The sequence below is a fragment of the Streptomyces sp. SPB162 genome (assembly GCF_029504575.1).
Lineage (GTDB): Bacteria > Actinomycetota > Actinomycetes > Streptomycetales > Streptomycetaceae > Actinacidiphila.
Map to the genome: position 1 here is coordinate 1292294 of NZ_JAQFII010000001.1, position 56660 is coordinate 1348953.

General features: G+C 72.8%; 51 protein-coding genes, 1 pseudogene and 1 riboswitch (1 of these 53 cut by a window edge). Of the genes and pseudogenes, 27 read left to right on the plus strand and 25 right to left on the minus strand.

Annotated elements, in window-relative coordinates:
• Positions 1-136: 136 nt before the first annotated feature.
• Positions 137-1993: an ABC transporter ATP-binding protein gene (locus tag M2266_RS05990; RefSeq protein WP_277437196.1), complete on the plus strand. Its 1857-nt coding sequence runs from the start codon at positions 137-139 to the stop codon at positions 1991-1993.
• A complete protein-coding gene (locus M2266_RS05995; protein WP_277437197.1) occupies positions 1990-3771 on the plus strand; it encodes an ABC transporter ATP-binding protein in 1782 nt (593 codons plus the stop codon). Before M2266_RS05990 ends, M2266_RS05995 begins: the two co-directional genes overlap by 4 nt.
• A 77-nt stretch (positions 3772-3848) precedes the next feature.
• Here the strand turns inward: M2266_RS05995 and M2266_RS06000 are convergent, their stop codons facing one another.
• Positions 3849-4643 carry a metal-dependent hydrolase gene (locus M2266_RS06000; RefSeq protein WP_277437198.1) on the minus strand — a complete coding sequence of 265 codons (795 nt, stop codon included), beginning with the start codon at positions 4641-4643 and terminating at the stop codon, positions 3849-3851.
• Positions 4644-4776: 133 nt separating this feature from the next.
• Between M2266_RS06000 and M2266_RS06005 the strand changes: the two genes are divergently transcribed.
• Together M2266_RS06005 and tesB are read left to right on the plus strand one after the other, a co-directional pair.
• Complete coding sequence (locus tag M2266_RS06005; RefSeq protein ID WP_277437199.1) at positions 4777-7290, plus strand: DEAD/DEAH box helicase; 2514 nt, start codon at positions 4777-4779, stop codon at positions 7288-7290.
• Between the two features lie 25 nt (positions 7291-7315).
• On the plus strand, positions 7316-8182 hold the full coding sequence (gene tesB, locus M2266_RS06010; protein ID WP_277437200.1) for an acyl-CoA thioesterase II: 867 nt from the start codon (positions 7316-7318) through the stop codon (positions 8180-8182).
• Here the strand turns inward: tesB and M2266_RS06015 are convergent.
• The 7 genes from M2266_RS06015 to M2266_RS06045 all read right to left on the minus strand — a co-directional run bounded on the left by M2266_RS06015 (position 8069) and on the right by M2266_RS06045 (position 14893).
• Positions 8069-9301 (minus strand): DUF6397 family protein, encoded by a 1233-nt coding sequence (locus tag M2266_RS06015; protein ID WP_277437201.1) that lies wholly within the window; start codon positions 9299-9301, stop codon positions 8069-8071. The genes tesB and M2266_RS06015 overlap by 114 nt on opposite strands.
• A gap of 100 nt (positions 9302-9401) precedes the next feature.
• Positions 9402-9806 carry a roadblock/LC7 domain-containing protein gene (locus M2266_RS06020; RefSeq protein WP_277437202.1) on the minus strand — a complete coding sequence of 135 codons (405 nt, stop codon included), beginning with the start codon at positions 9804-9806 and terminating at the stop codon, positions 9402-9404.
• A 171-nt stretch (positions 9807-9977) separates the two neighbouring features.
• Positions 9978-10586 carry an ATP/GTP-binding protein gene (locus M2266_RS06025; protein ID WP_277437203.1) on the minus strand — a complete coding sequence of 203 codons (609 nt, stop codon included), beginning with the start codon at positions 10584-10586 and terminating at the stop codon, positions 9978-9980.
• Positions 10567-10950, minus strand: a complete 384-nt coding sequence (locus M2266_RS06030) for a DUF742 domain-containing protein (RefSeq protein WP_277437204.1) — start codon at positions 10948-10950, stop codon at positions 10567-10569. The genes M2266_RS06025 and M2266_RS06030 overlap by 20 nt, the downstream gene beginning before the upstream one ends.
• 6 nt (positions 10951-10956) lie before the next feature.
• Positions 10957-11376, minus strand: a complete 420-nt coding sequence (locus tag M2266_RS06035) for a roadblock/LC7 domain-containing protein (RefSeq protein WP_277437205.1) — start codon at positions 11374-11376, stop codon at positions 10957-10959.
• Positions 11373-13901: a nitrate- and nitrite sensing domain-containing protein gene (locus M2266_RS06040; protein ID WP_346780872.1), complete on the minus strand. Its 2529-nt coding sequence runs from the start codon at positions 13899-13901 to the stop codon at positions 11373-11375. Before M2266_RS06040 ends, M2266_RS06035 begins: the two co-directional genes overlap by 4 nt.
• Positions 13902-14122: 221 nt before the next feature.
• Positions 14123-14893, minus strand: a complete 771-nt coding sequence (locus M2266_RS06045; RefSeq protein ID WP_277437206.1) for an MHYT domain-containing protein — start codon at positions 14891-14893, stop codon at positions 14123-14125.
• A 164-nt stretch (positions 14894-15057) separates the two neighbouring features.
• Between M2266_RS06045 and M2266_RS06050 the strand changes: the two genes are divergently transcribed.
• Positions 15058-15660 carry a class I SAM-dependent methyltransferase gene (locus M2266_RS06050; protein WP_277437207.1) on the plus strand — a complete coding sequence of 201 codons (603 nt, stop codon included), beginning with the start codon at positions 15058-15060 and terminating at the stop codon, positions 15658-15660.
• Positions 15661-15671: 11 nt separating this feature from the next.
• Here the strand turns inward: M2266_RS06050 and M2266_RS06055 are convergent, their stop codons facing one another.
• Entirely contained in the window at positions 15672-15947 is a 276-nt protein-coding gene (locus M2266_RS06055; protein ID WP_277437208.1) for a hypothetical protein, read from the minus strand.
• An 83-nt stretch (positions 15948-16030) separates the two neighbouring features.
• Positions 16031-16402: a deoxyxylulose-5-phosphate synthase gene (locus M2266_RS06060; RefSeq protein WP_277437209.1), complete on the minus strand. Its 372-nt coding sequence runs from the start codon at positions 16400-16402 to the stop codon at positions 16031-16033.
• A gap of 125 nt (positions 16403-16527) precedes the next feature.
• Here M2266_RS06060 and M2266_RS06065 point away from each other — a divergent pair, with 125 nt between their 5' ends.
• Positions 16528-17436 carry a hypothetical protein gene (locus M2266_RS06065; RefSeq protein WP_277437210.1) on the plus strand — a complete coding sequence of 303 codons (909 nt, stop codon included), beginning with the start codon at positions 16528-16530 and terminating at the stop codon, positions 17434-17436.
• Between the two features lie 62 nt (positions 17437-17498).
• Here M2266_RS06065 and M2266_RS06070 read toward each other — a convergent pair whose 3' ends face one another.
• The gene (locus M2266_RS06070) at positions 17499-18881 is read right to left on the minus strand and encodes an FAD-dependent oxidoreductase (protein ID WP_277437211.1); all 1383 of its coding nucleotides are present in this window, start codon (positions 18879-18881) and stop codon (positions 17499-17501) included.
• Between the two features lie 149 nt (positions 18882-19030).
• Between M2266_RS06070 and M2266_RS06075 the strand changes: the two genes are divergently transcribed.
• Positions 19031-20311: a DUF4032 domain-containing protein gene (locus tag M2266_RS06075; RefSeq protein ID WP_277437212.1), complete on the plus strand. Its 1281-nt coding sequence runs from the start codon at positions 19031-19033 to the stop codon at positions 20309-20311.
• Positions 20312-20314: 3 nt separating this feature from the next.
• On the opposite strand, the gene M2266_RS06080 is transcribed toward M2266_RS06075, so the two are convergent.
• The 5 genes from M2266_RS06080 to M2266_RS06100 all read right to left on the minus strand — a co-directional run bounded on the left by M2266_RS06080 (position 20315) and on the right by M2266_RS06100 (position 25391).
• Positions 20315-20917, minus strand: a complete 603-nt coding sequence (locus tag M2266_RS06080; RefSeq protein ID WP_277437213.1) for an NADAR family protein — start codon at positions 20915-20917, stop codon at positions 20315-20317.
• A gap of 1 nt (position 20918) precedes the next feature.
• Entirely contained in the window at positions 20919-21461 is a 543-nt protein-coding gene (locus M2266_RS06085; RefSeq protein ID WP_277441084.1) for an MOSC domain-containing protein, read from the minus strand.
• A gap of 62 nt (positions 21462-21523) precedes the next feature.
• Positions 21524-21709, minus strand: a complete 186-nt coding sequence (locus tag M2266_RS06090) for a hypothetical protein (protein ID WP_277437214.1) — start codon at positions 21707-21709, stop codon at positions 21524-21526.
• A 149-nt stretch (positions 21710-21858) separates the two neighbouring features.
• Positions 21859-22752 carry an ABC transporter permease gene (locus tag M2266_RS06095; RefSeq protein ID WP_277437215.1) on the minus strand — a complete coding sequence of 298 codons (894 nt, stop codon included), beginning with the start codon at positions 22750-22752 and terminating at the stop codon, positions 21859-21861.
• Positions 22749-25391, minus strand: a complete 2643-nt coding sequence (locus M2266_RS06100) for an alpha/beta fold hydrolase (RefSeq protein ID WP_277437216.1) — start codon at positions 25389-25391, stop codon at positions 22749-22751. Before M2266_RS06100 ends, M2266_RS06095 begins: the two co-directional genes overlap by 4 nt.
• 177 nt (positions 25392-25568) lie before the next feature.
• On the opposite strand from M2266_RS06100, the gene M2266_RS06105 reads away from it, so the two are divergent.
• Positions 25569-26027: a nuclear transport factor 2 family protein gene (locus tag M2266_RS06105; protein ID WP_277437217.1), complete on the plus strand. Its 459-nt coding sequence runs from the start codon at positions 25569-25571 to the stop codon at positions 26025-26027.
• Between the two features lie 99 nt (positions 26028-26126).
• Here M2266_RS06105 and M2266_RS06110 read toward each other — a convergent pair whose 3' ends face one another.
• The gene (locus M2266_RS06110) at positions 26127-26774 is read right to left on the minus strand and encodes an LAETG motif-containing sortase-dependent surface protein (RefSeq protein ID WP_277437218.1); all 648 of its coding nucleotides are present in this window, start codon (positions 26772-26774) and stop codon (positions 26127-26129) included.
• A 178-nt stretch (positions 26775-26952) separates the two neighbouring features.
• Complete coding sequence (locus M2266_RS06115; RefSeq protein ID WP_277437219.1) at positions 26953-28350, minus strand: NADP-dependent succinic semialdehyde dehydrogenase; 1398 nt, start codon at positions 28348-28350, stop codon at positions 26953-26955.
• Positions 28351-28521: 171 nt separating this feature from the next.
• Between M2266_RS06115 and M2266_RS06120 the strand changes: the two genes are divergently transcribed.
• From M2266_RS06120 to M2266_RS06145, 6 genes are all read left to right on the plus strand, one after another.
• Positions 28522-29547 carry an LLM class flavin-dependent oxidoreductase gene (locus M2266_RS06120; protein WP_277437220.1) on the plus strand — a complete coding sequence of 342 codons (1026 nt, stop codon included), beginning with the start codon at positions 28522-28524 and terminating at the stop codon, positions 29545-29547.
• A gap of 9 nt (positions 29548-29556) precedes the next feature.
• Positions 29557-30420, plus strand: a complete 864-nt coding sequence (locus M2266_RS06125) for an MBL fold metallo-hydrolase (RefSeq protein WP_277437221.1) — start codon at positions 29557-29559, stop codon at positions 30418-30420.
• Positions 30421-30543: 123 nt separating this feature from the next.
• Entirely contained in the window at positions 30544-31587 is a 1044-nt protein-coding gene (locus M2266_RS06130; protein WP_277437222.1) for a phosphatidylinositol-specific phospholipase C domain-containing protein, read from the plus strand.
• A gap of 48 nt (positions 31588-31635) precedes the next feature.
• A complete protein-coding gene (locus tag M2266_RS06135; protein ID WP_277437223.1) occupies positions 31636-31839 on the plus strand; it encodes a hypothetical protein in 204 nt (67 codons plus the stop codon).
• Positions 31840-32083: 244 nt separating this feature from the next.
• A complete protein-coding gene (locus M2266_RS06140; RefSeq protein WP_277437224.1) occupies positions 32084-32284 on the plus strand; it encodes a hypothetical protein in 201 nt (66 codons plus the stop codon).
• A 239-nt stretch (positions 32285-32523) separates the two neighbouring features.
• Positions 32524-35403: a discoidin domain-containing protein gene (locus M2266_RS06145; protein ID WP_277437225.1), complete on the plus strand. Its 2880-nt coding sequence runs from the start codon at positions 32524-32526 to the stop codon at positions 35401-35403.
• 69 nt (positions 35404-35472) lie between these two features.
• Here M2266_RS06145 and M2266_RS06150 read toward each other — a convergent pair whose 3' ends face one another.
• The 3 genes from M2266_RS06150 to M2266_RS06160 form a co-directional block, all read right to left on the minus strand.
• Positions 35473-35910, minus strand: a complete 438-nt coding sequence (locus M2266_RS06150) for an ATP-binding protein (protein WP_277437226.1) — start codon at positions 35908-35910, stop codon at positions 35473-35475.
• A 28-nt stretch (positions 35911-35938) separates the two neighbouring features.
• Positions 35939-36304 carry a YkvA family protein gene (locus M2266_RS06155; RefSeq protein WP_277437227.1) on the minus strand — a complete coding sequence of 122 codons (366 nt, stop codon included), beginning with the start codon at positions 36302-36304 and terminating at the stop codon, positions 35939-35941.
• A 107-nt stretch (positions 36305-36411) separates the two neighbouring features.
• A complete protein-coding gene (locus M2266_RS06160) occupies positions 36412-36597 on the minus strand; it encodes a hypothetical protein (protein WP_277437228.1) in 186 nt (61 codons plus the stop codon).
• A 272-nt stretch (positions 36598-36869) separates the two neighbouring features.
• Between M2266_RS06160 and M2266_RS06165 the strand changes: the two genes are divergently transcribed.
• The 8 genes from M2266_RS06165 to M2266_RS06200 all read left to right on the plus strand — a co-directional run bounded on the left by M2266_RS06165 (position 36870) and on the right by M2266_RS06200 (position 46737).
• A complete protein-coding gene (locus M2266_RS06165; RefSeq protein WP_277437229.1) occupies positions 36870-37844 on the plus strand; it encodes a YihY/virulence factor BrkB family protein in 975 nt (324 codons plus the stop codon).
• A 122-nt stretch (positions 37845-37966) separates the two neighbouring features.
• Positions 37967-39175, plus strand: coding sequence for a serine hydrolase (locus M2266_RS06170; protein ID WP_277437230.1), 1209 nt, complete (start codon positions 37967-37969; stop codon positions 39173-39175).
• Positions 39176-39465: 290 nt separating this feature from the next.
• The gene (gene rho, locus M2266_RS06175; RefSeq protein WP_277437231.1) at positions 39466-40611 is read left to right on the plus strand and encodes a transcription termination factor Rho; all 1146 of its coding nucleotides are present in this window, start codon (positions 39466-39468) and stop codon (positions 40609-40611) included.
• A gap of 166 nt (positions 40612-40777) precedes the next feature.
• Entirely contained in the window at positions 40778-42196 is a 1419-nt protein-coding gene (locus M2266_RS06180) for an MFS transporter (RefSeq protein ID WP_277441085.1), read from the plus strand.
• Positions 42193-42807, plus strand: coding sequence for a TetR family transcriptional regulator (locus tag M2266_RS06185; protein ID WP_277437232.1), 615 nt, complete (start codon positions 42193-42195; stop codon positions 42805-42807). Before M2266_RS06180 ends, M2266_RS06185 begins: the two co-directional genes overlap by 4 nt.
• Positions 42808-42823: 16 nt before the next feature.
• Entirely contained in the window at positions 42824-43621 is a 798-nt protein-coding gene (locus M2266_RS06190; RefSeq protein ID WP_277437233.1) for a phytanoyl-CoA dioxygenase family protein, read from the plus strand.
• A gap of 10 nt (positions 43622-43631) precedes the next feature.
• Positions 43632-46352: a helix-turn-helix transcriptional regulator gene (locus M2266_RS06195; protein WP_277437234.1), complete on the plus strand. Its 2721-nt coding sequence runs from the start codon at positions 43632-43634 to the stop codon at positions 46350-46352.
• Between the two features lie 175 nt (positions 46353-46527).
• A complete protein-coding gene (locus M2266_RS06200; protein ID WP_277437235.1) occupies positions 46528-46737 on the plus strand; it encodes a cupin domain-containing protein in 210 nt (69 codons plus the stop codon).
• Positions 46738-46835: 98 nt separating this feature from the next.
• Here M2266_RS06200 and M2266_RS06205 read toward each other — a convergent pair whose 3' ends face one another.
• The 3 genes from M2266_RS06205 to M2266_RS06215 all read right to left on the minus strand — a co-directional run bounded on the left by M2266_RS06205 (position 46836) and on the right by M2266_RS06215 (position 49996).
• A complete protein-coding gene (locus M2266_RS06205) occupies positions 46836-47804 on the minus strand; it encodes a peptidoglycan DD-metalloendopeptidase family protein (protein ID WP_277437236.1) in 969 nt (322 codons plus the stop codon).
• 5 nt (positions 47805-47809) lie between these two features.
• Positions 47810-47989, minus strand: a riboswitch (cyclic di-AMP (ydaO/yuaA leader).
• Between the two features lie 322 nt (positions 47990-48311).
• Entirely contained in the window at positions 48312-49319 is a 1008-nt protein-coding gene (locus tag M2266_RS06210) for a GNAT family N-acetyltransferase (protein ID WP_277437237.1), read from the minus strand.
• Positions 49320-49333: 14 nt separating this feature from the next.
• Positions 49334-49996: a uridine kinase gene (locus tag M2266_RS06215; protein WP_277437238.1), complete on the minus strand. Its 663-nt coding sequence runs from the start codon at positions 49994-49996 to the stop codon at positions 49334-49336.
• A gap of 271 nt (positions 49997-50267) precedes the next feature.
• Between M2266_RS06215 and M2266_RS06220 the strand changes: the two genes are divergently transcribed.
• Positions 50268-50462, plus strand: coding sequence for a hypothetical protein (locus tag M2266_RS06220; protein WP_269271594.1), 195 nt, complete (start codon positions 50268-50270; stop codon positions 50460-50462).
• A gap of 114 nt (positions 50463-50576) precedes the next feature.
• Complete coding sequence (locus tag M2266_RS06225) at positions 50577-52223, plus strand: hypothetical protein (protein ID WP_277437239.1); 1647 nt, start codon at positions 50577-50579, stop codon at positions 52221-52223.
• Positions 52224-52250: 27 nt separating this feature from the next.
• On the opposite strand, the pseudogene M2266_RS06230 reads toward M2266_RS06225, so the two are convergent.
• Positions 52251-53742: pseudogene (locus M2266_RS06230) on the minus strand (PLP-dependent aminotransferase family protein).
• A gap of 96 nt (positions 53743-53838) precedes the next feature.
• On the opposite strand from M2266_RS06230, the gene M2266_RS06235 reads away from it, so the two are divergent.
• The 3 genes in view from M2266_RS06235 to M2266_RS06245 are tightly spaced (each overlapping or abutting the next) and all read left to right on the plus strand, a layout consistent with a single transcriptional unit that may run on beyond the window.
• Positions 53839-54561, plus strand: a complete 723-nt coding sequence (locus M2266_RS06235) for a hypothetical protein (protein WP_277437240.1) — start codon at positions 53839-53841, stop codon at positions 54559-54561.
• A complete protein-coding gene (locus M2266_RS06240) occupies positions 54562-55380 on the plus strand; it encodes a glycerophosphodiester phosphodiesterase (protein WP_277437241.1) in 819 nt (272 codons plus the stop codon).
• Positions 55365-56660, plus strand: the 5' portion of a protein-coding gene (locus tag M2266_RS06245) for an MFS transporter (protein WP_277437242.1). The gene runs 90 nt beyond the window's last position; only the first 1296 of its 1386 coding nucleotides appear in the window; it begins with the start codon at positions 55365-55367; the stop codon falls past the right edge of the window. Before M2266_RS06240 ends, M2266_RS06245 begins: the two co-directional genes overlap by 16 nt.

The following is a 56660-nucleotide window of genomic DNA, read 5'->3' on the forward strand; positions in this document are numbered from 1 at the left end:
CGCGCCGGCCCGCCGACGGCCTGGCTTGATACCGACTTAAATCGGGCACGGCGGCCGTAAATCGGTTGACCTGATACGTGTTGTACCGCGAACCTTGCACGTCTTCTCACCCCTCTCCAGAGCATCTCGGGACGTCATGTCGCTTCGCCAACTCCCCTTCCAGGACCCCGGTGTACCCGACGTCAGATCGGGGTTCCGTTTCCTTCTCTGGCTGGAGAAACGCCAGCTGCGCGGGCAGATCGTCGCCGCCGCGTGGGGCACCTTGCTGATGGCGTCCGTCGCGCTGTTCCCGGCCGCCGTCGGCATGGCCGTGCAGGCGGTCGTCGACCATTCCGGCCGTCGGCTGGCGCTGGCGGGCGGGCTGATGCTGCTGCTCGGCGGTCTCAGCGCGCTCGGCGACACCATGCTGCACCGCACCGCGGTGACCAACTGGATCACCGCCGCCGCCCGCGTCCAGCAGTTGCTGAGTCGCAAGACCGTCGAGCTGGGCTCGGTGCTCACCCGGCAGGTCGCGGCCGGCGAGATCGTCACGGTCGGCGCGGGCGACGTCGAGAAGATCGGCTGGTTCGTCGAGGCGTTCGCCCGCTTCACCTCCGCCTTCCTCGCCACCATCGGCATCGCGGTGGCCCTGGCCTTCTACCAGCCGGAACTCGGCCTCATGGTGGCCGCCGCCATCCCCGTCCTGGCGCTCGCGGTCCTGCCACTGCTGCCGGCGGCGACCAAGCGCGCCGACGTGCAGCGGGAGAAGGCCGGCAAGGCCACGGAACTGGCCTCCGACACCGTCGCGGGTCTTCGGGTGCTGCGCGGCATCGGCGGCGAGGAGCTCTTCCTCGACCGGTACCGCAAGGCCTCGCAGGAGGTCCGTACGGCCGCGGTGCACAGTGCCAGGATGTGGGCGCTGATCAGCGCCCTGCAGGTGGTCCTGCCGGGACTGCTGCTGGTGGGCGTGGCCTGGTACGGGGCCGTCCTCGCGCTGGACGGCCGGATCTCGGTCGGCGAGCTGGTCACCGTGTACGGGACCGTCGCCTTCCTGATGTTCCCACTGCGGCACTTCGAGGAGATCGCGATGGCGTGGTCCTTCTCGCGCCCTTCGGCGAAGCGCGCGGCGCGGGTACTGGCTCTGGTGCGGAGCGCGCAACCGGAGGCGGCTCCCTCGTCCGCTCCGGCCGCCACGCCCGCGGCGGCTCCTGCCGGTGACCTGTACGACCCGGAGACCGGCCTGCTCGCTCCGGCCGGGCTGCTGACGGCGGTCGTGTGCGGGGACCCGGACGCGGCCGGGCGGCTCGCCGACCGGCTCGGCGGGCACAGCCCGGACCGGGTGCCCGGCCAGTCCTCGGTCCTGCTGGGCGGTACGGCTCTCGACGAGCTGCCGCTGCCGGCGGCGCGCGCCGCGGTACTGGTGCAGGACAAGGACCCGGTGCTGCTCTCCGGCACGCTGCGCGAACTGCTCGACGTACCGTCCTCCGGCAACGTTTCCGCCACGGACGCGCTGGCGGCCGCCCAGTGCGCAGACGTACTGCAGGCGCTCGCCCAGGCCTCGGTGGATGACTCCGGTGATCCGATGCGGACCAGGATCACCGAGCGCGGACGCTCCCTGTCGGGCGGCCAGCGCCAGCGGCTGGCCCTGGCCAGGTCCCTGGTCGCGGATCCGGAGGCGCTGGTGCTGGACGAGCCGACGTCGGCCGTCGACTCGCACACCGAGGCCCGGATCGCCCGCGGCCTCAAGGGGATCAGGCCGGACCGCACCACAGTGGTGTTCACCTCCAGCCCGCTGCTGCTGGACCGCTGCGACCTGGTGGTCTTCATCGCCGACGGTTCGGTCGCGGCCACCGGCACCCACCACGAGCTGCTGCGTGCCGACGCGCAGTACCGCGCGGTGGTCACGCGCGAGACCGAGGAACCGGCCGGTGTCACGGCCGGCACCGCTGCCGAAGGCCCGTCCGTGGTCCCCTCCGGGGCCGGGAAGAACACCAGGATCGAGGAATCCGCATGATCGGCGTGAACCCGCCGGAGCACGATCCGGACGCGCCGCAGCAGACGACGACGCTGCCGGTCGGGTCGCCGACCACCGTACGCACCTACGTGACCGAGCTGGCCCGGCGCCACCGCGGCGCCTTCATCCTGCTCGTCACCGTCAACACGGTCGCCGTCGTCGCCTCCATGGTGGGGCCGTACCTGTTGGGACGGCTGGTCGAGGACCTGTCGGCCGGACGCCGGGAGCTGCACCTGGGCCTCACGGTCGGGCTCTTCCTCACCGCGCTCGCCGTGCAGGCCGGATTCGTCCGGCTGGTGCGGCTGCGTGGTGCGATCCTCGGCGAACGGATGCTGGCCGACCTGCGCGAGGACTTCCTCGTCCGGTCCGTCGGGCTGCCGCCCGGCGTGCTGGAGCGGGCCGGCACCGGCGACCTGCTGTCCCGGATCACCACCGACATCGACCGGCTCTCCAACGCCATGCGCGAGGCCGTGCCGCAGCTGGCCATCGCCGTGGTGTGGGCCGCGCTGCTGCTCGGCGCGCTCGCCGTCACGTCTCCCCCGCTGGCGCTGTCCGTGCTGGTCGCGCTGCCGCTGCTGCTGGTCGGCTGCCGCTGGTACTTCAAGCGCGCACCCGCCGGCTACCGCTCCGAGGCCGCCGGCTACGCGGCGGTCGCCGCCTCGCTCGCCGAGTCGGTCGACGCCGGCCGGACCATCGAGGCGCACGGGCTGGGCGCTCGCCGGATCACCGACTCCGACGAGCGGATCAGGACCTGGATCGGCTGGGAGCGCTACACGATGTGGCTGCGCAGCGTGCTCTTCCCGGTGATCAACCTGACGCACACGCTGATCCTGGCGTCGGTGCTGATGATCGGCGGGACCTTCGCGCTGCACGGCTGGGTGTCGGTCGGCGAACTGACCACCGGGGCCCTCTACGCCCAGATGCTCGTCGATCCCGTCAACCTGATCCTGCGCTGGTACGACGAGCTGCAGGTGGCCCAGGTCTCGCTGGCCCGGCTGGTCGGGGTCCGCGAGGTCGAGGAGCAGCAGTCGGACGACCGGATCGTCCCGGACGGCCGCGACATGCACGCGGACGAGGTGCGCTTCGGCTACCGGGCGGGCAGCGACGTGCTGCACGGGGTGTCGCTGCGGCTGCGGCCGGGCACCCGGCTGGCGCTGGTCGGCCCCTCGGGGGCGGGCAAGTCCACCCTCGGGCGGCTGCTCGCCGGGATCTACGCGCCGCGCACCGGTGAGGTGACGCTCGGCGGGGCGGAGCTGGCCCGGATGCCGGCCGAACGGGTCCGGCGGCATGTGGCGCTGGTCAACCAGGAGCACCACGTCTTCGTCGGTTCGCTGCGGGACAACCTGCGGCTGGCCCGGCCCGAAGCCGACGATCCCGAGCTGTGGGACGCGCTGGTCTCGGTGGACGCCGACGGCTGGGCGCGGGCGCTGGACGACGGCTTGGGCACCGAGGTCGGCTCCGGCGGCTTCACCCTCACCCCGGCCCAGGCCCAGCAGGTGGCCTTGGCGCGTCTGGTGCTCGCCGATCCGCACACCCTCGTGCTGGACGAGGCGACCTCGCTGCTCGACCCGCGGGCCGCGCGGCATCTGGAGCGCTCGCTGGCGCGGGTGCTGGAGGGCCGCACCGTGATCGCCATCGCGCACCGGCTGCACACCGCGCACGACGCGGAGGTCATCGCGGTCGTCGAGGAGGGCCGGATCAGCGAGCTCGGCAGCCACGACGAGCTGGTCGAGGCGGACGGGGCGTACGCGGCCCTGTGGCAGTCCTGGCACGGATAGGCCGGGCCTTCCGGCCCGCGCCGTTCCCGCGGTCCGTGCCCGTCGCCCATCAGGTGACGGGCACGGGACCCGGGGCGTCAGCCGAGGAAGCCCAGGGCACCCAGCGCCCCGACGCCGCCGAGGAGGAAGAACGCGGGCGTGAGCACCTTGATCTCGACCCAGCTGCCGGCCCGGAACCGCATGAACTTCGGCGGACCCATCGGGTACCAGCGCTTGCGGCCGATGGGGATGGGCCACAGCACCGGGCAGCCGGACACGGTCAGGGCGTCGCCGATGCAGTGCACGAGCGAGCCCAGCACGATCGGGATACCGATCCACAGGTAGTGCTGGCCGGGCTCGGTGAAGAGCCAGTCCCTGCCGTTGCCCGGGTCGTCCAGGACATCGGCCAGCATCCAGGCCGCGGTCGCACCGAGCAGCCAGACCAGCACATCGCTGGAAGCACGGGCCTGGCGCCACAGCAGACCCTCGACGGCGAGCACCATGTGGACGAAGAGGATGCCCAGCACCGCCCAGCGCCCGCCGAGCAGCGCCGCCGCCGAGCACCCGCCGCCGATCAGTGCCGCCCACAGCCAGGTGTGCGTCAGGGTGCGGTGGCCGCCCGTACGGCGCGGGTCGCCCTTCATGCGGGTGGCCTTGTAGGTGGCGTACGACAGTTTGTCGATGATCTCGCACAAGGCTTTGGAGATGGGCCCGAAGGCGCGCGATATGGTCGCCGCCTTGTGGTCCAGGTCCGGAGCGAGAGCGGCGCCGGCGCAGATCAGCGCGCCGACGACCAGCGTCGGCCACGGCATGGGGTGATCGAGCGCGGCCGCGCCCGCTCCCACCCCCAGCCATGCCGCCGCTCCGGAAAGTGAATGTGCCGGTCCCATCATGTGTGGTGCCCCGCCCCTTTCGGCCCGCCCGCGGGCGGAGTTGACGCCCAGTCGACGGCACACCATACCTTTGGTGATCTTCGGTATGACCGCCGGTTCCGCCGCAGGGCCCGAAGCCAGGCAAGATGGTGGGGTGACCCTCATTGATCAGCTGCCTTCCGAGGCCGACCCCGATGCCCTGTACGAAGCCTTCTCGACCTGGGCGGAGGGCCAGGGCATCACGCTCTACCCCGCCCAGGAGGAGGCGCTGATCGAGGTCGTCTCCGGGGCGAACGTGATCCTTTCGACGCCGACCGGCTCCGGCAAGAGCCTGGTCGCGGCGGGGGCGCACTTCGCCGCGCTGGCGAAGGACCAGGTCACGTTCTACACCGCTCCGATCAAGGCGCTGGTGTCGGAGAAGTTCTTCGACCTCTGCAAGCTCTTCGGCACCGAGAACGTCGGCATGCTGACCGGCGACGCCTCGGTGAACCCGGACGCACCGGTCATCTGCTGCACGGCCGAGGTGCTCGCCTCGATAGCGCTGCGCGACGGTCGGAACGCCGACGTCGGCCAGGTCGTCATGGACGAGTTCCACTTCTACGCGGAGCCGGACCGCGGCTGGGCCTGGCAGATCCCGCTGCTGGAACTTCCGCAGGCCCAGTTCGTGCTGATGTCCGCGACCCTCGGCGACATGTCCCGCTTCGAGGAGGACCTCACCCGCCGCACCGGGCGCCCGACGACCGTCGTGCGTTCGGCGACCCGGCCGGTGCCGCTCTCCTACGAGTACGTGGTGACGCCACTGACGGAGACGTTGACGGAGCTGCTGGAGACGCGGCAGTCGCCGGTGTACATCGTGCACTTCACCCAGGCCGCGGCCGTCGAGCGGGCGCAGGCGCTGATGAGCATCAACATGTGCACGCGCGCCGAGAAGGACGCCATCGCCGAGTTGATCGGCAGCTTCCGCTTCACCACCGCGTTCGGCCGCAACCTCTCCCGGTTCGTCCGGCACGGCATCGGCGTGCACCACGCCGGCATGCTGCCGAAGTACCGGCGGCTGGTGGAGAAGCTCGCGCAGGCGGGACTGCTGAAGGTCATCTGCGGTACCGACACCCTCGGTGTCGGTGTCAACGTGCCGATCAGGACCGTGCTGTTCACCGCCCTGACGAAGTACGACGGCACACGGGTCCGCACCCTGCGGGCCCGGGAGTTCCACCAGATCGCCGGGCGGGCCGGCCGCGCCGGGTTCGACACCGCGGGCTTCGTCGTCGCGCAGGCGCCCGAGCACGTCATCGAGAACAAGAAGGCCGTCGCCAAGGCGGGGGACGACCCGAAGAAGCTCCGCAAGGTGGTCAGGAAGAAGGCCCCCGAGGGCTTCGTCAACTGGTCCGACGCGACCTTCGAGAAGCTAATCGCCTCCGACCCCGAACCGCTCACCTCGCGCTTCCGGGTCACGCACACCATGCTGCTCTCGGTGATCGCCCGGCCGGGCAACGCTTTCGAGGCGATGCGGCACCTGCTGGAGGACAACCACGAGACGCGCCGCAACCAGCTGCGGCACATCCGGCGGGCCATCGCCATCTACCGTTCCCTGGAAGCCGGCGGCGTGGTGGAGCGGCTGGCCGAGCCGGACGCGGAAGGCCGCATCGTCCGGCTCACCGTCGACCTCCAGTCGGACTTCGCGCTGAACCAGCCGCTGTCCACGTTCGCGCTGGCCTCCTTCGAGCTGCTCGACAAGGAGTCGCCGTCGTACGCGCTGGACATGGTCTCCGTCGTGGAGTCCACGCTCGACGACCCCCGGCAGATCCTGGCCGCGCAGCAGAACAAGGCGCGCGGTGAGGCGATCGGGCTGATGAAGGCCGACGGGGTCGAGTACGAGGAGCGGATGGAGCGGCTGCAGGACGTCAGCTACCCCAAGCCCCTGGAGGAACTGCTCTCCCACGCCTACGGCGTCTACCGGCAGAGCCACCCGTGGGTCGGCGACCACCCGCTGTCCCCCAAGTCGATCGTGCGCGACATGTACGAGCGCGCCATGACGTTCTCCGAGTTCACCGCGTACTACGAACTGGCCCGCACCGAGGGGATCGTGCTGCGCTACCTGGCGGGCGCGTACAAGGCGCTGGAGCACACCGTCCCGGACGACCTGAAGTCCGAGGACCTCCAGGACCTGACCGCGTGGCTCGGCGAACTGGTGCGCCAGGTCGACTCCAGCCTGCTGGACGAGTGGGAGCAGCTCGCCAACCCCGAGGTCGAGACGGCCGAGCAGGCCGCCGAACGGGCCGACCAGGTCAAGCCGGTCACCGCCAACGCCCGCGCCTTCCGGGTGCTGGTGCGCAACGCCATGTTCCGCCGGGTGGAGCTGGCCGCGCTGGAGAAGTACAACCTGCTGGCCGAGCTGGATGCCGAGTCCGGCTGGGACGCCGACACGTGGGCGGAGGCGATGGACGCGTACTGGGACGAGTACGACGACCTGGGCACCGGTCCGGACGCCCGCGGCCCGAAGCTGCTGCAGATCGAGGAGCAGCCGGAGCACTCGCTCTGGCGGGTCCGCCAGACGTTCGCGGACCCCAACGGCGACCATGGCTGGGGTATCTCCGCCGAGGTCGATCTGGCAGCCTCCGACGAAGAGGGCCGGGCGATCATCCGCGTGACGGCCGTCGGCGAAATGTGACCGGACACGATACGAAGGAGTTCCGATGACCAACCCCGCCGAGCGGCTGGTGGATCTGCTCGACCTGGAACGGATCGAGGAGAACATCTTCCGCGGCCGCAGCCCGGAGGAGCGGCTGCAGCGCGTGTTCGGCGGGCAGGTCGCGGGCCAGGCCCTGGTCGCGGCCGGCCGCACCACGGACGGCGAGCGGCCGGTGCACTCGCTGCACGCGTACTTCCTGCGGCCCGGCCGCCCCGGCGTGCCCATCGTGTACCAGGTCGAACGGGTCCGTGACGGCCGGTCGTTCACCACCCGGCGGGTGGTGGCGATCCAGCAGGGCCGCACGATCTTCAATCTGACCGCCTCCTTCCATCAGCCGGAACCGGGTTTCGAGCACCAGATCCCGATGCCGGAGGTGCCCGAGCCCGAGAGCCTGCCGAAGCTGGGCGACGAACTGCGCGAGCACTTGGGGGTACTGCCGGAGTCGCTGGAGCGGATGGCCCGCCGCCAGCCGTTCGACATCCGCTACGTCGAGCGGTTGCGCTGGACGCCCGAGGAGATCGAGGGCGCCGAACCGCGCAGCGCGGTGTGGATGCGCGCGGTCGGACCGCTGGGTGACGATCCGCTGGTGCACACCTGCGCGCTCACCTACGCGAGCGACATGATGCTGCTCGACGCGGTACGGGTGCCGATCGAGCCGCTGTGGGGCCCGCGCGGTTTCGACATGGCCTCCCTCGACCACGCGATGTGGTTCCACCGCCCGTTCCGCACCGACGAGTGGTTCCTCTACGAGCAGGAGTCACCTATCGCGACCGGCGCACGGGGGCTGGCCCGCGGCCAGATCTACGACCGCTCGGGCCGGCTGCTGGTCTCCGTGATGCAGGAGGGGCTCTTTCGCAAGATCGGCGGCTGAGCGCCGCCCCGGCCCGGCGGCCGACCGCCCCGCTTCACGGACGCCGGCACAGCTTCTTGCGGCGGCGGGTCCCCGCGCTGTCCCCCGGCGGTCGCAGCCGCCACCCCCGGGGCGGGCTCGACGCGGACCCCGCGCGCAGCGCGCTTCCGCATCGCGCTCCGGATCCGCCACGGGACCCCTGCAGAACTCGGGCTCGTGGTCCGGTTCCGGCTCGTGGTCCGGTTCCGGCTCATGGTCCGGCTCCGGCTCATAGTCCGGCTCAGGCTCCGGCTCATGGTCAGGCTCCGTCACGGGGGCCGGGCGCTGCTCGGGCTCGGCCAGGGGGGCCGGCCGGGGGGCCGGGCGCTCCTGCCTGGCGCGGTCGAGGGCTTCGGCCAAGGAGAGCGTGGCCAGGGCGATCTCGTCGGGATGGTCCGCGGTGACCGTCCGGGCGATCAGTTCGCGGGAGGCGAGCTCCCCGGGCCTGCCCGGTGGCAGACCGGCCCGCAACCTGCGCAGACAGGCCCGTTCGTACAGATCCGGCACCACCTCGGCCGCGCCGTCCGTGCCGAGCAGCGCCGCCCAGACCGCCGCCTCCTCCCAGGCGTCGGCCGCGTCCCGCACCAGGTGGCCCGCGCGGCGGGCCCGCCAGCAGCGCGCCCGATAGTCCGCGCCGTCCTCAAGAACGTCACGCAGCGTCGCGGGCAGCCGGCTGTGGAGCACCTCGGGATGATCCCGGGCGTACTGCTCGACCTCGTCGGCCAGATACATCCAGACGACGGCCCGGTACCGGTTCACGTACCAGCGGACCGGGCGGATGAAGCCGCCCTTCGCCAGCTTGACGAAGCGGTCGCGGCTGACGCCGACCAGCTCTGCCCCGTCGCCGCTGCCGACCACCCGCAATCGGTCGCGCAGTGCCCGCGGGAAGTCCTCGGCCGCTCGCAGCCGGTCGACCTCTTCGCGCAGGACACGCCTGCGGCCGAGCCGGGCCGGGACGACACGGACCTCGCCGAGCTGGACCGCCAGCTCGAACTCTCCCGTTCCCAGTTCCAGTTCTTCCCTGGCCCGGTTCATCCCGAGCGCTTCGCCCGCCGGCGTCCGCCCTGCGACTTCGATCGCGAGTGACTCCCGTACCACCATGACTTCCCCCACCGCCTCGACTACTGACAGTGACGAATCTAGCGCAGTACGGTGACCCCCCACCCCGGCCTGTGGATAACTCCCCCGCGGCAGCCGCGCTTCAGGAAGAGGTCGCCCCCGGCTGCCGAGGTGCGACTCCGAGGTGTTCGCCGACCCGGTGCACCAGCAGCGTCATCTCGTAGGCGACCTGCCCGACGTCCGCCTCCATGCCGCTCAGCACCGACAGGCAGCTGCCGTCGCCCGCCGCGGTCACGAAGAGGTAGCCCTCGTCGAACTCCACCATCGTCTGCCGTACCGCGCCGACCCGGAACTGCCGGCCCGCGCCCTTCGCAAGGCTGTGGAACCCGGACGAAACGGCCGCCAGATGCTCGGCCGTCGGGCGGTCCAGACTGCCGCTGGCCCCGGTCACCAGGCCGTCGTTGGACAGCACGAGCGCGTGCTGCACATGCGGTACCCGCTCCGTCAGGTCGTCCAACAGCCAAGCGAGTCCATTGCCCACCGTCATTCCCGGCCTCCCCGTATCGACTGCGGTACGAGACTGTCCTGAACAGCGCGCTACGGCAAGTCCCCATCGGGTCACGACCGGCCCCGGATCCGACGCGAAGGCCCTCGCAAGCGGCCGACCCCCGAGCCGACCACCGGCCGACCCCGGACCGCCACCCGATCAGCGTCTCCGTCAGCCGACCCGCCGCAGCTGCCGCTCCGCGTGCATCCGTTCGGCGTGCTCAACCAGGGCGATCAGCACGTCCTTGCCCGACTCGCGGTCCCGGGCGTCGCACAGCACGACCGGCGTCCCCTCCGTCAGGTCCAGGGCCCGTGAGACGTCCTCGGGCCGGTAGGAGCGCGCGCCGGAGAAGCAGTTGACGCCGACCGCGAAGGGGATGCCGCGGTGCTCGAAGAAGTCGACGGCGGGGAAGCAGTCCTCCAGCCGGCGGGTGTCGGCCAGTACGACGGCCCCCAGCGCGCCGTGGGACAGCTCGTCCCACAGGAACCAGAACCGGTCCTGGCCGGGGGTGCCGAACAGGTAGAGCGACAGCCCCGCCCTGATCGTGATCCGCCCGAAGTCCATGGCGACCGTGGTGGTGGTCTTGCGTTCCACCCCTCCGGTGTCGTCGACTCCCCTTCCCGCCTCGCTGAGCGCTTCCTCGGTCCGCAGTGGCCGGATCTCGCTGACGGCTCCCACCAGGGTGGTCTTCCCGACCCCGAAGCCGCCCGCAACCAAGATCTTCAATGCCAGGGCGGGTTCATCACGTCTGCCCGGTTGCTCAGAGCGCACGAAGTCCATTGATCACCTCTCGCAGAATGTCCTCGCCGGGGAGTTCGGCGGGTGCCACCGGCCGGCGCACGTGCACCCACCCCAGCGTCAGCAGGTCGCCCAGCAGGACGCGTACGACGCCCACGGGCAGGTCGGCGTCGGCCGCGATCTCCGCGACCGACAGCGGATCGATCCTGCACAGGGCGAGGATCGTGCCGTGTTCCGAGGTCAGAGACGGGTCGCCGGCGGCGCCGGGCTCCGCACCCGGTTCAGCGACGACCTGCGCTATCAGGTCGAGATGTGCGCTGCCGCCGTCTCCCCGGGTCCGGCCGCCGGTCAGGGCGTAGGGGCGGACCATCGGGCCCGCCTCGTCGTCGTACCAGCGGCCGTCCATCCGTGCTCATCCACCTGCCGTGCTGTCGGCGTCCGGCCGGGCGGGCGTGCGCAGATGCTCCCCGACCTGTTTGACGAGCCGGGCCATCTCGTAGGCGACCAGCCCGACGTCGGCCGCCGTGGTCGCGAAGACCGCGAGGCAGGACCCCTCCCCCGCGGCGGCCACGAAGAGGAATCCGCCGTCGAGTTCGACCATGGTCTGCCGTACGTCCCCGGCGGCGAAATGCCGGCCGGCGCCCTTGGCGAGGCTGTGGAACCCGGACGCGACCGCCGCCAGATGCTCGGCGTCCTCCCGGCTCAGCGCCCGTGAGGCACCCACCGCCAGACCGTCGTTGGACAGGACCACGGCGTGCCGCACTCCGACCGCCCGGTCCGTCAGCTCGTCCAGCAGCCAGTCCAGCGGGCCTGACCGGTTCGCCTCGATCATGCCGGGTCTCCCTCGTTCGACGCCGGGCGGCCGGCCGGACGGCCACCGCCGCGCGCCCAACCGCCGCGGTACGCGGTCATGATGGCGCGGATCTGCTCAGGGGTACGCCCGCCCGCGTCCTGCGACTCATCGTCCGGCCCGTTCCCCGGCGGCGGGTTGCTCCGCTCCGGGGCCGGCCGCTCCAACAACTGCGGGGCGAGATTCGCCCTCCGCACGCGACGGGGCAGGTCGTCACCGCCGCCGGCGGCGCCGTTCGCCCCCGGACCGGTGGGACCGCCCACCCCCGCACCGTCCGCCCCCGGACCTCCAGCTCCGTCCGCCCCCGGACCCGCGGCGCCGTTCGTCATCGGACCCGTGGCGCCGTTCGCCCCCGGACCCGCGGCGCCGTTCGCCCCCGGACCCGCCGTCCCGGACGGCTCGGCGGCTGCACGGACCGGTCGAGGTGGACGCGCGGACGAGGCACCGGACGAGGCAGCGGACGTGGCGGCCGACGCGGCGGCGGTAGAGGCGGTGGACGCGCGGCCCGCTGCCGTGAGCGGCCGGACGACCACCGGGTCCTCGCGGTGGGCACGCTGGGCGCGGTTGCGCTCGGCGGCTCTGCGGGACGGCGCCGGGTCGGGAACGTAGCGCTCGATCAGCGCGGTGGGCAGCAGCACGACAGCCGTCGTCCCGCCGTACGGGGACGGGCGCAGCGAGACCTTGACGTCGTGCCGGGCGGAGAGCCTGCTGACCACGAACAGCCCGAGCCGGTCGCTGTCGAACAGGTCCAGCGCCTGGGCGCGCGCGATGCGCCGGTTGGCCTCGTCGAGCACCCCGCCGCCCATGCCCAGGCCGCGGTCCTCGACCTCGAGCACATAGCCGTTGCCGACCTGTTCGCCGTTGATCCGCACCTTGGTATGTGGGGGTGAGAACTGCGTGGCGTTCTCGACGAGTTCGGCGATCAGGTGGGTGAGGTCGGCGACCGCGCCGCCGATGACGGCGGCCTGCGGCAGACCCCGCACTTCGACGCGCGCGTAGTCCTCTACCTCGGCGACCGCGGCGCGCACCACGTTCTGCAGGAGAACCGGTCGGCGCCAGGCCCGGCCAGGGGCCGCGCCCGACAGGATGATCAGGCTCTCGGCGTGCCGGCGCATGCGGGTGGTGAGGTGGTCGAGCCGGAAGAGGTCCTCCAGTTCGCCGGGGTCCTCCGTACGCCGCTCCATGCCGTCCAGCAGGGCGAGTTGGCGGTGGACGAGGACCTGACTGCGGCGCGCGAGGTTGACGAAGACCCCGGTGACGCCGCTGAGCAGCTCGGCGCGTTCGACAGCCGCGGTCAGGGCGGCGCGGTGGACGGTGCGCAGCGCCTCGCCGACCTGGCCGATCTCGTCCGCGCCGTGGGTGCCCTGCGGCGCCTCGGCGTCCAGGTCGATCTCCTCCCCCGCGCGCAGCCGCAGCATGGCGGAGGGCAGCTTGCGGCGGGCGAGTTCCAGCGCGGAGTTGCGCAGTTCGACGAGTTCGGTGACCAGGGCGCGCCCGATCCGCACCGAGACGATGAGCGAGACGACGACGGCGAGCAGGCCGAGCAGCACCGCCGCGCCGGAGGTGCTCAGCAGACCGCCGAGCACCGGGTCGGTGCCGGACGAGCCGGCGGAGGACGCGCCGTCCGCCGGGACGTCAATGGCGCGCAGCCCGCCGATGACCGCGCCGGAGGCCGTCGTCCAGGTGCTCGCCGGCGCGGCGGCCGCGGCACGCGGGCCGGGGTCGGCGCGCAGCACGCCGTCCTCCACGCCGAGAACCGCGCTGTACGGCGCGGAGCCGCTGAGCTTCTCCCAGGACGCGCGCCGGCCGCCTCCCAGGTCGCGGGCCGACGCGTCGAGCAGCAGCCGCCTGGCCTGCACGGCGCCGGTGAAGTCGCGGTAGCGCGGGCCGTCCAGGGTGCCGGTGAGCTGCGCGACGGAGAGCAGGGCGTCCTCGCGGGCGAGCATCTCGCCCGCCCTGCCGAACTCCAGGGCGACGCGGCTGCCGGGGGTCAGGACCGGATCGGAGCCGGCGGTCAGCACGCCGATGGCGGAGAAGGCGTTCTCGACCGCGTCGCAGTAGCCGCGGTACGTCTCGTCCCAGGCCGCGCCGCGGCCCGTGACCCGCGTCCGCAGTGCGCGCAGCCCGGTCACGCCGTCGAGGAATGTCCGCAGCCGGGGCGCGACGTCCGACGGCAGTCCGATGCCGTCGGCGACCGTGTGGGTACTTCCCTGCCGCAGCACGCCGGCCGCCCGGTCGGTGGCGGCGGCGGCGCTGTCGAACTGCGCCGCTCGGGCGGCGGTCGGGTCGGCCAGGTACAGGGCCGCGGCGCGGCGTTCCGCCTGCAGGGCCGTGACGGAGGCGGCGACGGGACCGCTGACCTCCTTCTCGACCTGCTGTGTCCGCAGGCGGCCGGAGACGTCCTGGGCGGCGTTGACGGCGGCGAAGGCCCACAGGGCCATCAGCGAGACGACGGGCACCATGAGAATGGAGACGATCTTCGCCCGTACGGTCCGCGGCCGCAGCACCACCCTCGGGGCCGACCGGGACCACGGACGCGATCCGGGCCCCGGTCCCCGGGGACCCCCGCTGCCGGCCGGCAGGTCCGGACCGGCGGCAGTGTCATCTGCAGGGTCCGAGCCACCGGGAGCCGCCTTCGTGGCCCTGGCGGCCGCCGGCGCCGGCGCCGGCGGCGACATCCGTTCGTCGGCGGGCCGACCGGCATGCGCGCGGCGGCCGCGCGGAGCGCTCACGCCGCGCCCTCGGGCAGCGACTGGGCGGACGCGGAGGCGGCGTGTTCCCGCGCGCTCGGCGAGAGCGCGACGAAGGCGGATGTCAGGAAGAGGTACGAGCCCAGGCCGACGACCAGCGGGAAGAGGAACGCGGTGGCGCTCGCGCCCGGCAGCACCTCGGACGACGGAAGGACCGTCACCCGCACGGCGAACATCCCCGTGTAGTGCATGCTGCTCACCGCCGCGCCCATCACCAGCGACGCCCCGGCCACCACGACCGGCCGGCGGACGGTCAGCGCCGCCCACAGCGCGGCGGTGGCGGCGGCCAGCGCGATCAGTACGGAGAGCACGACGCGCACCGGGTCGTAGGCGATGGTGCCGTGCAGCCGCAGCGCCGCCATTCCGACGTAGTGCATGGCGGCGACGCCGAGCCCGGTCGCCAGGCCGCCCGCCAGCAGGGAGCGGAGCCGGCCCTGCCCGTAGCCGACGAGGAACACGCCGACGCCCACGACGCCGACGGCGATCAGCAGGCTCAGGACGGTCAGTGGCACGTTGTAGCGGATCTCGGTGCCGGAGACCCGGAAGCCGAGCATCGCGACGAAGTGCATCGTCCAGATGCCGGTGCCGAGCGCGCTGGCCGCGGTCAGCAGCCAGTTACGCCGGGAGCGGCCGGTCGCGCCGAGCGCGCGCACCGTGCAGCGCAGGCCGAGGGTCGAGCCCACGCAGGCCATCAGGTACGACAGCGTCGGGGTCAGCCAGCCGAAGCCGGCTTGGTCCATGTGTCCCATGGCTCCGGGACGCTAGCCCGATGGTGTTCGCAGACCTTCGGGCATTGCGGAACCCGGCGGATATTGACAGCCTCGTACGCTGATCCGGCCCCGAACGATCGCGCAACGCTCGAACATGCGCGCAGGGGGTGCGTTTCAGCCACTGCGTGGGGCATACATGGTGCATGGAGACCGAACGTGAACGCCTCCGCGAGTTCTTCGCGGCCAAGGCCGTGGGCTGGGAGAAACGCTTCCCCGACGACGATCCCGCGTACGCGGCCGCCGTCGCGGAACTGAGGCTGCGGCCCGGTCGGTCGGCTCTCGACGCGGGCTGCGGCACCGGCCGCGCGCTGCCGCGGTTGCGCGACGCCGTCGGCCCGGCGGGCGCGGTCATCGGCATCGATCTGACCCCGGAGATGCTGCACGAGGCGACCGCGCTCGGCCGCCATCGCGCCGGCGCGCTCATCGAGGCGGACAGCGGCCGTCTCCCGCTGCGCGACGCCTGCCTGGACGCCGTCTTCGCCGCCGGACTCGTGCATCATCTGCCGGACGCCGCGGCCGGGTTGCGCGAGTTCGCCCGTGTCACACGGCCCGGCGGGCGGCTCGCGCTCTTCCACCCGATCGGCCGCGCCGCGCTCGCCGCCCGGCGCGGGCACGCCCTGCGCGAGGACGACGTCCGCGCCGAGCCCACCCTCGTCCCGCTGCTCGCGGGGGCGGGATGGGAGCTGACGGTGTACGACGACTCCGAGGACCGCTACCTCGCCGTCGCTACGCGGGCGCTGTCGTAACGTCAACGCCCCTACGCCGCGGGCAGACCGAGCAACGTGCGTGCCATGGCTTCCGGTTCCGTCCCGTGTTCACGGGCCAGCGTCAGCACCGCGCGCTGCGCGAGCTCGTTGACGCCGAACATCAGGGCGTCCGGGGCGACCCGGCCCACGGCCTCGTCGATACGGTCCTGGTCGTCGGCGATACACGCCACCACGTAGGTCGCCGCCGCGTCGAACAGGTTGTGCTCCAGTGGGGCCCGGTCCCCGGGACCCGCCGGGTCGGGTGCTCGCACCGGCAGTCTGAACACGTCTCCGATCCTGTGCAGCAGGCCGGGCATGTCGATCACCTCTCAGCGTCGCCGAGTTCGTGCTCTCCCCTGGGTTATCTCCGCTACAGCGGCCGGGAACCCGGCTTGCCCGGACGGCGGTCGGCGAAGGACAGGTCGTCACGGGTCAGAGCGCGTACGACGGGCTCACCGGTGGCGGCCGCGTGGGCCAGGCGCTCGCGCACCGCGCGCGGAGTGCGCGGGCGGAAGCCGGGACCGCCGCAGCAGGACTTGTGGAATCCGACGCCCGCCGTGAGGAGGACGGTGAGCGCCCGCCATGCCGGGGCGTCGCTCCGGCGGGGCGCCGCGAAAGCGGAACCCGCGTGGATCAGCTCGGCGGCGCAGCGCGGACAGCGCCGCGCGCGGTCCGGACCGTACTCCTGTTTGTAGGAGGCGCGGCACGGGAGGCAGACGTAGTGCGTGCGGTGGACACCCATACCCCGCAGCGTAGAGGTCGGCACACCCCGGCTCCGAGCGGTTTTCCCTCCGGGCGGGCCCCGCTATCGACGCGGACGTTACCCGCTGGTTAAGGTGCGCGGGACCGAAGAGAGGGAGGAGCCCCGTGACCGAGACGGACGACTACACGCAGGCGGACGACGACGCGTTGTTCGTGCTCACGGCGGCGATGATGACGCCGGCGCAGTTCCCGAGCGTGCTCGCAGACGACTACCCGCAGGCTTGCGAGGTGCTCGGCCTCGAACCCGCGAGGGACGGCTACGGTCTGCTCTTCGGACAGGACGGCGGCGGCGCCCGGTGGACCGTCGCGATCACCGACACGGCCCTGGTCGCGTGCGCGCTGGCGGCCTGGGACTGCGGGCTGGAGTACGACCTCTCGCCGGACGAGCGCTCCGTGGCCGCGGCCCTGCCGGGCTGGCCGCTGCCGGTGGCGGTCGCCGCGCCGGGCATGCCCGATCCGCACGATCCGTCGGAGGAGGACGGCGGCCGGCCTCCGCTGGCGCCGCCCGACCTGGAGGTCTGGGGTGCGGCGCAGCGACGGCTGGGCGCGGACGAGATCGCCCTGCGGTGGTGGTCCTGGCGCGATCAGCTCACCGACGACTCGGGCGACTCAGGCGACGCCCCGGCTTCCGGTGACGACCCGGCGCCCGAGGGCGAAGCTTCCGAGGGCGAAGCGTCCGAGAAGGCGGCCCCGGCGACCGGTGACGATCCGGCCGACGTCGAATCCACCGCGGACGAGACGGGCGAGCCCGTCGCCGTGCGTCATCCGGGCGTGCGCCGGGCGCTGGAGGGCGCGGAGGCCTACCTCAGCTCACCGCCGCCGCCCGGACGCGTGCGCTCGGCCCATGGCGCGGTCCGCGCGGACGGCCCCGGCTGGAGCCTGGTGGCGCGGACCGACGACATGGCGTTCGTGCTGCTCGACGACGAGCCGGGCGAGGTTCACCCGGTCCGGCGTGGCCCGGCGCTGCCGGCCCTGCTGGAAGCGCTCGGCGAACTGGCCGCCCGGATCGGCTGAGCGCCTCCGCCGGGCCGCCCGGATCGGCTGAGCGCCTCCGCCACCGCCGGCGCGCTGATGCCTCAGTGGCCCCGCAGTTCGGCCTCCACCTTGTCGGCGGCCTTCCGTGCGGCGACCAGCACCGGGTCCCAGACGGGGGAGAACGGCGGCGCGTAGCCGAGGTCGAGGGCCGTCATCGCGTCGACGGTCATGCCCGCGGTGAGGGCGACGGCGCCGATGTCGACGCGCTTGGCGGCGCCTTCCCGTCCGACGATCTGCAGGCCGAGGAGCCGCCCCGTGCGCAGCTCGGCGAGCATCTTGACCGTCATGGTCGCGGCTCCCGGGAAGTAGCCGGCCCGGTTGCTGGACTCGACGACAGCGGTGACGAAGCGCAGCCCCGCGGCCCGTGCCTGGGACTCCTTCAGACCGGTGCGGGCGATCTCGACGTCGCAGACCTTGCTGACGGCGGTGCCGACGACGCCGGGGAAGGTGGCGTAGCCGCCGCCGATGTTGATGCCGATGATCCGTCCGTGCTTGTTGGCGTGGGTGCCCAGCGCGATGTGCTGGTGGGTGCCGGAGATCATGTTGAGCACCTCGACACAGTCGCCGCCGGCCCAGACGCCCTCGGTTCCGCGCACCCGCATCGCCAGGTCGGTGAGCAGGCCGCCGTGGTCGCCGAGGGCGAGTCCGGCGTCCCGGGCGAGCACGGTGTTGGGCTGGACGCCCAGCCCGAGCACCACCACGTCTGCCGGGTACTCGGCGTCCGCGGTCGCGACCGCCCGTGCCCGTCCGTCGTCCCCGGTGAGGACCTCGCGCACCTCCGAGCCGGTCACCACCACGATGCCCATGCCCACCATCGCGTCGCGCACCAGCCGGCCCATGTCGGGGTCGAGGGTGGACATCGGCTGCTCACCTCGATCGAGGAGGGTGACCTCCAGACCGCGGCGGATCATGGCCTCGGCCATCTCGACGCCGATGTATCCGCCGCCGACGACCACGGCTCGACGTGCGCCGCCGCGTTCCAGGGTGCGCAGCACGGCCTCGCCGTCGTCCAGGGTCTGCACGCCGTGCACACCGTCCGCGTCGATCCCGGGGATCTTCGGCCGGGTGGGGACCGCGCCGGTGGCGATCACGAGCTGGTCGAACCCCGTCCAGGACTCGTCACCGCCCGCCACCTCCCGGGTGCGCACCCGTCGCCGGTCGAGGTCGATCCCGACGGCCTCGGTGCCGAGCCGCAGGTCGATGCCGCGCTCGCGGTGCTCGGCGGCGGTCCGCGCGACCAGCGCGTCCGCGCCGTCCACCTCGCCACCGACCCAGTACGGGATGCCGCAGGCCGAGTAGGACGTGTGGTGACCGCGCTCGAAGGCGATGATCTCCAGGTCGTCCGGCCCCCGCCGCCGGCGCGCCTGCGAGGCGGCCGACATCCCGGTCGCGTCCCCACCGACGACGACCAGTCGTTCCGCCATGCCCCACGCTCCTTCTCCGCCGCCACGACGACCGCGGCCCGCGCCACGGCGGCCCGCGCCGCCGCATGATCACTCAACGGCGTCCAGCCCCTGAGAGTTTCCCGACCCGCCTGTCCGGGCGCGCCGCGGCTGCCGCACACTTGTCCGTCATGGAGCTGCAGATCACCGCGACCGCGCCCGAACACCCGGCGGCCCTCCTCGACCTGCCCTGGGGCATACCGCTCGAGGAGTGGCCCGACGAATACCTGGTCGCCCTGCCGCGCGGTATCTCGCGCCATGTGGTGCGGTTCGCCCGCGCCGGCGACGAGGTCGTCGCGGTGAAGGAGGTCGGCGAGTGGGCCGCGGTGCGCGAGTACGGGCTGCTGCGCGACCTGGACCGGATGGCCATCCCCGCCGTCGACCCGGTCGCGGTGGTGACCGGCCGCGCCGGAGCGGACGGGGAGCCGCTGGAGCCGGTACTGATCACCCGGCACCTCAACGGCTCGCTGCCCTACCGGTCGATGTTCGAGACGACGATGCGGCCCGGCACCGTCAGCAGGCTCCTCGACGCCCTCGCCGTGCTGCTGGTCCGGCTGCACCTGACCGGGTTCGCGTGGGGCGACTGCAGCCTGTCCAACACGCTCTTCCGGCGGGACGCGGGAGCGTACGCCGCCTACCTGGTGGACGCGGAGACCGGGCAGATCCAGCCCAAGCTGACGCGCGGGCAGCGCGAGTACGACATCGAGGTCGCCCGCGTGAACATATCCGGCGAGCTGATGGACCTGGAGGCGGGCGGCTCGCTGCACCCGTCGGTCGATCCGGTGCTGTTCGGCCAGGCGATCGCGGACCGTTACGAGGAGCTGTGGCACGAGCTCACCCGGGAGTCGGTCTACCCGGTGGGCAAGCGGCACTACATCGACCGGCGCATCCGGCGGCTGAACGACCTCGGCTTCGACGTGGCCGAGATGCAGATCCAGCGGTCGCCGGCCGGGGACGCGGTCACGTTCCTCCCCAAGGTCGTCGACGCGGGCCACCACCAGCGGCAGTTGCTGCGGCTGACCGGCATGGACGCCGAGGAGAACCAGGCGCGCAGCCTCCTGAACGACCTGGAGACGTGGATGGCCTCGCAGGACGACTACGCGCCGGGCGACCCGCTCGGTGCCCGGCCCGAGGTCCTCGCGCACCGCTGGGTCCGCGAGGTCTTCCGTCCGACGGTCCGGGCCGTCCCCCAGGAGCTGCGGGCCTCCCTGGACACCGCCCAGGTCTTCCACGAGCTGCTGGAGCACCGCTGGTTCCTGTCCGAGCGGGCGCAGCACGACGTGGGTCTCGACGCCGCCATCGAGGACTACGTGCGCGTCGCGGCCGCCGAACAGGCGACGGCGGGCCCCGACCCGGACCCGAACCCCGATGCCGAGACCGCCGCCGAGACCGCCGCCGTCACCGGCCCCTGATCGTCAGCTTCCCGTGCCCGCCGGGTCCGCCGCGAGCCGGGCGCGGGCCTCCATGAGGGCGAAGCCCAGCAGGTTGAGCCCGCGCCAGCGGGCCGGGTCCCCGGCCCGCTCGTCGTCGGCGGCCAGGCCGATGCCCCAGACGCGGTCGAGCGGGCTGGCCTCGACGAGCACGCGCCCGGTCGTGCCGAGCAGATAGGCGTACAGCTCGGGATGCTGCCCGAACTTGGCGACGCCGCCCTCGACGACGAGCTCGAAGCGCTCCCGCCGCCACGTCTCCTCGTCGAAGCCGCGCACCGTGCGCCCCACCGACTTGGCTGCCTTGGGGTGGACGGCCGCCACGGCGGCGCGCTCGGCCTCCGCGTCACCGAAGATGCGCGCCTTGCCCGCCATCATCCAGTGCTCGGCGGTGGCGTACTCGACGCCGTCCACCGTGAAGGGTGACGGCCACCACTGGCTGAGGCAGCCGGCGCCGGCACTGCCGTCGCGCTGCGGTCGGTGGCCCCAGAAGGGGAGGTACTTCACCCGCCGGCCGTGCCGGGCGTACTCGATCAGCTCCTCGACGGACCGGCCGTCCGCGGCCGTCGCTGCCGTTTCCGCATCCGCCATCTCAGACACGATCCAGCGGCCGGTGCGGGCCCTCGGGCAGTTCGACCTCGATCGGGTCGCCGGGGCGCACCTCGCCCCCGGACAGCACGATGCCCATGATCCCGGACTTGCGGACCAGCTCGCCCGCCGTGTCGCGGAAGACGACCTCCTTGAGGACGCCGGGGCGGAAGCGGTCGATCTGCAGGCAGGGGTTGCGCAGGCCGGTGATCTCGACGACCACCTCCGTACCGAGCCGCAGCCGGGCGCCGACCGGCAGGCCGAGCAGGTCCACGTGGCGGGTGGTGACGTTCTCGCCGAGGTCGCCGGGAGCGATGTCGTATCCGGCGGTCCGCAGCTCGTCGAAGAGCTCGGCGTGGATGAGGTGGACCTGGCGCAGGTTGGGCCGCGTCGGATCCTTGGCGACGTGGGAACGGTGCTGGACCGTTACGCCCAAGTGGGCGTCACCCTCCACGCCGAGACCGGCGAGCAGCCGGATGCACTCCTCGTTCGACTTGCTGAAGTGGTGTTCCGAACCGCGGCTGACCGCGGTGACCGTCCCGCCCATGCCTGTTGCCCCCTCCACCGGTGGATGATTTCCCGATCACCCTACTCTCGGCGAGGACCAGGTCAGCGGCCTATTTCCCGGCGGGAGATCCTCTTGAGCCGACGCCGCTGCGAGGGATCGAGCGTCAGGTACGCGGCCACCGGCACACCGACGACCACCAGCAGTGCGAGCCACCAGGGGACGCCCAGAATCAACAGGACGATCCCTATGCCCACGCCACCGACGGCGAGTTTCGCACGATTGGACATCTTCACGCCTCCGTCCGCGGCACCTGCCGCGCTTGTCAGGAAGAACGCCGGGCAACCCCTTCCGGTTCCCGGCGTTCCCGGTGTCCGCCGTTCCCACTGTCCCGGCGTTCCGCTGTCCCGGCGCTCCCGCTGTCCCGGCGTTGGCGGATTCAGGACACGACGTCCTTCGTCCGGAAGCCGCGGAAGGCGAGGGCGGTCAGCACGATGGCGTAGGAGACGGAGACCGCCGCGCCCTGGATCATGCCGGACCATTCCAGGTGCGGCTGCAGGGCGTCGGCCCAGGAGTACTGCCAGTGCGCGGGAAGCAGATCACGCCAGGAGCCGAGGGCGGTGACGGCGTCCAGGACGTTGCCGACGATGGTGAGTCCGACGGCTCCGCCGACGGCTCCGAGCGGCGCGTCGGTGATCGTCGAGAGCCAGAAGGCGAGCGCCGCGGTGACCAGTTGGCTGACGAAGATGAACGCGATGACGATGCCCAGCCGCGGCAGCGCGGTAGCGGCGGGCAGCGACCCGCCGGTGGGGATCTGCAGATCGCCCCAGCCGTAGGCGACGGTGCCGGCCGCGAGCGCGACCACGGGCAGCAGGAGCATCGCCGCCGCGCTGAACCCCAGCGCCACCAGGAACTTGCTGGTGAGCAGCCGCGTGCGCGGCACCGGCGCGGCCAGCAGGTAGCGCAGCGAGGACCAGCTGGCCTCCGAGGCGATGGTGTCGCCGCAGAACAGCGCCACCGGCACCACCAGCAGAAAGCCCGCCGAGACGAACAGGCAGGTGGCGGCGAAGTTGGCGCCGGAGGCGGTCGCCGTGTCGATGAGAGAGGGCCCGTTGCGGTTGTCGCTGCCGTCGGGCTGGCCGCCGATGGCGAACGCCGCGATGAGGATGAAGGGCAGCGCGGCGAGCACGGCCCCGACAACAAGGGTGCGGCGGCGCCGCAACTGCCGCATGGCCTCCACCCGCAGCGGCAGGGTGCGCCGCGGGCGGTAGCCGGGGGCCGTGGAGGTGGCGGGAGCGGGGGCCGGGGAAGGAGCCGGGGCGGTGGCGCTCATGCGTTGCCTCCGATGAGGGTGAGGAAGGCGTCCTCCAGGCGGCGCTGCGGTCCGACCCGGGTGACCGGGACGTCCAGCCGGACGAGTTCGACGAGGAGTTGCGGCACGGTCATGCCGTCCAGCGCGATGAGCAGGCCGTCGTCGCCGCGGACCGCTCCCGACAGGCCCGGCAGCTCGGCGACCTTCTCCAGGACCCCTTCCGGCAGTTCGCCGTCCACCCCGACGAGCAGGGTGTCGGCCGAACCGGTGATCTCGCCGACCGGACCCGCGGTGATCAGCCGTCCGCGGTCCATCACGACGAGGTGGGTGCAGCTCTGCTCGACCTCGGCGAGCAGATGGCTGGAGACGATCACGGTCCGGCCCTCGGCCGCGTACCGGATGAGGACCTCGCGCATCTCACGGATCTGCGGCGGGTCCAGGCCGTTGGTCGGCTCGTCCAGGATCAACAGGTCCGGCATGCCGAGCATCGCCTGCGCGATGGCGAGCCGCTGCCGCATGCCCTGCGAGTAGGTGCGGACCGCCCGGCGCAGCGCGTCGCCGAGACCGGCGATCTCCAGCGCCTCGTCGAAGTGCGCGTCCTCGGCGGGCCGTCCGGTCGCCTGCCAGTACAGGTCGAGGTTGGCGCGCCCCGACAGGTGCGGCAGGAAGCCCGCGCCCTCGACGAACGAGCCGACGCGGGAGAGCACCGGCGCACCCGGCCTGATGGCCTCGCCGAAGACCCGGACCTCGCCGCCGTCGGGTTGGATCAGGCCCATCAGCATCCGCAGGGTGGTGGTCTTGCCCGCCCCGTTGGGGCCGAGGAGTCCGAGCACCTGGCCGCGTTCGACCCGGAACGTCAGATCGCGGACGGCGTAGCGGTCGGCCGACTTGGCGTACTTCTTGCTCAGGTCGGTGATCTGCAGCGGTACCCCGGACAGCGCCGGGTCGGGGGCAGGCGTCCGCACCCGCCGGCGGCCGACGAGCAGCAACAGCGCGGCGATGACGGCCGCGCCCAACGGCATGCCCCAGGTCCACCACGGCAGCCCGGCGGCCGCGGTGGCGACACCGGGGTCGGTGGGCAGCGTCAGCGCGGGAGCGGTGAGCGAGACGGTGTACGTGGCGGCCGGGGCCGGTGAGGCGTAGGCCAGGTCGGTGGCGGCCAGGACCAGTCGCAGCCGGTGGCCGGCCGCGAACTGGTGGTCGACGGCGGGCAGCCGCAGCTCCACGCTCTTCCCGCCGGCCGCGCCCTCGACGCGTACCGGGGTGACGAGTTGCGCGGGCAGCGACTGGCGGCCGTCCGCGGAGACGTCGTAGAGCTTGGCGAAGAGCACGGCGTCGTCGGTGGATGCCTTGACGCGCACGGTGACAGTGGGCGAGCCGGTGACGCGGATCCCGGAGCCGAGCGGACCCGAGTCGAAGCGCGCCGACTGGCCGGGGAAATCCAGCGAGATGCCGGCGCCGAGGCTGGACAGCTGGGAGAGGCCGCCGATGCCGGGGAGTGCGGAGATCGCGGGCGGGCTGCCGCCCGCGGGGTTGGTGATCGTCTGCTCGCCGCCGGCGAGCGTGACCTCGCGGGACGAGGCGCCGGCCAGGCCCGGGTAGCGGTCCGCGCTCGCGCCGCGCAACACGGCGCGGCCGTCGGTGGAGTTCACCCCGCCGGTGCGGGTCACCCGGAAGGCCGGGCCGGTGCCGGCCGACGTGTCGCCCTTGAGGTAGCGGTCGAACCAGGCGGCGACACGGCCCTCGACCCGGCCGGTCTCCAGGTCGCCGCCGTCGTGGCCCCCGGCGATCCAGTCGACGGCGACGGGCGCGCCGTTCGCCGCGATCGCCTTCGCCATGGCGTCGGCCTGGCCGAGCGGGAAGAGCGAGTCGCTCTGGCCCTGCACGATCAGGGTCGGCACCTTGATGCGGTCGGCGACGGCGGACGGGCTGAGCTTGTCCAGCATGGCGCGGGCGTCGGCGTCGGGCTTCCCGGCGACGGCGACCCGCTGGTACATCGCGCACACGTCCGGCGCGAAGCGCCCGCACGCCGGGTCGCCGGTCCGTGCGCCGCTGGAGAAGAAGATCCCGGCCCACAACTTCTTGTAGACGCCGCCCGGGAAGAGCGAGTCGGCGAGATTCCAGTACGTGATCTGCGGGGCGATGGCGTCGATCCGCCGGTCGTACCCCGCGGCGAGCAGCGAGACCGCTCCGCCGTACGACGCCCCGGCGACGCCGACGCGGGGGTCGCCCGCCGCGTCGAGCCGCACCTCGGGCCGCTTGGCGAGCCAGTCGACGAGCCGGCTGACGTCGGCGACCTCGCCGGCTGACGCGTTCAGGCCGATGGTGCCCGTGGACTTCCCGAAGCCGCGGGCCGACCAGGTGAGCACGGCGTAGCCCTGCCGCGCCAGGTTCTCGGCCTGGTCGCGCAGGTCGTCCTTGCTGCCGCCGAAGCCGTGCCCGAGCAGCACGGCGGGCCGGCGCCGCGTCCCGCCGTCGGTGAAGAACGACGTGTCGAGACGTTCCCCCTGCCCGGGAAGCATCGCGTCCTCCTGGTGCACGGCGGCGCCTCCGGACGAGGCGGCCGAGGACGCCACCGCCCAGGTTCCGCCGCCGCCCAGCAGGGCGAGCACCACCGCGCCGGTGAGCAACCGCTTGCGCCGCGGCAGTCGAAGATCCATGGTCCGATCCTACGGTCGCCCTGGTGGCCGACCTCGAACGGGCCGACGGATTCCCCGCGTATTCACAGACACCGGCGCCGCACGGCCACCGCCCTTGACTTCTCTCACGGCCCGTGCGATCCATGGCGGTTCCGACCGCCCAACGGCCCCTCGGGGCCGCGAAGTACCGGGAGCCGCATGCTGACGCTCACCGAAATCTCCGACCGGCTGGAGATACAGGATCTGATGGTCGACTACTGCCACGCCGTCGACACCCGGCAATGGGACCTGCTCGACGAGGTGTTCGCCGCGGGCGCCGTCATCGACTACACCGCGACCGGCGGGCCGCGCGGCACGCTCCCGCAGGTCAAGGAGTTCCTCGGCTCCGTGATGGGGCAGTTCCCCGCCTACCAGCACCTCCTGGGCAACGCCTCGATCCGGCTCGACGGCGACACCGCGACCGGCCGCACCATGTGCCACAACCCGCTGGTCCTGCCCGGCGAACCGGGCGCGGCGGACGGCGGGGTGCTGCACTGCGGTATGTGGTATATCGACGTGTTCGTCCGGGTCGCGGGCGCCTGGCGGATCGCCGAGCGCGTCCAGGAGAAGTCGTTCCTGCACTTCGCGCCGGGCGCGCCGGGCCGGCCGAAGGGCTGACGCCGCTGTCCGCGAGAAGGGCCCGTACCCCTGGGAGTTCCAGGAGTACGGGCCCTCCGACGCGCTACGGGGATGCCGTTTGCGGGGGGATCCGGTGGATCAGCTGTGCGCGGAGCGGCGCTTGCGGTTCATGAGGAGCAGACCCGCACCGGCGGCCACGACTGCCGCGGCGATGCCGCCGATGATCGGCGTGGAGCTGGAGCCACCGGTCTCGGCCAGGTTGGCCGGCGGGGTGGACTGACTCGGCGAGACGACGGGAGCGCTCGACGTCGGCGTCGGGGCCGGAGTCGTGGTCGCCGGGGTGGTCGGCGTGCCCGGAGTCGTGGTCGCCGGGGTGGTCGGCGCCGTGGTGGGCGGGGTGGTGGGCGGCTTCTCCTCGTCACCCTTGCAGGGCGCGACCGTCTGGGTCTCGTCCTTGTCGTAGTTGTGCTTGCCCGTGTCGCCCGCCTTGACGACGAGGTGCACGGCGACGTCCTTGCCGTGCTTCGGCAGGTCCAGCACCTTGTGGAACTGGGCCTTGAAGGTGGTGGTCGCCAGCAGGTCCTTGCCGTCCACGGTGATCGTGACGGTGTTCTCGACCCGGTTGTTGTACTGCGTGAGGTCAACGGTGACCTTGTCGCAGGTGACCGACCAGACCGGCGTGTGCGCGGACGCCGGAGTGGCGAGGACGCCCGTTCCGACAAGTGCCGCGAAACCGGCGACGGCTATCGCACCGGTACGTACCCGGCCGCGGTGCTTCATCTGCATGAATCCTCCATGAACAACGCTTTGCGGCAGCCCCGTTCAGCCGCGCATGTACGAGACGCGGACCCTACACCCGCCCCTCCCGCGTCCCGACACCGCCCCCGGCGTCCTGTCCACGCCGCTCAGCGGTGACCCCCGGCGCCACAGTGGCACCGGGGGTCACCGATGGATCGGCCGACCGTCAGGAGGCGGCGCTGTGCCACACCGTGGTGGTGTTGCAGAACTCGCGGATGCCGTGTCCGGACAGCTCGCGCCCGTAGCCGGAGCGCTTCACCCCGCCGAACGGCATGGCCGGGTGGGAGGCGGTCATGCCGTTGAAGAAGACGCCGCCGGCCTCCAGGTCGCGTACGAAGCGCTCCTGTTCGGCTTCGTCCCGGGTCCAGACATTGGAGCTGAGGCCGAAGGGCGAATCGTTGGCGAGCCGCACCGCCTCGTCGAGGTCCGCGACCTTGTAGAGCGTGGCCACCGGGCCGAACGCCTCCTCGTGGTGGATCCGCATCCGCTCGGTGATGCCCGCGAGTACCGTCGGCTCGTAGAACCAGCCCGCCTGGTGGGAGGCGGGGCGCTGCCCGCCGCACAGCGCCGTGGCGCCGAGCTTCTCGGCGTCGGTGACGAGTTCCTCCAGGTCGGCCCTGCCCTGCTCGGTGGCGAGCGGCCCGACGTCGGTGGACTCGTCCATCGGGTCGCCGACCCGCAGGGCCGCCATCGCCTGGGTGAAGAGCGCGGCGAACTCGTCGTACACGTCGGCGTGCACGATGAAGCGCTTGGCCGCGATGCAGGACTGCCCGTTGTTCTGCACCCGGGCGGTGACCGCGGTCTTCGCGGCCCGCGCGATGTCGGCGGACGGCATGACCACGTACGGGTCGCTGCCGCCGAGTTCGAGGACCGTGTGCTTGACGACGTCACCGGCGATCGCGGCCACCGAGCGGCCGGCCGGCTCGCTGCCGGTCAGCGTCGCCGCCACGACCCGGTCGTCGCGCAGGATCTCCTCGATGGCACCGGAACCGACCAGCAGCGTCTGGAAGCACCCTTCGGGGAACCCCGCGCGGTGGAACAGGTCACCCAGGTACTGCGCGGTCTGCGGGACGTTCGAGGCGTGCTTGAGCAGACCGGTGTTGCCCGCCATCAGGGCCGGCGCGGCGAACCGGACCACCTGCCACAGCGGGAAGTTCCACGGCATGACGGCGAGCACCACGCCCAGCGGCCGGAAGCGCACGAAGGCGCGGGCGCCGCCGGAGTCCTCGACGTCGGCCTGGCCCGGGTGCTCGTCGGCCAGCAGGCCCTCGGCGCGCTCCGCGTACCAGCGCATGGCCTTGGCGCACTTGGCGGCCTCCGCGCGGGCGGCGACGAGCGTCTTGCCCATCTCGGTGGTCATGGTGCGGGCGATGTCCTCGCCCTCCTCCTCCAGCAGCGCGGCCGCCCGGCGCATCCGGTCGGCGCGCTCGCTGAAGGGGGTCGTGCGGTACTCACGGAAGGCCGCATGGGCGCGGGCGAGCTTCTCCTCGATCCCGGCGGCATCGAGGGCCTCGAACGTCCTGAGCGTCTCGCCCGTCGCCGGGTTCACGGTCGCGATCGGCACGGCAATGCCTCCTGGGGCTCGGCTGTCCTGATCGTTTGCCCCATTTTCGCGGAGGAACCCGGATTCGGCCCCCGGCGGAACGCCACCGGGGGCCGGACGGCGCAATCGGGCCGGGAATCGCCCGCGATCCACGGCCGGGAATCCCCCGTGATCCACAGCGTTGAACCGAAGGTGACATCAGCACTTCGAGGGACCCCGCTGTCCGTCCTGGACCGGTCGCGCACCCGCCAGGGACAGAGCCACGCCCAGGCGCTGCGGGACACGGTCCGCTTCGCCCGGCAGGCCGAGGAGCTCGGCTACCGCCGCTTCTGGGTCTCGGAGCACCACAGCGTGCCCGGGGTGGCCGGTTCTGCGCCCACCGTGCTGGCGGGCGCCGTCGCGGCCGCCACCTCGCGGATCCGGGTCGGCACGGGCGGGGTGATGCTGCCCAATCACCGGCCGCTGGTGGTGGCGGAGCAGTTCGGGGTCCTGGAGGCGCTCTTCCCCGGCCGTGTCGACATGGGCCTGGGCCGGTCGGTCGGGTTCACCGACGGCATCCGGCGGGCGCTGGGACGTGACAAGGAGGCGGCCGAGGACTTCGGCGCGCAGCTGACGGAGCTGCTCGGCTGGTTCACCGGCGACCAGCGGACGCACCCCGAGGTGCACGCCTGGCCCGCCGAGGGCCTGCGGCCGCCCGCGTTCGTCCTGGCCACCGGCTCCGGGGCCGACCACGCGGCGGCGCTGGGGCTGCCGCTGGTGATCGGCGCCGTCCGCGGCGAGGACCCGATGCTGCGCGCCATCGAGCGGTACCGGGACGGTTTCCGCGCCTCCGCGTGGTCGGCCGAACCGTACGTCGTGGTCTCCGCCAACGCCGCGGCCGCCGCGACGCCGGGCGACGCGCGCCGGCTGCTGCTGTCCGAGGCCTGGTCGAGCGCGTACTCCCGCACCCACGGCGCCTTCCCGCCGCTCCTGCCGGCGGCGGAGGTGGAGGCGCTGCGGATGTCCGAGCGGGAGCGCGGGTACTTCGACGCGGCGCTGGAGGGCCAGATCCACGGCACGGGCGACGAGGTGGCCGCGGCGCTCAGCGCCCTGGTGGGTCGCACCGGCGCCGACGAGGTCCTCGTGACCACCAGCACCTTCGACCGGGCGGAACTGCTCGACTCCTTCAGCCGGCTGGCCGCGGCCGCGGGTATCGGCGCACCGGCGGCCGCCCTGTAGCGTCGCCCCATGGACGAGTTCAGCGGGCCGCCGGCCGGGCCGGGAGACCTCGACGTGCGGTGGCACGCCGGCTGGCCGTCGGCGAAGCACGACCCCGCGCCGGAGATCCAGGTGCACGCGTTCGACGAGAACACGCTGATCCTGCGGCAGAACATGTCGGTGCACTTCGAGGCGCCGTTCGTGTTCCTCCTCCTCGGCGCGGACCGGGCCCTGCTGGTGGACACCGGGGCCACCGCGGACGAGCGGTACTTCCCGCTGCGCCGCACGGTCGACGCGCTGATCGAGGACCGTCTCGTACGCCGGCCCCGGCCGGGTTACGGGCTGCTGGTCGCCCACACCCACGGGCACGGCGACCACATCGCGGCCGACGGCCAGTTCGCCGGCCGCCCGGACACCACGGTCGTGGGCACCGGTCTGGCGGACGTGACCGCCTTCTTCGGTCTGACGGGCTGGCCGGACACCCGGGGCGCGCTGGACCTCGGCGGCGGCCGGATCGTGGACGTGATCCCGGGCCCCGGCCACCAGGAGGCGGCCGTCGTCCTCTACGACCGGGCCACCGGTCTGCTGCTGACCGGTGACTCCTTCTACCCGGGCATGCTCTACGTCCAGGACACCGCCGCGTTCACCGCCACCGTCGACCGGCTGCTCGAGTTCTGCGCCACCCGCCCGGTGACCCACATCCTGGGCTGCCACGTCGAGATGACCACCACCCCCGGCGAGGCGTATCCGCGCGGCACCACGTACCAGCCCGACGAGCCGCCGCTGCAGTTGGGCGTCGATGGGCTGACGGCGCTGCGCAAGGCCCTCACCGAGACCGGCGGCCGCCGCGGTGCGCACATCTTTGACAACTTCATCGTGGACATCACGGGTTGAGGGCGCCCCCGTTGTCCGTCGGCACCAAGTAGTTCACGTCCCGTCGTTCCACGATCATCCCGCGGTAGGACAACCCCCTTAATCTGCTTCCCACTTGCTCTCAACGGGAGGCGGCTCATGCGCATGTTCGGACGCACATCGGCAGCGGCGGCGCTCGCCGCGGCGGCGGCACTGACCCTGCTCGCCCCGACCGGATCGCAGGCGGCGGGCACCGACGCCCTCCCCTACTCCGGCAGCACCGGCGTGGGGGTGCACAACGCGTACGACAAGGCCAAGTACCCCTACTTCGCGGACGCGCTGGACTCCGGCGCCGCGCTGCTGGAACTGGACGTCTGGACCAACTCGCTGGGCGGCACGAAGTTCCGCGTCGGGCACGACAACCCCTTCGGCAACAACAACAACTGCGAGAACGCCGCCAACGCCTCCCAGTTGCGCGTCAAGCCGGTCAACCAGGGATTCGACGGCTGCCTCGCCGACATCAAGGCGTGGAGCGACGCGCACCCCGGGCACGCACCGGTGCTGCTCAAGGTGGAGATGAAGGACGGCTTCAACGACAAGGGCGGCCTGGGCCCCGACGAGTTCGACACCCTGGTGGGCGGCAAGCTCGGCAGCGCCCTGTACCGCCCGGCGGACCTGGTGGGCGGCCGGGGCACCCTGGACGCCGCGGCGCTCGCCAACGCCTGGCCGACGCGGGCCGCGCTGGCGGGCAAGTTCCTCGTCGACCTGATCCCCGGCACCGTCGAGGAGAGCAACCCGTTCGACAGCCTGTGGACCGACAAGGAGTACGCGACCCGGTTGCGCAACCTCGCCGCCGCCGGGACGCTCCCGCAGGCGGCCGCCTTCCCCGCCGTGCACGGCGCGGCGGCGGCCGACCCCCGGACCTCCCGGTACCCGGACGCGACGCTCCGCCCCTGGTTCGTGTTCTTCGACGGTGACGCCGCGGCCTATGTGGACGGCGGGATCGACACCGCCTGGTACGACAGCCGGCACTACATCGTGGTGATGACGGACGTGAACAAGGTCGCGCCGGCCATCGACGGCACGCATCCGACGGAGGCCGAGGCGTCGGCCAAGGCCGCGCAGGTCGCCGCGCGGCACGGAAGCCTGGTGACCGCCGACTGGTACGCACTGCCGTCCGTGCTGTCCTCGGTGTACCCGCGCGGCTGACGCCGCTCGCCCACCGGCGCCGTCGGGTCCGTCCGATCCGCCGGGCCGGTGGGCGGTACGGCCGCCACGTTCCGCAGCGCGTACAGCGCGAGGACGGCCGCCGCGACGCACACCACCACCATGCCCAGCGCGCCGCCGAGTTCGGTGGCCGACTCCGGGAAGGCCGAGGCGGCGCCGGCCCGCTCGGGCGGCGCCACCCCGATCACCATCTCGGTGACCAGCGCCATCACCAGGACCAGCCCGGAGGCGTAGCCGCTCGACGCCACCAGCAGCCACCACAGCGGGGAGTCCGCCCCCACCAGGGTCACGGCGCGGAACCCGGTGGCGGCCGGCAGGAACCCGGCGCACATGATGGAGGCCCGGTTTGATGCCGCGCCCGGCGAGACCGGGTGCGAGCGGAGCGGTCGCGCCGACCACGAAGGACGGCACCAGCGCCCACAGGGCGGCCCGCGGCGGACTCGTGCCGAGCACCGACTGAAGGTACTGCGTCAGGACGATGGCGAAGCCCACGGTGGCGAGCATGGCCAGGACGTTCACCGCGAGGGAGCCGCTGAAGGCGCGCTCGCGGAAGTGCTCCAGCCGCATCCCGCTGAGCACCGGGCCGATGGCGATGCCGCCCGCCATCGCCCCCGTCCGGATGCCGGCGGCCATCGCCCACCGCATGCTCGACGGGATCGAAGTCTTCGCCATCCGCTAAAGGGTGTTGCGAAAGTCCCGCCTGGCCCACGACGCCCAGCTCAACATCCGTTTGTGCCACGGCACTAGCTTGTCTTTGCATTTGATCGTCGCAATATTGCGCAGACTTATGGACTTGCTGCAGGGGTGCTCGTAGTCTCTCCCACGCCCGGCCGAAACCCCCACGACACACGCCCGCAGCGCGACCGCAATGTGCGCCGCTCGCCCCCCACCTTCGACCTGCAAGGACGTGCCTCTGTGATGCATGCACCCCCAAGTCCCCGCCTCCGGCGCAGTACCACCGCGATCGTCTCCCTCGTCGTCAGCGCGGCCGCCGCGCTGACCGGGGTGGGTCTCGCCACCGCTCCCGCCGCGCACGCGGCGGGCGTCGCCGCGCTGTCCCCGCTGGATGTTCCGAACCGCGGCGCGGTCGTGCCGTTCAAGGAGCAGGAGGCGGAGTACGCCGCCACCAACGGCACCGTGATCGGACCGGACCGGCTGTACGGCAAGCTGCCGTCCGAGGCGCAGGGCCGGCAGGCCGTCACGCTGAACGCGGTCGGGCAGTACGCCGAGTTCACGCTGACCGCCCCGGCGAACGCCATGTCGTTCCGCTACAGCCTGCCGGACACGTCGGACGGCGCCGGGCGGGACGCGGCCATCGACCTGAAGGTGAACGGCTCCACGCTGAAGAGCGTGCCGGTGACCTCCAAGTACAGCTGGTACTACGGCGGCTACCCGTTCAACAACAACCCGGGCGACACCAACCCGCACCACTTCTACGACGAGACCCGGACCCTGCTGGGCTCGACGCTGCCGGCCGGGACGAAGATCCGGCTGCAGGTGGCCTCCACCGCCGCCTCCCCCACGTTCACCATCGACCTGGCCGACTTCGAGCAGGTCGCGGCCCCGATAGCCAAACCGGCCGGCGCCCTCGACGTGGTCGCCGACTTCGGTGCGGACCCGACCGGCGCGGCCGATTCCACGGCCAAATTCCAGGCCGCGGTCAACGCCGGACAGGCGCAGGGCAAGACGGTCTACATCCCGCAGGGCAACTTCACCCTCTACGACCACGTCGTCGTCGACGGGGTCACCCTGGCGGGCGCGGGGCCGTGGTACAGCGTGCTCGGCGGGCGCGACCCGGTGAACCGCAACCGCGCCGCGGGCATCTACGGCAAGTACGTCCCGGGCGGCGGCTACACCGGCGGGGTGCGGCCGCAGGAGGCCAACGGGCCGAGCCGGAACGTCACCCTCAAGGACTTCGCCATCATCGGCGACATCCGCGAGCGCTCGGACGACGACCAGGTCAACGCCCTCGGTGGCGCGATGTCCAACTCCGTGGTCGACAACCTGTGGATCCAGCACACCAAGGTCGGTGCCTGGATGGACGGCCCGATGGACAACTTCACCATCAAGAACAGCCGCATCCTGGACCAGACCGCGGACGGCGTGAACTTCCACACCGGAGTGACCAACTCCACCGTCACCAACACCTTCCTGCGCAACCTCGGTGACGACGGGCTGGCGTCCTGGCCGGAGCGGGTCGCGAACGTCGGTGACTCCTTCACCCACAACACGGTGATCCTGCCGATCCTGGCGAACAACATCGTCACCTACGGCGGCAAGAACTTCACGATCTCCGACAACGTGATGGCGGACACCATCTCCAACGGCGGCGGCCTGCACATCGCCAACCGCTACCCCGGGGTGACCTCGGGCAACGGCACCGCCGTCGCGGGCACCATCACCGCGGCCCGCAACACCCTGATCAGAACCGGGAACAGCGACTACAACTGGAACTTCGGGGTCGGCGCGATCTGGTTCGACGGCCTGAACGAGGCCATCAGCGGCGCGGTCATCAACATCACCGACACCGACATCCTGGACAGCTCGTACGAGGCCATCCAGACGATCGAGGGCGGCGTCACCGGGGTCAACTTCACCAATGTCAACATCGACGGCGCCGGCACCTACGCCATCCAGGCCCAGGTGCAGGCCAACATGAAGTTCACCAACGTCAAGGCGAAGCACATCGCCCAGGCCGCCACCCCGATCCACAACTGCGTCGGCGCGAGCTTCGTGATCGTCGACGGCGGCGGGAACTCCGGCTGGAACACCGGTTCCACCTGCACCGGCAACTGGCCCGCCCCGATCTGGACCAACGGCGGCATCCCGTCGGATCCCTCGAACCCGCCGACCACCCCGCCCACGACGCCGCCGACCACTCCCCCGACCACCCCGCCGACCTGCGTCCCGGGCACCGGCAACCTGGCCCAGGGCAAGCCCGTCACCGCCACCAGCGTCAACGGCTCCTACAGCGCGGCCAACGCCGTCGACGGCAACGCGGGCAGCTACTGGGAGAGCGGCGGCGCGTTCCCGCAGTCGCTGACGGTCGATCTCTGCGCGGCCACGAGCGTCGACAGTGTGACGTTCAAGCTGCCGCCGGGCTGGGAGTCGCGCTCGCAGAGCATCGCGGTGCTCGGTTCCGCCGACGGAACGGCCTTCAGCCAGCTGGCCGCACCCAAGGCGTACGCGTTCGACCCCGGGTCCGCGAACACCGTCACCGCAGGCTTCACCGCCGCGAACGTGCGCTACGTCCGGGTGACCGTCTCGGCCAACACCGGCTGGCCGGCCGCGCAGCTCTCCGAGCTGGAGGTCCGCCACACCGGTACGACGCCGCCGACGACCCCGCCCACCACTCCCCCGACGACCCCGCCGGCCAACAGCAACCTGGCCGCGGGCAAGAGCATCAGCGCCACCAGCACCAGTGACGTCTACGTGGCCCGCAACGCCAACGACGGAAACTCCGCCAGCTACTGGGAGAGCGCGGGCAACGCCTTCCCGCAGTCGGTGACCGTCGACCTGGGCGCGGCGACCGCGACCGGCCGGATCGTCCTCAAGCTGCCGCCGCCGGCGGCCTGGGGCACCCGCACGCAGACCTTGAGTGTGCTCGGGAGCACCGACAACTCCTCGTGGAGCACCCTGAAGGGTTCCGCGGGCTACACCTTCGACCCGGCGAGCGGCAACAGCGCGACCATCACGCTGCCCGCCGGAACCACCACCCGCTACCTGCGGCTGACGTTCACGGCGAACACGGGATGGCCCGCGGGCCAGCTCTCCGAGTTCGAGGTGTACGCCTCCTGACCCCGGCACGGCGAAGGGCCCGACCGGCGGTACGCCGGTCGGGCCCGCGTCGTCCGCGGAGGCCTCGGGTCACTTCGTGTCGCGCCGCTCCACGTCCAGCCGCGCGGTGACGCGCTTGCCACCCTCGACGCGCTCGGCGGTGACCTCCCGGCACAGCCGGTCGACGATCTCCATCCCGTGGCCGCCGATCCGCGCGGGGTCGGGCTCGAACCGCCGGGGCAGCTCGGTGCTGGAGTCCCGGACGGTCACCTCGACGGCGCCGCCGCAGTAGGTCAGCTCCAGCTCGTAGGATCCCGGGGCGTAGCGGCTCGCGTTGGTCACCAGTTCGCTCACGATGAGCAGTACCTCCTGCACGCGCCCCTCCGGTACCGGGGCGGCGCGGTCCGCCGTGAGGTTGTCGAGGAAAACGCGGGCGGCGTCGCGGGCGGCGGCGATGCTGCCGCTTCTGCCCGAGTAACGGATCGACTTCCGCAGAGGCTCCATCACTGTGGTGAGGACGTCCAGCATGTCGGGTATGCCCCTTCTGCCTCGGCGGTCACGTGCTCGTTCTCTTCGCCCTCTGCCCCAGCGACGGTGTTCCATGCGTGGCGGGATCCACCGGACGGTCGCCATCCGGGTCGCCGATCCCGAGTCCCGCCCGGCGCGCCGCGCTCTCCAAGGCGCGCACGGCCAGCCACAGCACGCCGATGTCATCGATGAGGATCGGGTCGGGGAGCAGGTCCACCGGGCAGACGAGATAGGCGATCGCTCCCCAGAACATCGCCTTCCCGGTGAGCGGCACATGGGCGGCCACCAGCAGCCGGCGTACCCGGACCAGGCGCACCGCCAGCCGTACGGCGATGACCAGCATGACCACGACGGCCAGCGCCGCCAGGGTCCACAGCAGGGTGGTGTCGCTCATCCGGTCCTCCAGTCGGCGCGCCGTCCCGGCGGGCGCGCGGTGTGATGTCTGATACCCGCTGCGCCGGCCGGGACCGCCTCAGCGGTGCGTCGAACGTGCGTCCGTGGTCAGCGGCGGCCCCGGCGACGGGCCGGGACGGACCAGCCGGAGCCGAGTCCCGCCAGGTGGAGGGCGACCAGCACGAGCCCCACGAGCTGCAGGCTGCCGGGTGCGAATACGATGTCGGTCGAGGTTTCGGTCGCGTTGATGATGAAGGCGATCGCGAAGACGACAGCCGCGGCGATGGCGAGCATCCGGACTTCCTTCCCAAGCTTCTTTCGAACCTCCCGAACAGCTCGGGGGTTCGGACGATGGCTACAACTGTTCGGACACCCCTGCGTCTTGCCCGCCTTGCGCGCTTCAACCGTTGAATACCCGACGAGCGCGGACGGATCCGAAGTCCGGCTGGACCGGCCGTACGCGGGTATCAGACCGACAGATCGGCACCTCGCCGACTCCGTACCGCCCGCCGGGCCCTGTCCCGGTGGACACCGTTCCACCGCGCACGCACCACCGAGGAGCCGGAATGATCGACGAGCGGGCAGTACTGGCCCTGGGGCCCACCGGCCGCGAGCCCGCGGCACACGTCGCCGCGGCGCGCCGCCCGGCCGGGCGCCGGCGGCGGATCCTGACGGCGCTGCGCGGTGCCCTCGTCGCCGCGTGGGACCAGGACGCCTCGGAGCGGGCGGCGGCGCTCACGTACTACGCCATGCTCGCCCTGTTCCCCAGCCTGCTGGTGACGGTCTCGGTGATCGGCCTGGCCGGGGCGTCGTCGACCAGCGATCTGATCGCGCAGGTCACGGCGGTGGTGCCGGCCGAGTCGCGGCAGCTGGTCGCGAGCACCATGAAGGACATGTCCCAGGAGCACTCGGCGGCCTGGTTCCTGGCCGTCAGCGGCACGGTGGGGGCGATGTGGTCCGCCTCCAGCTATCTCGCCGTCTTCCGGCGGGCCCTGCACTCCATGTACGGCGTGAGCGACCACCGGCCCGCCTGGCGGACGGCGCCCCGCATCGTCATCACCGCGCTGGTGCTGCTCTCCCTGCTCGTCTGCAGTGCGGTCACCTTGATGGTCACGGGTCAGCTGGCCCGGCGCGCCGGTCAGGTGATGGGGATGGGCGAGGCCGCGGTGACCAGCTGGAGCGCCCTGAAGTGGCCGCTGCTGGTCTGCGTGGCGACGGTCCTGGTGCTGATCCTGTTCCGCTCGGGGCCGGCCAGGTTCCGGCCGGTGCGCGCGATGGCGGGGGGCGGCGCGCTGGCCGTCGTGCTGTGGCTGCTCTCCTCCGTGGGGTTCGCCCTCTACGTCTCCGTCTTCGGGACGTACAACCGGCTGTACGGCTCGCTGGCCGGGACGGTCGTCTTCCTGGTGTGGTTGTGGGTGTCCCACGTCGCGCTGCTCATCGGCGCGCACTTCAACGCCGAGCTGGCCAAGGGGCGCTGTGCCCGCGAGGCCGCGGGCGCCCCGTCGGATCCGCCGCTCGCGGCGGACTCCGAGGTCGCGTGACCCGCACGGTCCCCCGTCCGAAGGTCGCGTGACCCGCACGGGGTCCCCCGTCCGGTCGCCTGCTCCACCGGATGGAGCACGTCACCGCGCAGAAGCGGCGCAAGCGTTCCTACCGTGAGCGCATGACTGCTTTCGGCCCCGGCCGCACTCCGTCCCCCTGGTCTCGCGCGGTGGTCCTCACCACCGTCTGCCTGAGCGTGAGCTACGCGGGCGCCCCGGCGTTCGCCGACGGGCACGACGGCCGCGCGCCCGGCCGCACCGTGATCGGCGGCGCGGCGCTGGGGCGGCCGGGAGTGCAGGTGCTGCCGAAGTCCGGTTCGCCGGAGCTGCCGCAGGGCCTGTCGGCACTGTCCTGGCTGGTGGCCGACGCGCGTACGGGAGAGGTGCTCGCGTCCAAGAACGCGCACCGCCCGCTGCCGCCGGCCAGCACCCTCAAGACCCTCTTCGCCGTCACCGTCCTGCCCCGCTTCCCGCAGGAGACCCTCCACACCGTGACCGAGGAGGAGCTCGCGGGTGTCGGGGCGGGCAGCAGCAAGGTCGGTGTGCAGGCGGGCGAGGAGTACACGGTGGCCGACCTGTGGCGCGGGGTGTTCCTCAGCTCGGGCAACGACGCGGTGCACGTGCTCGCCCGGATGAACGGCTCCGTGCCCCTGACGGTCTCCCAGATGCAGGCCAAGGCGCAGATGCTCGGCGCCGACGACACCGAGGTGGTCTCACCCGACGGCTACGACGAGCCGGGCCAGGTCTCGTCTGCCTATGACCTGGCGCTCTTCGCCCGCGCGGGCCTCGCCACCCCGTACTTCGCCGGCTACACCTCCACCGCCACCGCGATGTTCCCCGGCGGCAAGGACGCGAAGGGCAAGCCGGCGCCGCCCTACCAGATCCAGAACACCAACCGCCTGCTGACCGGGGCCGACGGCGTGGGCAGGTACCCGGGGATCATCGGGGTGAAGAACGGCTACACCACGAACGCGGGCAACACGTTGATCGCCGCCGCCCAGCACGGCGACCGCACGCTGATCGTCACGGTGATGAACCCGCGGTCCGGCGTGGCGATGGCCGTGTACAAGGAGGCCGGTGCCCTGCTGGAGTGGGGCTTCGAGGCCGCCGGGGTGAACGGCTCGGTCGGCACCCTCAACACCGGCGACCGTGCCGTCCCCGCCTCGGCGCCGCGCCGGCCGGCGGATTCCGCGCCCGCGCCATTGGGGACGGCGGCCACCGCCACGCAATCCACCTCGGAAGGCGGCTGGGCCTGGTCGGGCGCCGCGGGCGTCCTGGCGCTGGCCGCCGGTACCGTCTTCGCCCGCCGCCGGAACCTCCGCTCGAACTGACCCGGGTCCTTTCCGACCCCTTTCCCTGAACTTCTCCCGAGGTTTTTCCCCGCCCGCCCGAAACGGCGTGCTACAGTGCGAACAGCACTCGAGTACGCCGCTTATCGGCGCCGGTGCTTGTTCCACCTCTCACCGTGGCGAAATTCCGTCCTTCAGGACCGGCCGCCCGGTAACTGCATCTCCTTCCTTCACCCCTCGCGGGTCGGCAAGCCAGTGGTGCGTGACACGTCCGCCCCTTGCTCCACGCCCCCGCCGGGACCTCCTTCGGTATGTCCTCGAAAGGACCCAGCATGACCACCACACTCGAACACCCCCCTGCCAGAACCACCCGTGCCGCCCAGCCCACGCCGGTCACCGGCATCCTCGACATCGTCGGCGGCCAGGGCTTCCTGCGCACCGGCGGCTACCACCCGCGGCCCGACGACCCGCAGGTGACGACCGCTCAGATCCGCAGGTTCGGGCTGCGCAAGGGCGACCTCGTCGAAGGCACCACCGAGCGGCCGCGCGCCCTCGGCAGCGTCGAACGGATCAACGGCCGCCAGGCCGGAGCTCCGGGGCCGCGCCCGCACTTCGGTGACCTCACCCCCGTCCACCCGCGAGCGCGGCTGCGGCTGGAGACCTCGCCCGGCGCCCTCACCACCCGGCTCGTCGACCTCGTCGCGCCGGTCGGCAAGGGCCAGCGCGGACTCATCGTGGCGCCGCCCAAGACCGGCAAGACCCTGCTCCTGCAGAGCCTGGCCAACGCCATCGCCGTCAACCACCCCGACGTCCACCTCATGGTCGTCCTCCTGGACGAACGCCCCGAGGAGGTCACCGACATGCGCCGTTCGGTGCGCGGCGAGGTGCTCGCCTCGACGTTCGACCGCCCGGCCAAGGAGCACATCGCCCTCGCCGAACTCGCCGTCGAACGCGCAAAGCGGCTCGTCGAGCTCGGCCAGGACGTGGTGATACTTCTCGACTCCATCACCCGGCTGTGCCGCGCCCACAACAACGCGGCGCCGGGCAACGGCCGCACCCTCAGCGGCGGCGTCGACTCCGCCGCCGTGCAGGCGCCCAAGCGGCTCTTCGGCGCCGCGCGCTGCGCCGAGGAGGGCGGCTCCCTGACCATCCTCGCCACCGCGCTCGTCGACACCGGCTCCCGGGCCGACGACTACTTCTTCGAGGAGCTGAAGGGAACCGGCAACATGGAACTGCGGCTGGACCGCTCGCTCGCCGAGAAGCGGATCTTCCCCGCTGTCGACGTGACCCCGTCCGGCACCCGGCGCGAGGAGCTGCTGCTGCCCGCCGCCGAACTGGCGGCCGTTCGCGGCCTGCGCCGTGCCCTGCAGTCCAGGGACACCCAGCAGACCCTCGAAGTGCTGCTCGACCGGATGCGGCAGTCGCCGGACAACGCCACCTTCCTCCAGCAGATCCACCGCACGGTCCCGGGCGCCTGATCCCCGGCGGCCGCGCCCCGGCACCGGTGCCGGAACCGCTCTCTCCAGCCGTTCCCGACCGGAAGTCGCTTGGCAGTGAATCATCATTCACCTAATGTGGTGAACGACTATTCACCTCCTCGTCCGGCTTATGGGAGCGCACCCCGTGGATTTCCGGAAACGGCTCATGGTCCCCGTCCTGGCATTCGGCGGGATTCTGATGGCGATCATGCAGACCGTCGTGGTTCCGCTCCTTCCCGACCTGCCGCGCCTCACCGGTGCCTCGCCCGCCGGCGTCTCCTGGATGGTCACCGCGACCCTGCTGGCCGGAGCCGTCCTCACCCCCGTACTGGGGCGGGCCGGCGACATGTACGGCAAGCGCCGCGTGCTGCTGATCGCGCTCGGGCTGATGACCTTCGGATCCCTGCTGTGCTCCGTGACCTCCGACATCCGGCTGCTGATCGCCGCCCGCGCCCTGCAGGGCGCCGCCGCCGCGGTCGTGCCGCTGTCCATCAGCATCCTGCGCGACGAACTCCCTCCCTCCAGGACCGGCTCCGCCGTGGCGATGATGAGCTCGACCGTCGGCATCGGCGCCGCCTTCGGCCTGCCGCTGGCCGCTCTGATCGTGCAGTACGCCGACTGGCACGTCATGTTCTGGGCGACGACCGCGCTGGGCGCGCTCGGCCTCGCTCTGGCCTGGTGGGTCGTGCGCGAGTCGCCCGTCCGCTCCCCCGGCCGCTTCGACTTCACCGGCGCCGCCGGGCTGGCGGCCGGACTGGTCTGCCTGTTGCTGGCGGTCTCGCAGGGCGGCCAGTGGGGCTGGACCAGCCCGGCCGTGCTGAGCCTTGCCTGCGGCGCCGTCGTGATCCTCACCGGGTGGCGGTGGCAGCAACTGCGTGCCGCGAGCCCGCTGGTGGACCTGCGGCTGGCCGCCGGCCCGCGCGTCGCGCTGCCGCACATCGCCGCGCTCCTCGCCGGCTTCGCCTTCTACGCCAACTCGCTGGTCACCGCGCAGCTGGTGCAGGCCCCCAGGGAGACCGGTTACGGGCTGGGGCTGTCCATCGTGGCGAGCGGGCTGTGCCTGCTGCCCAGCGGCATCATCATGCTGCTGCTGTCCCCCGTCTCGGCCCGGATGTCGGCGGCGCGCGGCCCGAAGTTCACCCTCGCCGCGGGAGCCGTCCTGCTGACCCTCGGCTACGTGCTGCGCATCGCGGACAGCCGGCAGCTGTGGGCGATCATCGTCGGTGCCTCCGTGGTCGCGTCGGGCACGACGCTCGCCTACTCCGCGCTCCCGACGCTGATCCTGCGGGCCGTACCGGCCGGGCAGACCGCGTCCGCCAACGGGGTGAACGTCCTCATGCGCACCGTCGGCCAGGCCACCTGCAGCGCCGCGGTCGCCGCGATCCTGATCCACCACACCGCGCCGATCGGCGCACTGCAGGTCCCCACGCTGCACGGCTACCTGATCGCCTTCACCATGGCGGGCGGGGTCGCGATCCTCGCCTTCCTCGCGGCGGTGTCGATACCCGGCAGCCGGCGCGACACGCCGGAACGGCCCGCGCCGCGCGCGGAAGCGGCCGCGGACCCCGCCTTGGAGGGAGCATGAGCCATGTGCCCACAGCTGCTCCCGACACCCGCCGCCGTGACGCCGACGCCACCAGGGCCGCGATCCTGCGCGCGGCCCGCACCATGCTGGGCCGGCGCTCCTACGGCGACATCACCCTCAAGGCCATCGCGGAACGGGCCGGGGTGAGCGCGCCGCTGATCGTCAAGTACTTCGGCAACAAGGAGAAGCTCTTCGCCCGCGTCATCTCCTTCGAGTCCGACGCGGAAGCACTGCTGGACGCCCCGCTGGGCGAGCTCGGCCGGCACATGGTCACCCAGGTCCTCACCAGTCAGAACGAGCGCGGCATCGACCCCATCCTGCGGATCGTCTTCGCACCGCTGCACTCCGCCGAAGGACAGGGCGACCTCATGCGCGCCAACTTCCGCGAGCAGGTCATCGCCGGTCTCGCCCGCCGGCTGACCGGTCCCGAGGCCGGGCTGCGGGCCGAGCTCGCCGTGGGCATGCTGCTGGGCCTGGGCGCCGTCTACGGCATCGCGCGCGGCGAGGCGGTCCGCGCGATGACGGTTCCCGCCCTCGTCGAGCGGTGTGCTCCCGCGCTGCAGGAGCTCATCACTCCGACCGGAAACCCGTTGGCTCCCGCCGCCCGGTAGCGGTGAGGATGGCCGGGTGGACCCTACGACGATCGAGCACTTCCTCGACAACGGCTTCATCAGGATCGAACGGGCCTTCTCCGAGGAGACCGCGCGGGCCTGCGCGGAGCTGCTCTGGGCGAAGACCGGCACCGATCCGGACGACCCGGCCTCGTGGACGGAACCGGTGCACTGGGTGTCGGACATGCCGGACACGCCCTTCGTCGAGGCGGCCAACACCCCGGTGTTGCACGACGCGTTCGACCATCTCGTCGGTCCCGGCCGCTGGGTGCCGCGGCCGTCGCTGGGCTCCTTCCCGCTCCGTTTCCCGCACCCGGACGAACCCGACGACGCCGGCTGGCACATCGAGGGCAGCTACTTCCCCGAGGGCGCGAAGTGGCCGTTCGCCAACCTCCGCTCCGAGGGCCGGGCGCTGCTGATGCTCTTCCTCTTCACCGAGACCGGCCCCGAGGACGCGCCGACCCGGATCCGGGTCGGCTCGCACCTGGACGTCCCCCCGGTCCTGCGGCCGTTCGGCGAGGAGGGGGCGTCGACCCTGGAGATCGCCGCCGAGATCGACGAGGTGAGTGCGCACCGGCTGGTCGCGCTCGCCACCGGCAGCCCGGGGGACGTCTATCTGTGCCATCCCTTCCTGGTGCACGCGGCCCAACCGCACCACGGCAGCCGCCCCCGGTTCATGGCGCAGCCCCCGCTGTATCCGGCGGTCCACTACGAGTTGGAGCGGTCCAACGGCGCCTACTGCCCCGTGGAGACCGCGATCCGCCGGGGTCTGGAAGCCGCCCGCGGCGACGGCGGCGGCCGGTCCGTTGGGTAGCGTTCGGAACATGTTGCACGGGCGTACCGAGGAACAGTCGGCGATCGGGGATCTGCTGTCCGGTGCCAGGGCGGGCCGCAGCGGAGTGCTGGTGCTGCGCGGCGAGGCGGGCATCGGGAAGACGGCGCTGCTCGACGACGCGGTGGACACAGTGGCCACAACCGGCGCGCTGACCGTCGTACGCGGCTCCGGCACCGAGTTCGAGGCCGAGCTGCCCTTCGCCGGGATCCAGTTGCTGTTGCGTCCCGCGATGGGCTCGCTGGGCGCGTTGCCCGAGCCCCAACGGCTGGCGCTGGAGGCCGCGTTCGGGATGACCGTCGCCGCGGCACCCGACCCGATGTTCGTCGGGCTCGCCGTGCTGTCCCTGCTCTCCGCGCACTCGGGGGACGGTCCGCTGCTCTGTGTCGTGGACGACGCGCAGTGGCTGGACCGGGTGTCGACCGACGCGCTGATGTTCGCCGCCCGGCGGCTCGACGCCGAGGGCATCGCCCTGGTCTTCGCGGCCCGCGACGGCGAGGGCACGTTCCCCGCCCCCGGCCTTCCCGAACTGCGGTTGCGCGGGCTGGCCCCTGCGTCGGCGGCCGCCCTGCTGGCGGGGCAGGGCGCCGAGCTCTCCCCCAACGTCCGCCACCGCGTCCTGACCGAGGCCCAGGGCAACCCGCTGGCGCTGCTGGAACTGCCGGTCGCGTTCCAGGCGGAACGCCCCGACGGCCGTTTCCGGCCGGGCGCGCTGCCGCTCACCAGCCGGCTGCACATGGCCTTCCACGGCCGGGTCAGCCACCTGCCGGCCGCCACCCGGCTGCTGCTGCTCGTCGCAGCCGCCGAGCACACCGGCGATCTGCGGGTCGTCCTGCGAGCGGCGCAGGCGCTGGGCGCCGGAGCGGGCGATCTGCCGCCCGCGCAGGAGGGCGGCCTGATCCGGCTGGACGACGACCGGCTGCGCTTCCGTCATCCGCTGGTCCGTGCCGCGGTCTACCAACGCGCGCCGCTGGCGGATCGGCTGATTGCCCATCAGGCACTGGCCGGCATCCTGGACGCCCCGCAGGACGCGGACCGCAGGGCCTGGCACCTGGCGGCCGCCGCGCCAGGACCCGACGAGGCGACGGCCGCCGCGCTGGAGGACACCGCGGGACGGGCCAGGGACCGCAGCGGTTACGCGGCGGCCGCCCTCGCCTTCGAGCGGGCCGCCCGGCTCAGCACCGACCCCGGCGCCGGCACCCGGCGGCTCACCCTGGCGGCCGAGGCGGCCGCCGAGGCCGGTGAGCTCGACCGGGCCCGTGACTTCGCCGAGCAGGCCGCGCGCCGGGCCGGTGATCCCGCGCTGACGGCGCGGCTCCACCATGTCCGGGCGCTGGCGAACTTCCTGGGCGGCTCCTTCCCCACCGCGCACCGGCTGCTCACCGACGGCGCCGCGCACGCGACGGCGGCCGATCCCGAGCGCGCCGCGCGGATGCTCATGCAGGCCGCGCACACGGCCTGGTACCTCGGCGAACAGGACGTCGCGGACACGGTGGCACGGCTGGACGCCCTGGAACTGCCCGCGACGAGTCCGGTGGCACCGGTGGCCCGGTTCATCACCGCCGCCCTCGGCCCGCCCACCGGTGACGGACCGCCGGACCTGACCGCCGCCGTGACCGCGGCCCGGGTCGCCGGGCCCGGCGACCCGCGTGACCTGATGCTGCTGTGCGGCGCCGGGCTGGCCGTCGGGCAGGACGACGAGGCGCACGAACTGGCCGCCGCGCTCGCCGCCGAGAGCCGCGAACTCGGCGCCATCGGCCGGCTGCCGACGGTGCTGTTCTTCATGGCGGAGGCCGAGGTGTTCGCGGGCCGGCACCGTGACGCGCTGGCCACCGCGCAGGAGGCGCTGCGGATCGCGGGCGACACCGGGCAGCAGCAGTGGACCAGCCAGTTCAGCAGCGTGCTGGCCTATCTGGCGGCCGTCGAGGGGGACGAGGAACGCTGCCGTCGGTACACCGCCGGCGCGCTCGCCGTCGTCGCCGGCGCGGCGATGCCGCCCGGCGCGCCCTGGTCGTACTGGGCACAGGGCATGCTGGATCTGGGTCTGGGACGGGCGCAGGCGGCGCTCGACGGGTTGGAGCGGCTCACGCACGAACCGCTGCGGCACCACTTCTGCGCCACCCGCAGCATCCCCGACCTCATCGAGGCGGCCGTCCGGCTGGGTCTCGGCCCGCGCGCCGCCGAGCCGCTCGCCCGCTTCGAACGGTGGGCGGCCCGCACGCGGCAGTCCTGGTCCGACGCGTTGGTGCTGCGCTGCCGGGCGCTGCTCGCCGCCGACTCCGAGGCCGAGGCGCACTTCACGGCCGCGCTGAAACTCCACGACGAGCACCGCCGGCCGCTGGAGCACGCCCGCACCGCGCTGCTGTACGGCGAGTGGCTGCGCCGCGCCCGCCGCAAGAGCGAGGCCCGCGGCCACCTGCGGTCGGCGCTGGACGTGTTCGAGCGGCTGGGTTCCCACCCCTGGGCGGACCGGGCGCGCAGCGAGCTCGGGGCGACCGGCACGGCGGCGCCGCGGAGCCGGGAGCCCGGGGTGCTCGCCGGGCTCACGCCGCAGGAACTGCAGATCGCACGGTTCGCCGCGCAGGGCATGTCGAACCGGGACATCGCGGCCCGGCTGTTCCTCAGCCCGCGCACCGTCGGCTACCACCTGTACAAGGCGTACCCGAAACTCGACATCGCCTCGCGCGGCGAACTCGCCGCCCTTTTCGAGTGATCGCCCCCGGCGGAAGGCCGGTCGGGGGATGCTGAACGGATGAACGCACCTGATCAGGCTCTGCGGGCACCGAACCGCCTGCTGGCCCTCCACGTCGACGACGTGCCCACCACCGAGATCGGTCCCGGCGTCCTGCTGCGCGAACTGCCGGGGCCCGGCCCCGTTCAGTTTCTGGGTGGTGGACTTCGATCCCGGCTCCCGGTGGCCCGGCGTCGATGTGCACGAGACCGTCGGCGAGGGCTACTACGTGGCCGAGGGCGAGGTCATCGAGGGCGACCGGCGGTACGGCCCCGGCACCTACGTCCTGCTCGAGCAGGGCTCCAGCCACCAGCCGCGCTCGGAGACCGGGGCGCGGGTGTTCGGCTACAACCACCCGGCGGGCTGACCGCTGCGGCCGCCGGCCCCCGGAAACACCGAAGTGCCCACCCGGACCTGGTCAGTTTCAGGTCCGGGTGGGCACTTCCCACGGTCGGGTCCGACGGATCAGACGCTGACGCCGTGCTCGCTGAGGTACGCGACCGGGTCGATGTCCGAGCCGTAGTCCGGGCCGGTGCGGATCTCGAAGTGCAGGTGCGGGCCGGTCACGTTGCCGGTCGCGCCGGACAGGCCGATCTGCTGGCCCTCGGTGACGGTCTCGCCGGCCGAGACGGACAGCGAGGACAGATGCGCGTACTGGGAGTACTTGCCGTCGCTGTGCTGGATGACGACCTCGTTGCCGTAGGCACCGCCGTCGCCCGCGGACACGACGGTGCCGGCGGCGATCGCCTTCACCGTGGTGCCGGTCGACACGACGAAGTCCACACCGGTGTGGTAGCCACTGGACCAGCTGGAACCCTCCTGGTGGTACGGGGTGCCGATGGCGGCGCCGTCGACCGGGAGGGTGTAGCCGGAGGAGGACGAGGACGCCGTCGAGGACTTCGTGGACGCGTCGGTCTTCGCCTCGACCTTCTCGACCGGGGCCTTCTTGACCGGTGCCTTCGCCGTCTTCGCGGTGGAGGACTTCGAGGCGGAGGTCTTCGGCGCCGCTTCGGTGGACGGCGCCGAGTGCTTCGGCGCGGCCTTGCCGCCGAGGGCCAGCGTCTGGCCGGGGTAGATCAGGTTCGGGTCGCCACCGACGGTCTGCTCGTTGTCGGCGTACAGCTTCTGCCAACCACCGTCGACGTGGTGCACGTCCGCGATCTTCGACAGGCTGTCACCGCCGACCACCCGGTAGGAGGTGTCGGCGCTCTTCGCCGGGGCGGCCTTGGCGACCGGAGCGGCCTTGGCCACCGGCTGCGCGGGGTGCGTCGCGGCGGTGGCGACGCCGTTCGCGGCTACCTGGGTCTCGGCGGCGAAGGCGTTCGAGGACATGGCCAGCGGCAGTGCGAGAGCGGCGCCACCGGTGCCGGCCGCGACGCAGATCCTGGTGAGTCGGCTCATGCGGACGATGCGGTGCTTTCCCTTTGCGGGCATGGGGGAGTTCCTCTCCTACGCCTGCGAGGTGAGCTGTCGGGTTCGGGCCGGAGATGCCCGGGCGCGGCACGCACCACCGAATGGCGCGGCGTACAGCGACTTCACCCCAAGCCATTCCCGATGTGCGGGAACGGCACTTACCTGGGTCCCCCGCTCCTGCCGTAGAAGTTTGGTGTGCAGAACACCGGGTAGCGGCAGGACTAGGCGTTCCACCCGGTGGGATCCTGCGGGCATTTGACCCGCAGGAGAGCGAAGCTAAACGAGCACCCGACATTCCGGCAACATTCCCGTGGTGAGCCGCATATCACGTGCGTGAGCGCCCGCTCACTTTGGTGACCGTGAGTCGGCCGGCCCGATCCGTGCGTGTGCGATTCCTTTACTATCCGTGAACGGAAACGCTGAAGGCGTCATCATGCGCCCGCAAGGGAAACGCACTGTGGAGAAGGCGGCAGCTCAGCGTGCCTCACCTGTGAGCCCGGTCACGTGGCAGCGCGGCCGTGAGCGCCGTCACGTGCCGAACGGCGCCTGGGCGTTGCTGTTCCTCGGGTCGAGTACGCGGCTGAGGCGGTAGGCGGCGACACGGAAACCCACGGCGGGCCAGTGCCCGGCCGCCAGTGGCGAAGCGGAGTGCCAGCGGGCCCCGATGTGCCGGTACTCGTGGTCGTATGCCCACGCCACCGCGGTGGCCAGCAGGATCCGGCTGACGCCCTCGCCCCGCGCGGACGGCTCGACGTACGCCTCGGCCAGCTCCACGCAGGCCTCGGGGGTGACGGGGTCCACGGCGGACGGGGCGAGCAGGACCATGCCGATCTCCTCGCCTCCGCGGCCGGCGATCCAGGCCGCGCAGCGGGGGTCGGAGAGGGTGTCGGTGTACCGGGTGCGCATCGCGGCCAGCGCGGCGTCCGACTGCGGCAGGAACATCGCCGACCGCCGCTGGTAGCGGGCCGACTCCGCGGCCATCCGGCCGATCTGCGGCAGATCGCCGGGGCCGGCCCGGCGGATGCTCAGCCCGTCCACGCCGCGCGGCTGGCGGCCGCGGGGCTTGACGGCCATCAGCCCGTACATCTCCTCGAACCCGAAGCCCAGCCGGCACCAGTCCATCGCGGCGCTCTCGGACGCCGGCAGTTCGACGTAGTGGACCAGCCGCCGTTGGGCGACGAGCCGGGCGGCGGCTTCGGCGTACAGGGCGAGCAGCGCCCCGTTGTCGCGTTGCCCCGGCGCGAGGGCGTGCCCGCCGTGGCGGACCACCGCGGAGCGCGGGTGGTTGCGGAGTGCGGCGGGGGCGTCCTCGGCGAGGTCGAGCGGGGAGGCCGCGAGATAGCCGGCGGGCCTGCCGCCGCTGTCGCGGGCGAAGCAGGCCTCGGTGTCCGGCTCCGCGAGCAGCTTCCCGAGCAGTTCCCCGCCGGTGGGGGCGCCCGGCGGCCTGCCCTTGCGGGAGTGCCCTGACCAGCGGTCGTACAGAGTGGCGGCCTCGGGTATGTGCTCGGCGCTCATCGGCGCGATCGCGAAGGTCATGGTGGGGGGCGACGCTAGCCGTCCGCGCGGTCCGGCGGCAAGGGATGTCCGCTCCACGCCGGGTGCCGGGGGTCGTCCGCGTGCACCAGGACGTCGGCGGCCTCCGCGGGACGGACCTCGTCGGCGTACCGGCCGAAGGCGGGCAGCGTCCAGTGCTCCTCGTCCGGGGTGCGGCGGGCCAGGGCCGCCGGGGAGAGCCGCAGATGGACCGTCAGGTCCAGCTCGAGGCCCTGGCCGAGCAGCAGTTGGCCGTCCAGCAGCAGGACGCCGCCGGGCGGCAGTTCGACGTATCCGGCCCGGGTCGCGCGGTCGGTGGCCGCGTCCCACAGCGAGGGCAGTACCCGGCCGCTGCCGCCGGGCGCCAGCGGATCGAGGACCTCGCGGCGCAGCGCGCCGGTGTCCAGCCACAGGTCGTAGTACGCGTCGGAGTCCTCACGCCCGTACTCGAAGCGGAGCGAGGCCGGGCGCCAGAAGTCCGCGGCGCGCACCCGCAGGACGCGGTGGCCGCGGGCGGGCAGTTCGGCGGCGAGCGCGTCCGCCAGGGCGGCCGGCCCGGCGGCGGGGGCGCCGTCCACGGCCACCCGCAGCCACGGCACGGCGGCGGTCGGGGTGAGACCGGCCACCCGGTCGGCGAGGCTCCCGGCCAACCGGGGCCAGGTGATCGGAGTCAGCCGCATGCGCGGCATCGTCGCACACGCCGCGCCACTCCCCGGATTCCGTGGTCACTCGGCCGTCCGGGCGACGTGGATGCGCCATCGGTGTGGCGGCCGGCATGACGGGTGACGGGTCAGGCAATGCTCGCGCCGGGGTCGCTCCGGCGGGCTTCCGAAGCGCCCATTCAGGGGGAATTTACTACAAATCACCCGTTTGCCACTTTCCTCCTCCATCACTTCTGGTGAGCCTGGAAGGACTCATGGTGACCGTCCCCATCACCCAGGAGAAAGTCCAATGATCCTGTCCATCTCAGGTGTCGTTCTTCTCGGCATCATCGCCTTCCTGTTCTTCCGCAAGGACGGACTGAAGATCTCCCACCTTCTCGTCTGCTCCCTCTTCGGCTTCTACCTCGCGGGTACCGGCATCGCCCCGAGCATCAAGGCCGGCGGAGCCAGCCTCGCGGGCCTGCTGGGCGGGATCAAGATCTAGGCCGTGTCTGTCTAGGTCCTACGGGGCCCGGGGCCGCATGCCGGCGCCCCCGGGCCCCACCGCGTCACCCACGACCCGCCACCATCCCGCCGCACCCACCCACTGGAGCCGTCCGTGGCCAGGCGCCCCCTCCCCAGCATCCTGAGCAACAGGCCGTCCTTCGCGACCCTCGTGAGCGGCAGGCCGTCGCTCGCGCGCAGCCGCGAACTCGCGCGCACCGCCGCTGACAGTGCCACCGACGTGCTCCACCCGCTGATCACCATCACCCGGGGCATGCGCATGCAGGTGGGCTGGGCCCGCAGCTGGTGGGCCCGCACCCCCAAGGACCGGCGCGGCCCGGCACTGCTGCTCTGCGGCGCCGGGGTCGTCGTCGTCACGCTGATGCCGTACGGCCCACTGCTGGCGCTCGGCGCGGTCCTGGCCTGCGCCGGCTGGATGGGCCGTGACCGCACCGCGCCGGAACCGGCAGGGCCCACCGAGGCCGAGGCCGACAGGCTCCAGACGCTGTACGAGGCGCTGGTGCCGTATCTGTCCGACCCCGACGACCCGGCTCCGCTCTACGCCCGCGACGGAGACTGGGACAGCGCCTTCAGCGAGTACACGTTCGAGGACGGCCGGCTGGCCCGGCTGCACCTGCGCTATCCCGCGTACTTCACCGACGGCGAGGCCGCGGCCCGGTCCCGCATCGAGCAGCTGCTGCACGCCAAGGCGGGGCGCGGCCGCGAGTACAGGTTCGACTGGAACGAGGAGGAGAACCACCTCACCCTCGCCGCGCTGCCGCCGCTGTCCACCGGCATCACCGCCCAGCGCTTCGTCACCGCGCCCGGCGAGACCGTCCTCGGCTTCACCGACTCCGCGACCGTCCGGCGCACCGTCCCGGTCGTCGACGGGGACGAGGTCCGCGACGCACCGCCCGTCGTGTGGCGGACCGGGCCGCGTTCCACCGAGCCGCACCTGCTGGCGCTGGGCCGGCCGGGCTCGGGCACGACCGGTCTGCTGCGGTCGATCGCCCTGCAGGCGCTGTGCCACGGCGACGTCGTGATCATCGACGGCAGCGGTAGCGGTGAGTACGCCTGCCTCGTCGGACGTCCCGGCGTGCTGGCCGTCGAGAGTGGCCTGGCCGGGACCTGCGCCACCCTCGAATGGGCCGCGCACGAGACGGAACGCCGGCTGATCGCCGTCAACCGGGCGCGTCAGGCCGGACGTTCGGCGCCGGAGGACACCCGCCGCCCGCTGTGGATCCTGGTCGACCGGCCCACCGCGCTCACCCAGCTCGCCCACGCCGAGGGCCGCCCCGACCCGCAGCTGCTGCTGGACGTGCCGCTGCGGCACGGGCGCACCGCCGGTGTGGCGGTGGCCGTCGCCGACCAGCTCGACGCCACCGAGGTGCTGACTCCGGCCGTCATCGCCCACACCCGCGCCCGCGTCCTGCTGGGCGCGCTCGACCCGGAGCACGCGCGGGCCGTCCTCGGCGCCCCGCAGTGCACCACCTCGGCGGCCGAGGTCCCGGCCGGCCGCGGTTACGCCCGGCTCGGCACCGGCCCGGTGCTGCGGCTGCAGGTGCCCGCCACCCCGGACCCCTACGACGAGGAGACCGGCACGGCCCAGCGCGAGGCCGTCCTCGGCCTGCTTCCCGCGGTCGATGCCCCCGCCGACGCCCTGGAGCACGAACCGGAGCCGGAAGCGGACCCGGAACCGGAGCCCGGCCCGGTGGCGCTGCCGGAGCCGCTGATCCGCCCGACGGCGGACCTGGAGCGCTGACGCCGGCCGCGGCGACGGGCGGGGGGCTCAGGCGACGAAGAGGCCGGCGCCCTCGGCGTCGGAGCCGCCGCCGGAGCGGACGATCCTGGCAGCCGCGGCCAGCCGGGAGACGGCCTCCACGGCCGTGGCGCCGCCCACCGTGAACGGCAGCCGTACGTAGGACTCGAAAGCCCCGTCGACGCCGAACCGCGGCCCGGACGGGACGCGGACGCCGAGTCGCTCACCGGCGACCGCCAGCCGGGAGCCCGACACGTCACCGGTCCGCACCCACATCGTCATGCCGCCGCCCGGCACGGTGAACTCCCAGTCCGGGGTCTGCGCGCGCAGCGCCGCCACCAGGTCGTCCCGGTGTTCGGCGGCGCGGGCCCGGCGGGTGGCCACGGCCTGGTCCCAGCCGCCGCCGCGCAGCAGCCAGGCCACGGCGAGCTGGTCGACGACGGGGGATCCGAGGTCCAGATAGGCGCGGGCGGAGACGAGGCGCCGGACGACGTCGGGCGCCGCCCTGACCCAGCCGATCCGCAGTCCCGCCCAGATCGCCTTGCTCGCCGAGCCGACCGTGATCACCGTGCCGCCGCGGTCGAAGGCCGCCATGGGTCGCGGCATGGTCGTGTCGGCGTCCAGCACCAGCTCCGCCATCGTCTCGTCCGCCACGACCACGGTCCCGGAGGCGCGGGCCGTCTCGACCAGGGCGCGGCGCTGCTCGTCGCCGACCAGGGTGCCGGTCGGGTTGTGGAAGTCGGGCATGACGTAGGCCATCCGCGGCGCCGCGTCGCGCAGCACCCCGCTGCCAGGCGTCGATGTCCCAGCCGCCCAGCCCGTCGCGCATGGCCACCGGCACCAGGCGGGCGCCGGTCTCACGGAACAGCTCCAGCACGTTGGCGTAGCTCGGGGACTCGACCGCCACCCGTTCGCCCAGCCCGACGAGCCGGCGGGCCGAGGCGGCGATGGCGCCCATGGCACCGGTGGTGACCATGATCTGCTCGGGCATGGTCGGCACCCCGCGGGCCGTGTAGCGGTCGGCGATCGCCTCGCGCAGCACCGGGAGCCCGGCGGGGAAGTCACCATGGGTGGCCGCGTAGGCCGGGAGTTCGCCCAGCGCGCCCTCCATCGCCCGCGTCAGCCACGGCTCGGGGGCCGGCAGGGCCGCGCAGCCGAGGTCGATGACGGTGCCCGCGGAGTCCGGCGGGAGCGGGTCGAGGATCCGGCTCGGCAGCGCGTGGCCCTCCGGTACGGCGGTCCAGCTGCCGGCGCCCCGCCGGGAGCGGGCGAAGCCCTCGGCGCGCAGCGCCTCGTACGCGGCGGCGACGGTGGTGCGGCTGACGCCCAGCGCGAGGGCGAGCTCCCGCTCGGCGGGCAGCCGGGCGGCGACCGGCACCCGGCCCTCGAGCACCAGCAGCCGTACCCCGTCGGCGAGTCCGCGGTAGGCCGGGACGCGCCGGCCACCGCCGCCGGGGGCCGGGCGGGGTTCGAGGAGCCGGGCGAGCGGCGCCGCTCCTACCGATGCAGTCCACTGCGACATAAAATTCAGTCCACCTTTCCCTGATTGGCTGTGGCGGTCACCCACATCCATGCCACAGAGTGCCACGTATCTCGCCACCTTCACCAGGGGGACCCCATGCACACCACTCGCCGCGCCGTCGATCTCTATGCCGGTCTGGTGCTGTACGGCGCCAGCGACGGCCTCCTGGTCGGCGCGGGGCTCGGCCTGGACCCCTGGGACGTCTTCCACCAGGGGATCTCGGAGCGGTCCGGGCTGAGCATCGGCCTGGTGTCGATCATCGTCGGCGCGGCGGTGCTGCTGCTGTGGTGGCCGCTGCGGCAGCGGCCCGGCCTGGGCACCGTCTCCAACGTCTTCATCGTCGGGCTGGCGATGGACGGCACCCTGCGGCTGCTGCCGGAGATCCACGCGCTCGGCATCCGGATCCCGCTGCTGGTGGTGGCGGTCGTGCTCAACGGGGTGGCGACCGGCCTGTACATCACGGCACGCTTCGGGCCCGGCCCGCGCGACGGGCTGATGACGGGGCTGCACCGCAGGACGGGACGGTCGATCCGGCTGGTCCGCACCGGCATCGAACTGACGGTGCTGGCCGTCGGCTTCGCGCTGGGCGGCAGTGTCGGGGTGGGGACCGTGCTGTACGCGGTGGCGATCGGACCGCTCGCCCAGTACTTCCTGCGGTTCTTCGAGATCCCGCGGGCAAAGCAGGGGCCGGACCGCGAGCCCGTCGCCCAGCGGGAGCCGAAGCCGGTGGTCGGGGCCACGGCGGACCGCGAGCCCGTCGCCCAGCGGGAGCCGAAGCCGGTGGTCGGGGCCACGGCGGACCCGGCCATACTGCCGTAGGTGAGCGCACCTCCCCCTCCCCCGGCCCACCCGTATCTGGACCATCCGGCACCCCTCGCCTTCGCCCACCGCGGCGGCGCGGCGGAGGGGCTGGAGAACACCCTGGCGGCCTTCCGCCGCGCGATCGACCTCGGCTACCGGTACCTGGAGACCGACGTCCATCTGACGTCGGACGGCGTCCTGGTCGCCTTCCACGACGCGACCCTGGACCGGGTCACCGACCGGCGCGGCGCCATCGCGGACCTGCCGTGGAGCGAGGTCGCCCGAGCCCGCGTCGGGGGCCGCGAGCCCGTCTCGACGTTCTCGGAGCTGCTGGCGTCCTTTCCCGGGGCCCGGTGGAACGTGGACGTGAAGGCGGAGGCCGCCGCCGTGCCGCTGCTCGACGCGGTTCGCGCGGCGGACGCCTGGGACCGGGTGTGCGTCGGATCGTTCTCGGAGGCGCGGGTGGCCCGGCTGCGGGCACTGGCCGGGCCCCGGCTGGCCACCTCGCTGGGCACGCGGGGCGTGGCGGGCCTGCGGCTGCTCTCGTACGGCGGCCGGCCGCTGGAGCGGCTGCCCGCGCGACTGCTGGACGCGGCGGGACGGCGCGGCGCGGTCTGCGTCCAGGTGCCGGAGCGCGTGGCGGGCGTGCCGGTGGCGGACCGCAGGTTCGTCGACGCCGCGCACCGGCGGGGGCTGCAGGTCCACGTCTGGACGGTCAACGACCCGCGGCGGATGACCGCGCTCCTCGACCTCGGGGTGGATGGCATCATGACCGATCACATCGAGGCACTGCGCACGGTGCTGTCCGAGCGGGGGACCTGGTGGGCACGGCGATAACGGAAACGGCGGTCGCGGAGCGCGCCCTGGAGCGGCGCCGCGAGCAGCAGGGCTGGTACTTCTACGACTGGGCCAACTCGGTCTTCTCCACGACCGTCATCACCGTCTTCCTCGGTCCGTACCTCACGGACGTCGCGAAGGCCGCCGCCGATGCCGACGGGTATGTGCACCCGCTGGGCGTCCCGGTGCGGGCGGGCGCGTACTTCGCCTACACGATCTCCGCCTCGGTGCTGCTGTCGGTGCTGGTGATGCCGCTGGCGGGAGCGATCGCGGACCGCACCGGCCGCAAGAAGCCGCTGATGGGCGGGTTCGCCTATCTGGGTGCGGCGGCGACCGCGGGGATGTTCTTCCTGGCCGGCGACCGCTATCTGCTCGGCGGCGCGCTGCTGATCGTGGCGAACGTCTCGTACGCGGCGTCCGTGGTGCTCTACAACGCCTTCCTGTCGCAGATCGCGGAGCCGCACGAGCGGGACGCCGTCTCGTCGAGGGGCTGGGCCTTCGGGTACGCGGCGGGAGCGCTGATGCTGGTGGCGAACCTGGGGCTGTTCCTGGGCCATGACGCCCTCGGCGTCTCCCAGGGGACGGCGGTGCGCATCTGCCTCGCCTCGGCGGGACTGTGGTGGGCGGTGTTCACCGTGGTGCCGCTGCGCCGGCTGCGCGACCGCCCGGGGCCGCGCGCCGCGGCCGCCGGCCCGTCCCCGGCCCGCGACGCCGGCTCCGGGGCGCTCGGCCAGGGCTGGCGGCAGCTGGCCGCCACCGCGCGGGACATGCGGCGCTATCCGCTGACCCTCGCCTTCCTGCTGGCCTACCTCGTCTACAACGACGGCATCCAGACGGTGATCTCGCAGGCGTCGGTGTACGGCTCGGAGGAGTTGGGCCTGGCCCAGGGGACGCTGATCACCGCCATCCTGCTGGTCCAGGTGCTGGCCGTCGTCGGGGCACTGGCGCTGGGCCGGCTGGCCGCCCGCTACGGAGCCCAGCGCACCGTGCTGGGCTCGCTGGCCGCCTGGACGGTCACCGTCGGCGCCGGGTACTTCCTCCCCGCGGGTGAACCTGTCTGGTTCTTCGCGCTCGCCGCGGCCATCGGAATGGTCCTCGGCGGCAGCCAGGCGCTGTCCCGGTCGCTCTTCTCCCACCTGGTGCCGCGCGGCAAGGAAGCCGAGTACTTCTCGGTGTACGAGGTGAGCGACCGGGGTACGAGCTGGCTCGGACCTCTGCTTTTCGGCCTGACCTACCAGCTGACCGGCAGCTACCGGGACGCGATCGTCTCGCTGGTGGTC

Bases quoted from the DNA above. Each gene is read 5' to 3' on its own strand.
- M2266_RS05990 (WP_277437196.1), top strand. From the start codon at position 137: ATGTCGCTTCGCCAACTCCCCTTCCAGGACCCCGGTGTACCCGACGTC.
- M2266_RS05995 (WP_277437197.1), top strand. From the start codon at position 1,990: ATGATCGGCGTGAACCCGCCGGAGCACGATCCGGACGCGCCGCAGCAG.
- M2266_RS06000 (WP_277437198.1), bottom strand. From the start codon at position 4,643: ATGATGGGACCGGCACATTCACTTTCCGGAGCGGCGGCATGGCTGGGG.
- tesB (WP_277437200.1), top strand. From the start codon at position 7,316: ATGACCAACCCCGCCGAGCGGCTGGTGGATCTGCTCGACCTGGAACGG.
- M2266_RS06015 (WP_277437201.1), bottom strand. From the start codon at position 9,301: ATGGTGGTACGGGAGTCACTCGCGATCGAAGTCGCAGGGCGGACGCCG.
- M2266_RS06020 (WP_277437202.1), bottom strand. From the start codon at position 9,806: ATGACGGTGGGCAATGGACTCGCTTGGCTGTTGGACGACCTGACGGAG.
- M2266_RS06025 (WP_277437203.1), bottom strand. From the start codon at position 10,586: ATGGACTTCGTGCGCTCTGAGCAACCGGGCAGACGTGATGAACCCGCC.
- M2266_RS06030 (WP_277437204.1), bottom strand. From the start codon at position 10,950: ATGGACGGCCGCTGGTACGACGACGAGGCGGGCCCGATGGTCCGCCCC.
- M2266_RS06035 (WP_277437205.1), bottom strand. From the start codon at position 11,376: ATGATCGAGGCGAACCGGTCAGGCCCGCTGGACTGGCTGCTGGACGAG.
- M2266_RS06045 (WP_277437206.1), bottom strand. From the start codon at position 14,893: ATGGGACACATGGACCAAGCCGGCTTCGGCTGGCTGACCCCGACGCTG.
- M2266_RS06050 (WP_277437207.1), top strand. From the start codon at position 15,058: ATGGAGACCGAACGTGAACGCCTCCGCGAGTTCTTCGCGGCCAAGGCC.
- M2266_RS06060 (WP_277437209.1), bottom strand. From the start codon at position 16,402: ATGGGTGTCCACCGCACGCACTACGTCTGCCTCCCGTGCCGCGCCTCC.
- M2266_RS06070 (WP_277437211.1), bottom strand. From the start codon at position 18,881: ATGGCGGAACGACTGGTCGTCGTCGGTGGGGACGCGACCGGGATGTCG.
- M2266_RS06075 (WP_277437212.1), top strand. From the start codon at position 19,031: ATGGAGCTGCAGATCACCGCGACCGCGCCCGAACACCCGGCGGCCCTC.
- M2266_RS06080 (WP_277437213.1), bottom strand. From the start codon at position 20,917: ATGGCGGATGCGGAAACGGCAGCGACGGCCGCGGACGGCCGGTCCGTC.
- M2266_RS06085 (WP_277441084.1), bottom strand. From the start codon at position 21,461: ATGGGCGGGACGGTCACCGCGGTCAGCCGCGGTTCGGAACACCACTTC.
- M2266_RS06090 (WP_277437214.1), bottom strand. From the start codon at position 21,709: ATGTCCAATCGTGCGAAACTCGCCGTCGGTGGCGTGGGCATAGGGATC.
- M2266_RS06095 (WP_277437215.1), bottom strand. From the start codon at position 22,752: ATGAGCGCCACCGCCCCGGCTCCTTCCCCGGCCCCCGCTCCCGCCACC.
- M2266_RS06100 (WP_277437216.1), bottom strand. From the start codon at position 25,391: ATGGATCTTCGACTGCCGCGGCGCAAGCGGTTGCTCACCGGCGCGGTG.
- M2266_RS06105 (WP_277437217.1), top strand. From the start codon at position 25,569: ATGCTGACGCTCACCGAAATCTCCGACCGGCTGGAGATACAGGATCTG.
- M2266_RS06110 (WP_277437218.1), bottom strand. From the start codon at position 26,774: ATGCAGATGAAGCACCGCGGCCGGGTACGTACCGGTGCGATAGCCGTC.
- M2266_RS06125 (WP_277437221.1), top strand. From the start codon at position 29,557: ATGGACGAGTTCAGCGGGCCGCCGGCCGGGCCGGGAGACCTCGACGTG.
- M2266_RS06130 (WP_277437222.1), top strand. From the start codon at position 30,544: ATGTTCGGACGCACATCGGCAGCGGCGGCGCTCGCCGCGGCGGCGGCA.
- M2266_RS06140 (WP_277437224.1), top strand. From the start codon at position 32,084: ATGGCGAAGCCCACGGTGGCGAGCATGGCCAGGACGTTCACCGCGAGG.
- M2266_RS06145 (WP_277437225.1), top strand. From the start codon at position 32,524: ATGCATGCACCCCCAAGTCCCCGCCTCCGGCGCAGTACCACCGCGATC.
- M2266_RS06150 (WP_277437226.1), bottom strand. From the start codon at position 35,910: ATGCTGGACGTCCTCACCACAGTGATGGAGCCTCTGCGGAAGTCGATC.
- M2266_RS06155 (WP_277437227.1), bottom strand. From the start codon at position 36,304: ATGAGCGACACCACCCTGCTGTGGACCCTGGCGGCGCTGGCCGTCGTG.
- M2266_RS06160 (WP_277437228.1), bottom strand. From the start codon at position 36,597: ATGCTCGCCATCGCCGCGGCTGTCGTCTTCGCGATCGCCTTCATCATC.
- M2266_RS06165 (WP_277437229.1), top strand. From the start codon at position 36,870: ATGATCGACGAGCGGGCAGTACTGGCCCTGGGGCCCACCGGCCGCGAG.
- M2266_RS06170 (WP_277437230.1), top strand. From the start codon at position 37,967: ATGACTGCTTTCGGCCCCGGCCGCACTCCGTCCCCCTGGTCTCGCGCG.
- rho (WP_277437231.1), top strand. From the start codon at position 39,466: ATGACCACCACACTCGAACACCCCCCTGCCAGAACCACCCGTGCCGCC.
- M2266_RS06180 (WP_277441085.1), top strand. From the start codon at position 40,778: ATGGTCCCCGTCCTGGCATTCGGCGGGATTCTGATGGCGATCATGCAG.
- M2266_RS06185 (WP_277437232.1), top strand. From the start codon at position 42,193: ATGAGCCATGTGCCCACAGCTGCTCCCGACACCCGCCGCCGTGACGCC.
- M2266_RS06195 (WP_277437234.1), top strand. From the start codon at position 43,632: ATGTTGCACGGGCGTACCGAGGAACAGTCGGCGATCGGGGATCTGCTG.
- M2266_RS06205 (WP_277437236.1), bottom strand. From the start codon at position 47,804: ATGCCCGCAAAGGGAAAGCACCGCATCGTCCGCATGAGCCGACTCACC.
- M2266_RS06210 (WP_277437237.1), bottom strand. From the start codon at position 49,319: ATGACCTTCGCGATCGCGCCGATGAGCGCCGAGCACATACCCGAGGCC.
- M2266_RS06215 (WP_277437238.1), bottom strand. From the start codon at position 49,996: ATGCGGCTGACTCCGATCACCTGGCCCCGGTTGGCCGGGAGCCTCGCC.
- M2266_RS06220 (WP_269271594.1), top strand. From the start codon at position 50,268: ATGATCCTGTCCATCTCAGGTGTCGTTCTTCTCGGCATCATCGCCTTC.
- M2266_RS06235 (WP_277437240.1), top strand. From the start codon at position 53,839: ATGCACACCACTCGCCGCGCCGTCGATCTCTATGCCGGTCTGGTGCTG.